The sequence below is a fragment of the Chitinophaga sp. genome, from assembly GCF_035538455.1.
Lineage (GTDB): Bacteria > Bacteroidota > Bacteroidia > Chitinophagales > Chitinophagaceae > Chitinophaga.
In genome coordinates this window covers 1-40627 of record NZ_DATLKJ010000227.1, presented here as the reverse complement: position 1 = coordinate 40627, position 40627 = coordinate 1, and the positions used below count along the sequence as shown (strand labels likewise).

Annotated in this window: 39 protein-coding genes; 22 read left to right on the top strand and 17 right to left on the bottom strand. The window is 45.9% G+C overall.

The window, feature by feature from the left end; translation table 11 throughout:
* The coding region (gene carB / locus VM802_RS26925) for a carbamoyl-phosphate synthase large subunit (protein WP_325536579.1) at positions 1-2486 on the bottom strand (2486 nt) is incomplete at its 3' end.
* Positions 2487-2842: 356 nt separating this feature from the next.
* On the opposite strand from carB, the gene VM802_RS26920 reads away from it, so the two are divergent.
* Genes VM802_RS26920 through VM802_RS26910 form a run of 3 tightly spaced genes read left to right on the top strand, consistent with a single transcriptional unit; the run spans position 2843 to position 4723 of the window.
* Complete coding sequence (locus VM802_RS26920) at positions 2843-3079, top strand: hypothetical protein (protein WP_325536577.1); 237 nt, start codon at positions 2843-2845, stop codon at positions 3077-3079.
* A 58-nt stretch (positions 3080-3137) separates the two neighbouring features.
* Positions 3138-4064, top strand: a complete 927-nt coding sequence (locus VM802_RS26915) for an MbnB/TglH/ChrH family RiPP precursor modification enzyme (protein ID WP_325536575.1) — start codon at positions 3138-3140, stop codon at positions 4062-4064.
* Positions 4043-4723 (top strand): hypothetical protein, encoded by a 681-nt coding sequence (locus VM802_RS26910; RefSeq protein ID WP_325536573.1) that lies wholly within the window; start codon positions 4043-4045, stop codon positions 4721-4723. Before VM802_RS26915 ends, VM802_RS26910 begins: the two co-directional genes overlap by 22 nt.
* 6 nt (positions 4724-4729) lie before the next feature.
* Here the strand turns inward: VM802_RS26910 and VM802_RS26905 are convergent, their stop codons facing one another.
* Both VM802_RS26905 and VM802_RS26900 read right to left on the bottom strand, forming a co-directional pair.
* A complete protein-coding gene (locus VM802_RS26905) occupies positions 4730-5884 on the bottom strand; it encodes an MFS transporter (protein WP_325536571.1) in 1155 nt (384 codons plus the stop codon).
* Positions 5885-5906: 22 nt separating this feature from the next.
* Entirely contained in the window at positions 5907-6653 is a 747-nt protein-coding gene (locus VM802_RS26900; protein ID WP_325536569.1) for a DeoR/GlpR family DNA-binding transcription regulator, read from the bottom strand.
* 84 nt (positions 6654-6737) lie between these two features.
* Between VM802_RS26900 and VM802_RS26895 the strand changes: the two genes are divergently transcribed.
* Complete coding sequence (locus VM802_RS26895; RefSeq protein ID WP_325536567.1) at positions 6738-7277, top strand: 5' nucleotidase, NT5C type; 540 nt, start codon at positions 6738-6740, stop codon at positions 7275-7277.
* A gap of 48 nt (positions 7278-7325) precedes the next feature.
* Here VM802_RS26895 and VM802_RS26890 read toward each other — a convergent pair whose 3' ends face one another.
* Positions 7326-7937 carry a helix-turn-helix domain-containing protein gene (locus tag VM802_RS26890; protein WP_325536565.1) on the bottom strand — a complete coding sequence of 204 codons (612 nt, stop codon included), beginning with the start codon at positions 7935-7937 and terminating at the stop codon, positions 7326-7328.
* Between the two features lie 519 nt (positions 7938-8456).
* Between VM802_RS26890 and VM802_RS26885 the strand changes: the two genes are divergently transcribed.
* The 3 genes from VM802_RS26885 (at position 8457) to VM802_RS26875 (ending at position 12071) form a co-directional block, all read left to right on the top strand.
* Positions 8457-8726: a hypothetical protein gene (locus tag VM802_RS26885; protein WP_325536563.1), complete on the top strand. Its 270-nt coding sequence runs from the start codon at positions 8457-8459 to the stop codon at positions 8724-8726.
* A gap of 271 nt (positions 8727-8997) precedes the next feature.
* Positions 8998-10917 (top strand): acetate--CoA ligase, encoded by a 1920-nt coding sequence (gene acs / locus VM802_RS26880; RefSeq protein ID WP_325536561.1) that lies wholly within the window; start codon positions 8998-9000, stop codon positions 10915-10917.
* Positions 10918-11138: 221 nt separating this feature from the next.
* Positions 11139-12071 (top strand): alpha/beta hydrolase, encoded by a 933-nt coding sequence (locus VM802_RS26875; protein ID WP_325536559.1) that lies wholly within the window; start codon positions 11139-11141, stop codon positions 12069-12071.
* Between the two features lie 183 nt (positions 12072-12254).
* On the opposite strand, the gene VM802_RS26870 is transcribed toward VM802_RS26875, so the two are convergent.
* The 6 genes from VM802_RS26870 to VM802_RS26845 form a co-directional block, all read right to left on the bottom strand.
* Positions 12255-12827 (bottom strand): L,D-transpeptidase family protein, encoded by a 573-nt coding sequence (locus tag VM802_RS26870; RefSeq protein WP_325536557.1) that lies wholly within the window; start codon positions 12825-12827, stop codon positions 12255-12257.
* A gap of 107 nt (positions 12828-12934) precedes the next feature.
* Positions 12935-15877: a M16 family metallopeptidase gene (locus VM802_RS26865; RefSeq protein ID WP_325536555.1), complete on the bottom strand. Its 2943-nt coding sequence runs from the start codon at positions 15875-15877 to the stop codon at positions 12935-12937.
* Between the two features lie 176 nt (positions 15878-16053).
* The gene (locus tag VM802_RS26860; RefSeq protein WP_325536553.1) at positions 16054-16407 is read right to left on the bottom strand and encodes a hypothetical protein; all 354 of its coding nucleotides are present in this window, start codon (positions 16405-16407) and stop codon (positions 16054-16056) included.
* Between the two features lie 30 nt (positions 16408-16437).
* Complete coding sequence (locus VM802_RS26855; protein WP_325536551.1) at positions 16438-17379, bottom strand: outer membrane beta-barrel protein; 942 nt, start codon at positions 17377-17379, stop codon at positions 16438-16440.
* Between the two features lie 22 nt (positions 17380-17401).
* Entirely contained in the window at positions 17402-18439 is a 1038-nt protein-coding gene (locus VM802_RS26850; RefSeq protein ID WP_325536549.1) for an anti-sigma factor family protein, read from the bottom strand.
* 60 nt (positions 18440-18499) lie between these two features.
* Positions 18500-18985 (bottom strand): RNA polymerase sigma factor, encoded by a 486-nt coding sequence (locus VM802_RS26845; RefSeq protein ID WP_325536547.1) that lies wholly within the window; start codon positions 18983-18985, stop codon positions 18500-18502.
* Positions 18986-19360: 375 nt separating this feature from the next.
* On the opposite strand from VM802_RS26845, the gene kbl reads away from it, so the two are divergent.
* The 8 genes from kbl (at position 19361) to VM802_RS26805 (ending at position 27898) form a co-directional block, all read left to right on the top strand.
* Positions 19361-20548 (top strand): glycine C-acetyltransferase, encoded by a 1188-nt coding sequence (gene kbl / locus VM802_RS26840; protein ID WP_325536545.1) that lies wholly within the window; start codon positions 19361-19363, stop codon positions 20546-20548.
* Between the two features lie 275 nt (positions 20549-20823).
* Positions 20824-21627, top strand: coding sequence for a class D beta-lactamase (gene blaOXA / locus VM802_RS26835; protein WP_325536543.1), 804 nt, complete (start codon positions 20824-20826; stop codon positions 21625-21627).
* Between the two features lie 239 nt (positions 21628-21866).
* Complete coding sequence (locus VM802_RS26830) at positions 21867-22880, top strand: VWA domain-containing protein (protein ID WP_325536541.1); 1014 nt, start codon at positions 21867-21869, stop codon at positions 22878-22880.
* A gap of 15 nt (positions 22881-22895) precedes the next feature.
* A complete protein-coding gene (gene batC / locus VM802_RS26825) occupies positions 22896-23690 on the top strand; it encodes a TPR repeat aerotolerance protein BatC (protein ID WP_325536539.1) in 795 nt (264 codons plus the stop codon).
* A gap of 173 nt (positions 23691-23863) precedes the next feature.
* On the top strand, positions 23864-25825 hold the full coding sequence (gene ispG, locus VM802_RS26820; protein ID WP_325536537.1) for a (E)-4-hydroxy-3-methylbut-2-enyl-diphosphate synthase: 1962 nt from the start codon (positions 23864-23866) through the stop codon (positions 25823-25825).
* Between the two features lie 132 nt (positions 25826-25957).
* Positions 25958-26335 carry a hypothetical protein gene (locus VM802_RS26815; RefSeq protein WP_325536535.1) on the top strand — a complete coding sequence of 126 codons (378 nt, stop codon included), beginning with the start codon at positions 25958-25960 and terminating at the stop codon, positions 26333-26335.
* A 179-nt stretch (positions 26336-26514) separates the two neighbouring features.
* Complete coding sequence (locus VM802_RS26810) at positions 26515-26934, top strand: DsrE family protein (protein WP_325536533.1); 420 nt, start codon at positions 26515-26517, stop codon at positions 26932-26934.
* Positions 26935-27001: 67 nt separating this feature from the next.
* Positions 27002-27898: a LysR substrate-binding domain-containing protein gene (locus VM802_RS26805; protein WP_325536531.1), complete on the top strand. Its 897-nt coding sequence runs from the start codon at positions 27002-27004 to the stop codon at positions 27896-27898.
* Positions 27899-27914: 16 nt separating this feature from the next.
* Here the strand turns inward: VM802_RS26805 and VM802_RS26800 are convergent, their stop codons facing one another.
* The 6 genes from VM802_RS26800 to VM802_RS26775 all read right to left on the bottom strand — a co-directional run bounded on the left by VM802_RS26800 (position 27915) and on the right by VM802_RS26775 (position 31498).
* Positions 27915-28421 carry a GNAT family N-acetyltransferase gene (locus VM802_RS26800; RefSeq protein WP_325536529.1) on the bottom strand — a complete coding sequence of 169 codons (507 nt, stop codon included), beginning with the start codon at positions 28419-28421 and terminating at the stop codon, positions 27915-27917.
* Positions 28422-28456: 35 nt separating this feature from the next.
* Complete coding sequence (locus tag VM802_RS26795) at positions 28457-29191, bottom strand: metal-dependent hydrolase (protein WP_325536527.1); 735 nt, start codon at positions 29189-29191, stop codon at positions 28457-28459.
* Between the two features lie 131 nt (positions 29192-29322).
* Positions 29323-29814, bottom strand: a complete 492-nt coding sequence (locus tag VM802_RS26790; RefSeq protein ID WP_325536525.1) for a hypothetical protein — start codon at positions 29812-29814, stop codon at positions 29323-29325.
* A 125-nt stretch (positions 29815-29939) separates the two neighbouring features.
* Positions 29940-30425 (bottom strand): hypothetical protein, encoded by a 486-nt coding sequence (locus VM802_RS26785; protein WP_325536523.1) that lies wholly within the window; start codon positions 30423-30425, stop codon positions 29940-29942.
* Between the two features lie 129 nt (positions 30426-30554).
* The gene (locus tag VM802_RS26780; RefSeq protein WP_325536521.1) at positions 30555-30980 is read right to left on the bottom strand and encodes a hypothetical protein; all 426 of its coding nucleotides are present in this window, start codon (positions 30978-30980) and stop codon (positions 30555-30557) included.
* 38 nt (positions 30981-31018) lie between these two features.
* Entirely contained in the window at positions 31019-31498 is a 480-nt protein-coding gene (locus tag VM802_RS26775; RefSeq protein WP_325536519.1) for an RNA polymerase sigma factor, read from the bottom strand.
* Between the two features lie 461 nt (positions 31499-31959).
* Here VM802_RS26775 and VM802_RS26770 point away from each other — a divergent pair, with 461 nt between their 5' ends.
* From VM802_RS26770 to recR, 3 genes are all read left to right on the top strand, one after another.
* Positions 31960-32505: a hypothetical protein gene (locus tag VM802_RS26770; RefSeq protein WP_325536517.1), complete on the top strand. Its 546-nt coding sequence runs from the start codon at positions 31960-31962 to the stop codon at positions 32503-32505.
* A gap of 234 nt (positions 32506-32739) precedes the next feature.
* Positions 32740-34209: an Ig-like domain-containing protein gene (locus tag VM802_RS26765; RefSeq protein WP_325536515.1), complete on the top strand. Its 1470-nt coding sequence runs from the start codon at positions 32740-32742 to the stop codon at positions 34207-34209.
* Positions 34210-34249: 40 nt separating this feature from the next.
* Positions 34250-34867, top strand: coding sequence for a recombination mediator RecR (recR, locus tag VM802_RS26760; RefSeq protein ID WP_325536513.1), 618 nt, complete (start codon positions 34250-34252; stop codon positions 34865-34867).
* Between the two features lie 109 nt (positions 34868-34976).
* On the opposite strand, the gene VM802_RS26755 is transcribed toward recR, so the two are convergent.
* On the bottom strand, positions 34977-35195 hold the full coding sequence (locus tag VM802_RS26755; RefSeq protein WP_325536511.1) for a hypothetical protein: 219 nt from the start codon (positions 35193-35195) through the stop codon (positions 34977-34979).
* A 426-nt stretch (positions 35196-35621) separates the two neighbouring features.
* Here VM802_RS26755 and VM802_RS26750 point away from each other — a divergent pair, with 426 nt between their 5' ends.
* From VM802_RS26750 to VM802_RS26735, 4 genes are all read left to right on the top strand, one after another.
* On the top strand, positions 35622-36638 hold the full coding sequence (locus VM802_RS26750; protein ID WP_325536509.1) for a homocysteine S-methyltransferase family protein: 1017 nt from the start codon (positions 35622-35624) through the stop codon (positions 36636-36638).
* Positions 36639-36686: 48 nt separating this feature from the next.
* On the top strand, positions 36687-39449 hold the full coding sequence (metH, locus tag VM802_RS26745) for a methionine synthase (protein ID WP_325536507.1): 2763 nt from the start codon (positions 36687-36689) through the stop codon (positions 39447-39449).
* A gap of 77 nt (positions 39450-39526) precedes the next feature.
* Complete coding sequence (locus tag VM802_RS26740; RefSeq protein WP_325536505.1) at positions 39527-40291, top strand: exodeoxyribonuclease III; 765 nt, start codon at positions 39527-39529, stop codon at positions 40289-40291.
* A gap of 21 nt (positions 40292-40312) precedes the next feature.
* On the top strand, positions 40313-40615 hold the full coding sequence (locus VM802_RS26735; protein ID WP_325536503.1) for a DUF4286 family protein: 303 nt from the start codon (positions 40313-40315) through the stop codon (positions 40613-40615).
* The last annotated feature ends 12 nt before the right edge of the window (positions 40616-40627 follow it).

Here is a 40627-nt window from a genome sequence, read left to right as displayed (position 1 = left end):
ATCGCAAACTGAATGTTGATCAGACCACGGATATTGAGTGCACGCGCAATTTTCTCTGCGTAATACTCCATAGTGGTTACCTCGATCGGCGTAAGATTGAAGGCTGGCAGCAGTGCATGGCTATCGCCGCTATGAATACCGGCAGGCTCAATGTGCTCCATTACACCCATTACATGAAAATCAGTGCCGTCAAAGATACCGTCAATCTCTGCTTCCTGACAACGATCCAGGAAGTGATCAACCAGGATCTTATTGCCCGGAAGATGTTTGAGCAGACTCAATACTGATTCCTCCAGCTCTTCTTCGTTGATCACGATGCGCATGCGCTGTCCGCCCAACACATAAGAAGGACGCACCAGTACCGGATAGCCAACTTCTTTCGCAACATCTATCGCTTCGTCAGTATTATAAGCTGTTCCATATTTAGGATAAGGAATGTTGAGCTCCTTAAGCATGTCGGAGAAACGTCCGCGATCTTCGGCAATATCCATATTATCGAAGGAAGTACCGATGATCTTAATACCTTTCTCTTCCAGACGCTTGGCCAGTTTCAGGGCAGTTTGTCCACCCAGCTGAACGATTACTCCTTCTGGTTTTTCCAGCTCTATGATTTCCCACAGATGCTCCCAGAACACAGGCTCAAAGTAAAGTTTATTGGCCATGTCGAAGTCCGTGGATACTGTTTCAGGGTTACAGTTTACCATGATGGCTTCATAACCGCAATCCTGGATAGCCTGAAGGCCATGTGTACAGCAGTAGTCAAACTCAATACCCTGGCCAATTCTGTTCGGCCCGGAACCTAACACGATGATCTTTTTCTTATCGGTTACCGTGCTTTCATTCTCTGTATCGAAAGTAGAATAGAAGTAAGGCGTTTTAGCTTCAAACTCAGCACTGCAGGTATCTACCATTTTGTAAGTACGGACGATGTTGTGCCCTTTACGCTTTTCGTAAACTTCTTCTTCTTCACAATTGCCAAACAATACTGCCAGTTGTTTATCAGAGAAGCCCATTTTCTTGGCGTCTCTCAGCATGTCCACAGGAATGCTTTCCAGGTCATGCTCCAGCAGTTCTTTTTCGAGATTCACAATATCCTGTATCTGATGCAGGAACCAGCGGTCGATATAAGTAAGCTGATGAATGTGCTTTACCGATACTCCTGCCATCAGTGCGTCTTTAATACGGAAAATACGATCCCAGGTAGGGCGTTTCAGCTTTTCGAGGAGTTGCTCACTTTTCAGCAATGACTTACCGTAGTAACCGAGACCCAGTGCATCGTTCTCGAGGCTCTGGCAAGCCTTCTGCAGCGCTTCTGGGAAAGTGCGCCCGATAGCCATTACCTCACCTACTGATTTCATCTGGAGACCCAATGTATCGTCTGCACCCTTGAATTTATCAAAGTTCCAGCGCGGCATCTTCACGATTACATAGTCAAGTGCTGGCTCAAAAAATGCAGAAGTAGTTCTGGTGATCTGGTTTTCAAGCTCGTCCAGTGTATATCCAATAGCCAGTTTCGCAGCGATCTTAGCAATCGGGTAACCTGTAGCTTTGGATGCCAGTGCAGATGAACGGCTCACACGCGGGTTGATCTCAATCGCAATGAGCTCTTCATTTTCAGGATTCAGAGAGAACTGTACATTACAGCCTCCGGCAAAGTTGCCGAGGTCGCGCATCATCATCATCGCCTTGTTACGCATGTCCTGAAACGCTGTATCACTCAGGGTCATAGCCGGTGCTACCGTGATGGAATCACCCGTGTGAATACCCATTGGATCAAGGTTTTCAACAGTACAGATGATCACTACGTTATTGTTTTTATCACGCAACAGTTCCAGTTCAAACTCTTTCCATCCCAATACTGCCTTCTCCACCAGTACTTCATGGATAGGAGAAGCCTTCAGACCACGGTCCAGTGCTTCATCCAACTCATCTTTACTATGCACGAAACCGCCACCGGTACCTCCAAGCGTAAAGGAAGGACGTATCACCAGCGGGAAACCGATTTCCTGAGCAAACTCTTTACCTTCCAGGAAGGAGTTAGCTGTTCTGGCAGGAGCCACCGGAACACCAAGCTGGATCATCCACTGGCGGAACTGTTCACGGTCTTCCGCTTTATCAATCGCTTTAATGTCCACACCAATCAGGCGAACATTATATTTCTCCCATATTCCCAGCTCATCCACCTCTTTACACAGGTTCAGCGCTGTCTGGCCGCCCATTGTGGGTAATACGGCATCTATCTGATTTTCTTCCAGAATCTGTTCAATGCTTTCCACCGTCAATGGCAGCAAATAAACCCTGTCGGCCATCATCGGATCGGTCATGATGGTAGCCGGATTGGAATTAATCAATATCACTTTAATTCCCTCTTCCCTCAGCGAACGTGCCGCCTGGGATCCGGAATAGTCAAATTCGCAAGCCTGCCCAATAATGATAGGACCAGAACCAATAATGAGAACAGATTTGATAGATGAGTCTTTTGGCATTTGTGTAATCTATTGAAAATGAAAAACCACATTGATTTTCATGCCATTGAAGGGGACAAAAAAATCGTGCAAAGTTACGTGATTTCACTATTTGATTCATAATTAATTTTCGAAAACGCGAAAAGAATTTATTGACATTAAAATACTCTATAATAAAAGAGCCATCGTCCAACACCCTCATTGTGGTTAATACAGGCATTTATTTCCAGTATAAATACGTTTCTCCATCTCCCTATATTATCCTAACTTTATTGTCTGCGTTAAACTGTTTACACACTGAGAGCAAGGCACTGATACTGCGAAGAGACACGGAATTATATTCCAATATTTTCAGTAACCCCAAAAATATATGCATTATGCGTACCGCCGAAGTTCATTACGGAGCTAACGGTCATGTGCTCCTCACAGTACCGAAAGGTACCTCCACAGAAGATGTTGTGAAATTACAGGCTTATGTTCATAAGCAGCTAGGCCCCAAAATCAACCCAAGAGGCTGCCAGGCATGCTTATCTGGCCTTCACTTCAACATTCGCGAACAACTGGAAAACGTTATCAAAGTAGATCTTGACAAAATGGCCTCCGTCAGCCATTGACTCAGCTGTACCGTTCCGCCTGTTCAACGGGCAGAACGATATCTTAAAATGCTCAGCCATGTTACAAACATCCGTATCCAATCATATCAGCCATCTCTACAACCAGCAGGTTCGTAAACTGGGAATAGGCTTGCTTTACAACCCCTCGCTGGATTTATACCTGGAAGCACATCCCGATGCCTGCGATTATATTGAAATAATACCAGACATGTTCTGGACAGATCTCGGCACAGGTCATCCATCCAGATTCCGGGAGATCCCTTCCTGGATAAAAGTACTGGACCAATTCGCCGCACAATACCCGCTCACATCACACAATATCTCTTATTCACTGGGTAGTGCAGGTATCTTCGACCGGGTTTACCTGCGTCAGATGCAGGAATGGCACCAGCGTTATCATTTTGCATGGCACAGCGACCATCTTTCATTTGTGAAAGTGCACGACAACCAGCAGCATGAACATAATGCCGGCCTGGCTGTTCCAGTACCTTACGATTACGAAGTACTGGATATGATAGGAGGCCGTATCAACGCCATCAAACGTTGTATTGATGTGCCTTTTCTCGTAGAAAACAACGTATACTTCATTGACCTTCCGGATCAGGAGCTCAGCGAACCAGATTTCCTGAATGAGTTGTCAAATGAAACATCCTGCGGTATGTTGCTGGATATTCATAATGTATACACCAATGCTGTTAATCATGGTTTTAGCGCCAAAGAATTCATCTCACAACTGGAGCTGGACAAAGTCATTGAAATACACATTGCGGGCGGTAATGAAATGGGAGGCATGTATACCGATTCCCACGCAGGTCCTTGTCCTCCGGCTGTATGGGAGCTTTTGGGATATACGCTACCGTTAGTGCCCAATTTATGTGGTATCACTTTCGAGTTTCATGAATCTTATTTCCACCTGCTTCAATTTGATGGAATTACGAAAGAGCTTGAAAAGGCCAGGGCAGCATGGAACCTTTATCATACCTGAACTGTATCAATATGTCACTGTTATCATTTCAGCGCGCACTAACAGATCTTATCGCTTCTCCTCAACTCTGCGTGGAAGCAAGACACCATCCTGAAAGTATATTAAGCAGATATGATCTCACAATACTGGAAAATATGCGGCTGCGCACAGTATTATACCAGAAAGGTATGTCTGTAAGCTGCACCCTGTACCGCGTTAACAGGATCACGCCAGTTTATACCCTAATGCCATACACCTGCCTGTTACTGGGCGATTTGCTGGTGCCGCTCGCCGAAGAATGCTGGTCTGAATATTCCACCTCTGGTTTGCAGTTTAAACATGAAATAGAAATATTCACGGCATTCCTTCAGCAGAAACTGAATGCAGGTAGTCTCCATAAACCTTATCTGCAAGAGATCCTGGCTATGGAAGCTGCTATAAATGAGTTGAAGTTTTTACAGAAAGATATGCTGATGAAGGAAGTTTATGAGGAAGCCACCCATCCGCTGATAAGGCTGATACCTTTTGAACATGATCCGGAACCGCTACTGGAAGCACTTTCCAATATGAATATACCTGCTGTCGAAAAGAAAAGAGATAACTATCTCCTGATGATAGATTACCGGGGAGATGAAATGTTGTTCAGCACACTACCCGGGCATAACCAGGCAGCGTGCTGACAGATCCTATAATTTCATGCGGGTGGACATCACGGCTATAGCAGCTCCCATTACAGCGATCAGGGTAAAAGATACCGCAAGGCTGGTAGCCTGTGCTACAAAACCAATCAGCGGCGGCCCAAAGAGAAAACCCAGGAAGCCAATAGTGGAAACAGTTGCCAGCGCCATCCCCGGAGACAATATTTTTGATTTGCCGGCAGCACTATATACCAGTGGTACCACAGCCGACACGCCTGCACCCACCAACATAAAACCAAACATCGCCGGATAAAAATAAGGGAAGATCACCGCCACCAACAAACCAGCAGCCGTAAGCAAGCCGCTGATCAGCAGCATTTTCTTAACACCGAGCCGCGTTGTCAGCCAGTCGGCCACGAAGCGGCCAGAAGCCATCGTGCTCATAAATGCTGCGTAACCAGCACCAGACAGACCGTCGCGCACCTGCACCACTCTTCTGAAATATACCCCGCTCCAGTCAAACATAGTACCCTCGCATATCATAGAGCACATAGCAATAATACCCAGAGTCAGCAGGAAAAGATCAGGTTTTGCAAATAATGGCTGGTTGGCCTGCAGATTGGCATCCTGCTGCACAATACGCCGCATAGTGAATAATACAATAGTCCATGACATAGCTGTAATGACGAGGAAATGATATACCGGCGCTACATGCCATCCACTCATAGCCGCTCCTATAGCCGCTCCTGTAAAGCCAGCCACACTCCACAACCCATGGAATGAAGCCATGATCGAACGTCCGTACATAGCTTCCACCGCCACAGCCTGCGTGTTTACAGCAATGTTGGCCAGGTTGCCGCAAAAACCGAACATCACCAGGAAAGCAATCAACTCCCAGGCTGTATGCGCCAGCCCCAACACCGGCAGCAACGCTGCATAAGCCACAGCAGCAATAATCAGTACCTGCCGGCTACCAAATTTTGAAACCAGTATACCTGCAATCGGCAGGGATATAATCGAGCCTACCGGCAAGGCAAGCAATACACTGCCAAGCCCCGCATCATTAAGACCCAACGCTTGCTGAATATCCGGTATGCGGGAAGCCCAGCTGGCAAAGCACAAACCCGTAAGAAAGAACAACGCGCTCACTGCTATGCGGGCGCTCCTTTTAAAGACAACGGTTATAGGTAATTCCTGTATCATCTGCTGCTAAAAATAAATTGTATTAAAGAACCTCAATGCCCAGATTGATATAAGGCTTAAACAATGACAGATCCGGCTTATCAGTAACGATTGTATCCAGCTCCGTTATATTGCATACTTTATAAGGCTCCGCTGTACCCATTTTATCACTGGTAGCCAGGGCTATCGCTTTATTAGACGATTGCACCATCACACTTTTCACATCCGCTTCATTAAGATCCAGACCGGTAACACCCGCATCAGGATGTATACTGCAAATACCCAGGAAGCAAATATCGGCCCGCACTTTCTGCAACATCCGGATAGTATCCATCCCCCCTGCCGTGCGAGAGTTTTTGCCAATCAACCCTCCGGTAAACACCACCTCTACAGTCGGGTGCTCTATAAGCTGCGCAACAATCGGCACACTGTTGGTAATCACCGTAATGTGCAATGTAGGTGGAAAGAGAGTAACAAGGGTCAGCGTGGTAGTTCCTCCATCCATGAGAATGGTCTGTCCATTTTTGAGAAATGACAAAGCCTTGCGGGCAATATCCTTTTTATCGTCCTCATGATAGCGGCTACGCTCTTTGAATGAATAAGGATTGGGAGAATGTGGTATCGCTCCTCCCCTTACTTTTATAAGCTGCCCACTTTGTGCAAGCACTTCCAGATCCCGGCGCACCGTATCTTCCGACACCTGCAGATCACTGCTAAGCTCGGTCTGTAACACTTTCTGGTCCGTCTGCAGCTTCTTCAGTATATAATCAAACCGTTCCTCTTTCAGCATAATGGTTGCTATTTTCTGCAATATTATGAAACATATTGCAACAATTAGCACAAAATAGCATATCTTTGCAAAAAACAGCAAAATATGGCAAGGATTGTAATTGATATGGATAATGTAATGGCAGACCTCACCCAACATTATCTGAACTACTATGAAGACGAGCATGGGATCAGGATAGATCCAGCTACCCTGAATGGAATACCGGAAGGCAATGGCTTCCCGGTAGAAGGAGCTGTATTAAAGTATTTGAATACACCGGGATTTTTCAGAACGGCGCCGGTGATGCCAGGAAGCCAGGAAGTAATCAAGGCATTAATGGAGGATCATGAAGTATTTATTGTGTCTGCTGCAATGGAATTTCCACTTTCCTTGGCCGAGAAACTTGCATGGCTCAATGAACACTTCCCATTCATCAGCTGGAAAAACATTGTGTTCTGCGGGTCCAAAACAATTGTGGATGCAGACTATATGATTGATGACCATGATAAAAACCTGCGGTACTTCAAAGGAGAAAGACTGTTGTTTACCGCACCACACAATACCAACCTCATTGATTATAAAAGAGTCAACAACTGGAATGATGTAGCGGATGTTTTCTCCCTGAAAGAAGTTGAGACAGTTTAATTCTGCCCGTTAACCCCAAACTTTTTCTTCCGCAGAAAACAGCAGGTATCAGGCTTTTCTCAACCCTTGCTTTTTAAGCAGGGCGATTTCTTTTTTGAGCTTTATTAATTCATCCTTCAGAGCAGCGTAGCTTTTAAGGAGATTATTGTGCTCCTCCAACAGCTTATAATACTTTTCTCTCATCAGCATCATTTCCTCACTATCAGTATACCTTGCCTCCTGCACATTACCGGGATTCAGAAATGTTTCGGTGGTCATGTCCAATCCCTTTGCCACCCTGTCCAGCTCATCAGGCGAAAAGACCTCCTTGGCAAACACATTATACATCGTTCGCCGGCTCATTCCCAGGCGCTCTGCCAGACGGCTTTTGTTAAGCCCCTTCTCCGCAATGATATGTTGCAGGCGCTGCCCGTGATGCACTTGCTCCCCACTGCTTACCTGCATGGCCCCGTTCCACCGGATAAACTCTTCTGGACCAATCCCGATAAGAGTACAAAAACGCTCCATGGTAGAACGTTTCATATCACTCTTCCGCAAATGGTAATGGGCTATCTGATTGGTAAACCCCGCCATCTTGGCAAAGTCCACGATCTTGATCTTCTTCTGTTTGAGTATCTGCTTTAACCGCTGACCCATATGTATCAGACTCGACTGCATCATGAAAACGTTTTTATTAATACTGTCTGACAGCGATGAATCTGCCATCCCCTGGCATTATCATTACCATTTTATGGTATAATATAACAATAAATCTTTCATTTCGTACAAAAATCAGTTAAAACGAATAAAAAATTTGTTACCGGCTCTCTGACGTATCACTCTGCACTCATTACTAACTGTAATGTATACACGCAAATAAGAAGCAGTAAAAATTGTTACATGATGATCACCATAATTACCACATGAAAATATAAAAAAATAGCGGTAAAAAAATGTATAGTAAACATACATAAGGCACCGTAAAAATGAGCACCCATCTCACATTGATATTTGCTATAACCATTTACTACACAACGTTTCAGGTGGTTGGTATTTTTTATTAGAAGAGACTATTTTATATTGATAATTTGCATATTTATAAATACATTTGCTTACACCAAAAAATGTTATTAATATGTTACAAAACCATCATCTTCCAATTTGTTAACCTTTTCAAATAACCAATTTAAACCACCCGCTATGAGCACAGAAACAATAAGCGTGTTGATGGACATTCACGAAAAATTTTCTTCTCTTCCAGCTACATTCAGGGAAAAAGTATGCGAAGAGTGTAATTGGAGCATGCCCACCTTTTATCGCAAGATGAGAGGCAGGGACAAGCCAAGTCTGACTGACAAAAGCAGGATCATTCCGGCACTTAGTAATGCAGAAAAAGAAAAGATCATCGACATCATGAAAGAAGTGTATACCAGTGCCTGGGATTACATGGAGAAGTACAGGAAAGCGTGATTGCAAAATGCTTATCATCTATTAGGATAAATGCCAGCTCATGAGAGGGACTCTCCCGGTCAGCGGCCAGCACAGCGGATTTCAGGATCTCTGTCTGGCTGCTGATCCTTTTATATTGAATTTTTGATGTATAGAATCCATTGATCTTTGATAAACGATTATGTTTTTAATCTGATTTTTAGATTTTTTCTATTAAACCATAACCTTTTTCTTAAATTTATCCCCCGTTAAGGATACCATCATATTTTAACTAAAAAATTATTGAGGTGCTATGTCGTACCCATACCAGATTAAGACACAGGAAGAATACCAGGAAGCTTACCAGCAAAGCGTTATGGACCCGGAAGGATTCTGGGCTAATGTAGCAGATCACTTCTACTGGCGCAGAAAATGGGATAAAGTTTTAGATTGGAGCTTCAAAGACCCCGAAATCAAATGGTTCTCCGGAGCCAAACTCAACATCACAGAAAACTGCCTCGACCGCCATCTCGGCACACTTGGCAACAAACCGGCAATTATCTGGGAACCCAACGACCCCGAAGAACATCACCGTGTTATCACTTACCGCGACCTCTATAATAAAGTATGTCAGTTCGCCAACGTACTGAAAAATAACGGCGTTAAAAAAGGTGACCGTGTCTGCATCTATATGGGCATGATCCCCGAACTGGCAATAGCCGTGCTGGCCTGCGCCCGCATAGGTGCCATCCACTCCGTTGTGTTTGGTGGTTTCAGTGCCCAGTCCATTGCAGACAGGATACAGGATGCCCAGTGCAGCCTGGTAATCACCTGCGACGGCGCTTACCGCGGTAACAAGGATATTGCTCTGAAGGCCGTTATAGACGATGCCCTCATGGTTTGCCCTTCCGTTAAAAAAGTAATCGTATGCACCCGCACCCGCACTCCTGTCAGCATGCTGAAAGGCCGCGACGTATGGTGGGAAGACGAGATCAAACAGGTTGAAACACTGGGCAACCCTCCCTGCCCCGCCGAAGAAATGGATGCTGAAGACATGCTCTTCATCCTCTATACCTCCGGCTCTACCGGCAAACCTAAAGGCGTGGTACACACCTGTGCCGGATACATGGTGTACGCCAACTACACTTTCGTAAACACCTTCCAATACCAACCCGGAGAAGTATTCTTCTGTACTGCCGACATCGGCTGGATTACAGGCCACAGCTATATCGTGTATGGCCCGCTCAGCGCAGGCGCCACTACCCTGATGTTTGAAGGTATGCCTACCTATCCTGACGCAGGCAGACTCTGGGAAATCACAGATAAATACCGTGTCGATATACTGTATACTGCACCTACCGCTATCCGTAGCCTGATGGGCTTCGGACTTGGTCCGGTAAATCATAAGGACCTCAGCTCTCTCAAAAAGCTGGGTAGTGTTGGTGAGCCCATCAATGAAGAAGCATGGCATTGGTTTAAAGACAATATCGGTAAGGGTAAATGCCCGATTGTAGACACCTGGTGGCAAACTGAAACCGGCGGTATCATGATCACCCCTATTGCCGGCATCACCAAAGAAAAACCAGGCTATGCCACTCTCCCCCTGCCAGGCGTACAACTGGTACTGGTGGACGAAAACGGAAAAGAAGTAACCGGCAACGGCGTAAGCGGAAACCTCTGTATCAAGTTCCCCTGGCCCGGTATGCTCCGTACTACCTACGGCGATCATGAACGCTTCCGCAAAAACTATTTCTCTACATACGAAAACCTCTACTTCACCGGAGACGGCTGTCTGCGTGATGAAGACGGCTACTACCGCATCACCGGCCGCGTAGACGATGTGCTGAACGTAAGCGGTCACCGTATCGGTACCGCAGAAGTGGAAAACGCTATCAATATGCACGCAGGTGTTATAGAAAGCGCCGTGGTAGGCTATCCACACGAAATCAAAGGTCAGGGCATCTATGCATATGTTATCCTGGAAAAACAGGCGCAACAGCATGATACAGAACTAACTAAGAAAGACATCGCACAAACGGTGTCCCGTATCATCGGCGCTATCGCCAAACCAGATAAGATCCAGTTCGTAAGCGGTTTGCCTAAAACCCGTTCCGGTAAGATCATGAGACGTATCCTCCGCAAAGTGGCCGAAAATGATTTCGAACACCTGGGCGATATCTCTACCCTGCTGGACCCCAGTGTAGTAGAAGAAATCAAACAAGGCAAACTGTAGCTATGATTGGTTGCTGACGATGTACTGATGACAATGAATTATTGTTGGGAATATCAGATGAAGTTTCAATAATGTAGTCTGACAAATTTTATATCCCCATCCGGACGGCTTTCCGGATGGGGTTTTTCTTTACCATCATATTTCAACCAATCCTCCAATACTAATCACCCTTTACTATCTTCGCTATCAGGATAATCAAACAAATCACAAAAATCACAATCATGAAGCGCCTTGCCTGGACCTTCTTCTCCCTGTTTGTTTTACTCAATTTTATCAGCGCCTTCCATGCCTGGAAGTTTACACACTTCTACAACGACGCTGCCCATCACAACAAAAAGCCGGAAGAAATGAGTGTGGGCGAGAAAACACAAATGATCCTCTTCGGTGTTCGTTTATCCAAACCCATTATTACGGATACTCCAGCCGCGCCTTATGAAACAGTACATCTCACCACAAGCAACGACCTGCACCTGGAAGGCTGGTGGATACCCGTATCACAGCCACACGGCACTGTAATCCTCTTTCACGGTTATGGCAGCAACAAAGGACATAAACTCCCCGAAGCTGCCTACTTCAGGGAGCTGGGTTACAATACATTCTTGCTGGACTTCCGCGCCCACGGCAACAGCGAGGGCAGTGCCTGCAGCATCGGGTACAAAGAGGCTGAAGATGTGAAACTTGCATGGGATTATGTTACCCGCAGAACGCCACAACCAGTTATACTCTGGGGAATGAGCATGGGGGCGGCCGCCATCCTGAAGGCAGTACCCGAATACCATCTTACTCCGCAAAAAATTATGCTGGAAACACCTTTCGCCACGCTGGTGGATGCAGTGAAAAGCAGGATGCGTGCCGTACACCTGCCCGGTACTCCCCTCTCCCAGCTGCTTACATTCTGGGGAGGCCTGGAACTAGGCTTCTGGGGATTCAACTATAAACCGGAGATATATGCAAAGCAGATACATATGCCTGTATTATACTGCTGGGGCAGACAGGACAATCGCGTTACCGCAACCGAAACGCAACAGGTATTTACTCACCTTGCCAGCACGCAGAAGAAACTATACATTTTTGAAGATGCTGGTCATCAGTCATTTTGTGTGAAAGATCCCGGTAAGTGGAAACAGGCAGTAAAAGATTTTGTAAATCAATAAAAAAAGCGCGCACCATACGAGTGGAGCGCGCTCTTCACAGGATCTGACCCGCCATATATATATTGGAGTCATGATGCAGTGACAATAGCCGCTGCGCCACTAGATGCCATCTGATTCAAAATTACAGCCCGTTGCTGTCACAGGAAGTCACTTGTATAAAATGCCGCAAAAATCTTTCCCTTTTTACCGGCGTATTACAACTGGCGTTCCTACTTTAATTATTTCATACAACTCAACTACATCTGCATCCTTCATACTGATACACCCAAGCGTCCAGTTAATACGGCCCTCCACATAATTGTCGCGGATACCCGATGCATATTCCACACCATGAATACCAATACCACCACCAATTGTAGCTTCCTGCGATACCCTCCCGGCAGACTGCCGCTGATGAAATTTCTCCCAGGAATCTTCATTGGGATAGTCCAGCAACAGGAAGCGGGTCCAGCGGTTATCAAAGCGTTTGCTTTGTATATGAAATGTTCCTTCCGGTGTTTTACGGTCGCCCTCTGTCAGTTTATCCGTTTGATCACGGTTACCAAACACCACTTTGTAGATTTTTCGCAACGTTACGTCTTCATACACATACAGACGATAATCACTTTTGTCAATCAATAAAAAGATCTTATCCGGATCTATACTCCCGGTTGTCAGCTTCACATTGTACAGATCTGTATTGTTCCGGACAAAACCGGACAGTGGCAACAACAGCATCAACATAGCGGCATACCACGCAAAGCGGCACTTCTTCATAGGGCAATCAAATATGATGATAACGATGAAGGGCAAAGATTTATTGTAAAGAAAAACGCGCCGTGAAATTTCACAGCGCGTTTCCGGTCTTTTATTTAACGTCGGTATTAGTATCCGAAAATTTCATTGAGAGACAGTTTCTTTACATCTCCGATCTTCTTCAGATCATCCAGGCTGATCTTCTTTTCAGAAGCTACAACACAGTAGGTGTAAGGTTTCTTGGCAATATGCTCTTCGTGGAATTTCTTAATATCATTGAAATTCAGCTTGTCGATAGATTCATACACCTGTTTGCGGATATCGGTATCCAATCCGAGTTTCTGTGCAGCCAGATAGCTGAAAATGATACCGTCTTTGGTGATGCGTTCAGTTTCAATATCCTGTTTCATGGACAGCCTCGCTGTTTCAAACAGTTTATCAGAACGGGGAACATCATTGAGCAATTCGTTCATACCTTTTATTGCTTCGTCCATTTTGTCAGCCTGGCTACCCACATAGGCCACTTCTGAATAACGCTCTCCTTTTTTATCAGGAGAAGAGTAGAATGCATAAGTAGAATAAGCCAGCGCCTTGGATTCGCGGATCGTCTGAAATACAATGGAACCCATGCCACCTCCGAAATAGTTGTTGAACAGACCGATAATTGCGGTGTTGGACGGATCATACACCTGTCCGTTCCTCACCCAGTTCACTTCTGTCTGCACCATATCGTAGTCGGCAAACAGCACTTTGTTCTGATCCTGGTTGTCCTTTGCAAAATGTATTGCAGCTGGCAGTTCTTTAAAGCTGCCAGGTAGTGTGTGTAATTTTTTCACATTACCTGCAATGGTTTCCAGTGGCTCAGGACCATAGTAGATAACAGCGTGTTTGTAAGAAGGCAGCTCATGGAGCATGTTAGTTAATTCCTCTGCAGTAATGGCATTCAATTCAGCGTCACCAAGCTGGTTATTGAACGGATTTTTAGCACCATACATAGCGTAAGCAACCACCCCTCTCATAATAGAACCTTTATTCAGCTTGCTGTCTGCACGGGATTTGAGCGTACGGGCTTTCAGAGCAGCCAGTGCAGCTTCATCAGGTTTACAGTTAGCAATCAGGTGTTCAAACAGGGTAACTGCTTTATCGAAGTTTTCCTGGAGACCACTGATAGTAATGGTGGTATTTTCGCTGGAAGCACCTACGCTGAAGTTACATGCAATGTTGTAAAACTGTTTGCTGATTTCCTGTGAAGAATATTTGTCGGTACCCAGGAATTGCAGATACTGTGAAGCCAGCGGCAGTTTCTTGTTGTTCCAGCTACCCATATCAAAGCGATAGTAGAGGCGGAACAGACCATTATCTTTATTCTGCACGTACATTATGTTAGTGTTACCAATTGGGGCAGTCTGGATGTCTTTTGCATAATCCAGCCATTGCGGACTAACAGGCGTAGCAGGCATGGAGCCGATGCTCAGCAGGAAAGGAGACTGTGCGTCGCGGTTCACCTCAACCGGAGTAATGGCAGGCTTTTCTACCTTTTTGATATCCTTGTCTTCACCTTTGCGTTTGTATACCAGCACATAGTTGTTGCCCAGGTATTTGTTGGCAAAATCCACCACCTGTTGTTTGGTAACCTTGCTCATATCATCGATAAGAGAAACATCATATACCCAGTTGGTACCCCTGCTTTTAATAAATCCATCCATGATGCTGTTAGCACGGTTGCCATTGCTTTCCAGGCCTTGCAGCTCATCGAGCTTAGCGTTGTTAACAATAGCTTTTACCAGTGATTCATCGAAGTCTCCTTTCTTAAGGATATCTAACTGACCAAGCAATATTGATTTCACGTCATCCAGTGACTGATCCTGTTTGGCTTTTCCAGCGAGGTTAAGTACAGCGTAGTCCTTCAGGCTCAATGTTCCTGCGCTTGCGCTAAGTACTTTCTGTTGTTTATTAACATTAAGATCGAAGAGACCTGCCTTTCCGTTCTGGAGAATACCCGACAGTACGTTGAGAATCATGTTGGCTTTTACGTCCAGCGCACCAGGTAATCTGAAAACGATGTTTACACTTTCCGCATCCGGACCGAACACTTCTTTTACGATCGGAGCAGAAATAGGCGCTTCCGGAGCAGGTTTATATTCTTTAACCGGCTTGGCTTTCATATAAGCAAAGCGTTGGTCAAGCGTTTTAATCACGTAGTCGGGATCGAAATCACCTGCCATTACAATGGCCATGTTGTTGGGAACATAGTATTCATTGTAGAAAGCGCGAATAGCTTTAAGGTTGGGATTTTTCAGGTGCTCAATAGTACCGATGGTAGATTGCTGGCCATAGTTATGTGTAGGGAATAATGCAGTGAGCATTGTTTCATACACTTTACGACCGTCGTTGTCAAGCCCTCGGTTCTTTTCTTCGTAAACGGCTTCAAGCTCAGTGTGGAAGAGGCGAAACACCGGATCTTTGAAGCGCTCAGCCTGCACAGCCAGATATTTATCTACAGCATTGGAAGGAATATCTTCTTCGTAGATCGTTTCTTCTACCCAGGTATGGGCATTAGTTCCCTGTGCGCCCATGCCTGCCATCATTTTATCGTATTCATTGGCGATGGCATATTTGGCTGCAACACCGGATATGCTGTCTATCTCATGATACACCGCCTTACGGGCAATAGGATCAGTGGTTTTATTGTATTTGTCGTACAGGTTATCGATCTTATCGATATAGGGCTTTTCTTTTGACCAGTCCAGCGAGCCGAACTTCTCAGTGCCCTTGAACAGTAGGTGCTCAAGGTAGTGAGCCAGCCCTGTATGATCTTTAGGATCGTTGTTGCTACCGGCTCTCGTACCGATGAGGGTCTGGATGCGTGGTTCTTTTTTATTCACACTCAATATAACGGTGAGTCCGTTTTTCAGCGTGTAGAAGCGTGCCTTCATAGGGTCGTTGGTAACATACCTGTAGTTGTACCCTCCCGAGCTGGCTTCTTTCCATTGATATTTCCCCTGTGCTCCCGCTGTTTGCAGGCTTCCGGCCAACAGCAGAAATAGTGCGGCTTGTTTGAAGCAATTCATAAGGTTTTAATGTTGGTTTATGAAAAAATGTTACCAAATATAACCGAAGTGGAAAAAATACGGCAGTATTTCATCCAGATTTGTATAAACGGCAAGCCCTGCCGGTTTTTCAACCGATTGAACCAGTGAGGAAATGGGGCATGATACTTATCTAGGGGTTGGAAGGCAGTGTTTGATCAGGGATTGAGATTCTCCAGCAGAAGGCCTGATCTTCGAACCACTGCGATGTTATTCAGGAGAGAGTCTCCCAGCAGCCTGTGAGGCTTTGCTTTTCTCACATGCTTACCTCTATTGCGGGAAGAAGCGATAGCAGGCATTTTTGATTTGATTTCCGGAGTGACTTGAAGTGGCTGTATCACTGTGGGAGCTGACGTATTTAATGATGGGGCCGGAACCGTGGCTACATCAACCGGCAGCTGAGCCGGGTTTTCCGCATTGACGGCAGATTTTACACCAAGTAAACGATAGTCATAGGAATGAGCCCAAGCAATACATCCAATACATGCCAACAAAGTAGCAAAAGATCGCATAATCACAATTTAGAGATCTGGTCAAAAAACTTAGAATCCGTGCACCCGCAGTCCTATGGAGAACGGATATTGTTGCAGGCCGTAGTCGTGCAACGGTGTCAGCGCAAAGTTACCGTACAGTTTCACCAGCCCATAGCCGATTTCACTTGTCAGGCCAAAACGCCACTTATTAAGATTGAAATCATCGGTCTTTCTTACCTTACCTCTTTCTTCACTTATCTGCTTTGTCCTGGATTTGATAAGATAGCCTCCGGTAACGCCAAAGCTCAACTGGAATGCTCTGCCGGGGCGGGCCGGGTTAGAATTGAAGCTGAGCATAACGGGTACTGTTACGTACTCCGCAAAGAGTTTATTCTTAGAGAATTCAACAGAATCGCGTATGATCGTTGTTGAATATCCCGGTACATAGGTAATATTTCTGGCATATCGGAAATTGTTCATTTCAAGCCCCAGAGCATATAACAAGTTTAGCTTGTGTTTTGTTATGTTTAATCGCTGCTGGAATAACCAGATATTAAAATTGATCGATTTTCCGGTGATAAGTTTAAATTCAGCAGGAGTTAAAGGTTCACTTCCTCCCCTGGGTGCAAAGGTAGCCAGCCCGGCGGGAGAGTAATCATACCGTTTGGTAGTAGGCATTCCATCTGTATAAAAACTGGTGGTGTTAGGATAGCGGGAGAGATAGCCCGCACCGCCGTATTCACTTCTGTCGATAAAGTTATTGAAGCCAATATCAAACACGAACCACCTGGTTTGCAGATTTTTCTTCAGTTTATTACGCGTGTAGGCAGTATCGTGATAAAATTTATAACTGGTACGTCCTCTTTCATTTTTCCCTTTGATAATAATTAATCCCTTGATCTGGATTGTATCGGGAGGGGCGGGTGTAGCCAGCGCATTCACATTTTTTTGTGCATGAGCCAGGATACTACCAAAGACCAATAACAAACAGAGTAAAATTCTATGCTTCATAAACAGTTACCATGAATTAATATTATTTATTCTTCCTGCGGGAAAAGAGCTTCGCCACGTTAGTCACTTTATCAAGCAGCTTACTGTCGCTTCCGCTTACAGACATAATCAGCTCTCCTTTTACAGAAGCCGGTTCAGGGGCTGTTGCAGGAGGAGGCGGAGCAATGTTTTTAATCGCGGGGGTATTGACAGCAAGTAAAGCTTCTTTTCCGGAAGCATCGTTAACATCCGGCTTATCGTTGTTAATGCCGGCGATGCTGGCAGTGTTATTATTGTTATTCTGTTGCAGGTGTTTTTCAACTACTTCATCAGAAGTATTCCGCGGTGGAGGCAACTGCGGGATAGTCGGAGCTTCGGCTTTGGCCGGATGCTGGGCGACGGCGGTGACGGGCGCCTTTACCGGTTGATGTGCTGATAATACAGCGTTGTTTTTTCTTGAAGGCAGTGTGACTGTGCCTGTTTTCTTTGGAACCGCTTCGGCTATCGTTATGTTGTTGCCTTGGTCTGGCGATGGCTGGGATGCAGGCGGCGTATCCGGTAATGAATGCGGTTTCACATCTGCTTCTTTCACCGCAGCTACCATAGACGGTGGTTGTTGGTGAGTACCAGCGGGGAGCAACCATATAACAAAACCTGCCACTACGGCTGCGGCTGCGCTCCACCAGATGGCAGGGTGCATTCGTCTTGAGCGATGGCGGTAAAGTTCTCCTTTATCGGGATAAACAATGTGAATATCTGGCTGTAACCTGGCGGCCTGTAAATGTTCCAGTTCCTTCAGGGCTGCCGGATGTTGATTCAGCCAGGTTTTGAGGCTGGCAACCTGGGCATCAGGCAATTCGTTGTCTGCATACTCCATCATCAACGTCTGATATTCAGCCGGGATGGATGTTTCTTCGCGGTACAGCAAGGATTTATTGTCAAATATGATACTGTCGTCAGGTACAATGCGCGTATTCTCCAGCAACTCAAGCTCATGCCTGATTTGTGGATGGTTTTCTAAGAACTGCTCCAGCGCGGCCTGTTCCTGCTCATTCAGCTCTCCATCTATGAAGCTGAGCAAGTAAGACTCATAATTTGATATGTTAATCTCTACAGCCAAGAATTTATCTATTAAATAAAATTATATAACGTTCTCCATTTTTACGAGGTAGTTTTTAAGATGCAGCCTGGCCCTGTGCAGGTATACTTTTACCTGGGACGGTGTAAGCTCCATAATTTCCCCTATTTCCTCATAACTGTATCCTTCGTAATCCTTCAATAAAACCAGGGACCGCTGAACTTCGCTGAGTTTTGATAAGGCTTTTTCAAGCACTTCCCGGGCATTATTAATTTTATGTTCTGATATCTTCTCTTCTTCCTTAAACTGATCTACTAGTGTTATCCGCTTTACCTTACGCACATGATCGATCATATTGTGATAAGCAACTGTAAACAGGTATGATTTTGCCTTTTCAAAAGGCACATCCTGGCAGTGCTTCCACAATATTTCGAATGCGTTCTGTACTACGTCCCGTGCATCTTCTGCGTGATCCAGATTTTTTACGATAAAGCGGAACACGTTGTCCGAATACAGATCCACACATTTATTGAATTCCTTCTCCGTCATTCAGGTTGGTGCGGGATTTTAGTGCTAAGATCTGACATTTAGTTGAATACCCATCATAGACAATTCCACTCTACCCACACCTATTTGAAATCAGCATTCCATTTTTGTAATGCGCATGGTAGGAACAGTTCCTTTATAAACTGATCATCAACCACTTACCTGTCCTTTCATTCTTCTCGTTCCCGTAATCAGGTTGATTTTCAGTTTTTCACTACATGGCGTCTATAATCATGATAGTATTATGACGGTGGGGGGCTGGTAAATGTTACACCTGGGTCAAACTTTTTACCTCGCTGGCAGCGGGTAATTTACAGCATAAAGAATCGTAATACATTTAATGCCATAACTTTGACAACGTTAAAATATCATAACCATATGAACGAGAAGTTTACTGCCCGTTTACGGGAAGAACTGGAAGAAATCAATAAAGCCGGCCTGTACAAGCAGGAACGTATTATTACATCTGAGCAGGGAGCTGAGATACAGGTAAACGGTAAGACTGTAATTAATTTCTGCGCCAATAACTATCTGGGGCTGTCGTCCCATCCTGCCGTGATCAAAGCTGCCAAAGAAGCTATTGATACACACGGATATGGCATGAGCAGCGTCCGCTTCATATGTGGTACACAGGATATTCATCGTGAACTGGAAGAAAAGATCTCCAAATTCCTGGGAACAGAAGACACTATTTTATATGTGGCAGCCTTTGATGCTAATGGTGGCGTATTTGAGCCGCTTTTTGGCGAGCAGGACGCTATCATCTCCGATGCCCTGAACCATGCTTCTATTATAGACGGCGTACGCCTTTGCAAAGCGCAGCGTTTCCGCTATGAACATAACAACATGGCAGACCTGGAGACCAAACTACAGGAAGCCAAAAACTGCCGCAGCCGCATCATCGTTACTGACGGATCTTTCAGCATGGATGGCACTATTGCACAGCTGGATAAGATCTGTGACCTCGCGGATAAATACAACGCCATCGTAATGTCTGACGAAAGCCACTCTTCCGGCTTCCTCGGCAAAACCGGCCGTGGTACACATGAATACCGAAATGTAATGGGCCGCGTAGACATTATCACCGGTACGCTGGGTAAAGCCCTTGGCGGTGCCTCCGGCGGTTTCACCAGCGGTCCTAAAGAAGTGATTGATATGCTGCGCCAGCGTAGCCGCCCATACCTCTTCTCCAACTCCGTTGCTCCTAGCATCGTGGGCGCTTCCATAGCCGTACTGGATATGCTCAGCGAAACCACCGCCCTGCGCGACAAACTGGAATACAACACCCAATACTTCCGCACCAAAATGACGGAAGCGGGCTTCGACATAAAACCCGGCGATCATCCGATTGTACCGGTAATGCTGTACGATGCTGTACTGAGCCAGAAAATGTCTGAAAAACTGCTGGAAGAAGGTATCTATGTAATTGGCTTCTTCTTCCCGGTAGTACCGAAAGGCCAGGCACGTATCCGCGTTCAGCTCAGCGCCGCACACGAACAGGAACACCTGGACAAAGCCATTACCGCCTTTACCAAGGTAGGTAAGGAACTTGGCGTAATCAAATAGTTATACTTATCATGACCCGGTATGGACCGGATCACCTCCATATCAAGTCCGCATCAAGTCCACCTATACTCCTGTATTCCTGTACTGATCAGTGTTCTAGGGTGGTCATTTCCGGCCGGGAAGGGTCATAAATGATATTATTAAGCGCGTATGGCCCATTCAGATTGATTCTGGATGGGCCATACGCATTTATTTCGGCCTATCGCCAGATTCACACCAATCAAAAAAAATCACATTACTTTTGCAGCTCATTATTTTATCAAATCATGATGCTGATGAAACGTTTTGGCTGGATACTATTAGTAATAGGTGTAAGCCTGGCGGCATGCGCGCCCAACAATGTGAAGGAAGAGAAAGACTGGGAAAAGTATTTTGCCCAGTATAAAGTGGAAGGCACCTTTATGTTATTTAACAACAGTAAAGGCCAGTTTCGCGTGTATAACCTCGACAGGGCTAAACAACGCTTCCAGCCGGCGTCCACCTTTAAGATCTTCAACTCCCTGGTGGGCCTGCAAACAGGCGTAATCAAAGATACCAGCATGGTAATCCCCTGGGATGGCGTTACCCGCAGGTTCCCCAGCTGGAACCAGGATCTCAGCATGCAACAGGCATTCAAGCTCTCAGCGATACCATATTATCAGGAGGTGGCCCGCCGCATTGGCAAACAGACCATGCAGCTCTGGCTCGACTCCATCAAATATGGTAACATGAAAATCAGCCGCATCGACACATTCTGGCTCGACAACTCCCTGCTGATCTCTCCCGACGAAGAACTGGGCTTTGTGAAGAAGCTGTACTTTGACCAGCTGCCTTTTGCCAAAACCACTATGAAAACCGTACGGGATGTGATGCTGATGGAAAAAACGCCCCAGTATTCCCTCTACTATAAAACCGGATGGGATTTCAATGACGTGAAACAGCTGGGCTGGATAGTAGGCTGGATCGAGGAAAACAGGCACCCAACTTTCTTCGTGCTCAATATCGAAACAGAAGACCCGAATTTTGATATGTCGAAGAACCGGATGACCATCCTCCGGAATATCCTTACAGATGCCGGATATTTCAAAGGAGAGATGTAGATATTTAGGTGTTTTTTTATTTAGGTATTTAGTTATTTAATAAATGCAGCGGAGATCAGTTATTGCTTAATCAATAACCCATTATCTCCGCTGCATTTATTAAATAACTAAATACCTAAATAGTTTACGGAATGGTTAAAAAAACCCTAAACCCCTTCAGTTCCTCTTGTAATACGTAACAAAAAAATTATTTTTGAGATATTACCGGTTAATGTAACCGGTATCGTTTAAAATCGGATATGTTACGTTTTCAGCATAGTGAATATTTATGGGCGCTGGTATTACTGCTGGTATTGCAACTTGCTTTCCTGGGGGTTTCCTGGTGGAAGCGCCGCTCAATACGCCGCATAGGCGACCCGGCCCTGGTGGAGAAGCTCTTCAGTGGCTACTCCCGCAAACTGTTCATACTCAAATTCCTGCTCATCTTCCTGGCCTTCTTCTTTGGCGCATTGGGGCTCGCTAACCTTCAGAAAGGCAGCCGCATGGAGAAGATCACCCGGAAGGGCGTGGATGTGATGATAGCGCTTGATGTGAGTAAAAGTATGTTGGCAACTGATATTCAACCAGACAGGCTTACCCGCGCCAGGCAGCTTATCAGTAAACTGATGGACAAGCTGGACAACGATCGCGTAGGTCTTGTCGTGTTCGCTGGTAACGCTTACCTCCAGATGCCGCTGACTATTGACTATTCTGCTGCCAAAATGTATCTCAGCACCGTTTCCCCCGATATGATCCCTACCCAGGGAACCGCCATCGGGCAGGCAATACAGGTGTCTGATGAAGCGTTCAATAAAAAAGAACGCAAACATAAAGCACTCATCATCATCTCCGACGGTGAAGACCACGATGAATCTGCCCTGCAGAAAACCAAACTGGCCTTTGACAACGGCGTGGTAACCAACACCATCGGGATTGGCTCTGTAAGCGGATCTCCACTCCCTGATCCGGAAACCGGAGGATACAAAAAGGACAGGGAAGGCAACACCGTTATTTCCAAACTCAATGAAAATGAGCTGAAGGGGATAGCAGCCGCGGGAAGAGGTATATATCAGCACCTGGACAATAATACCGACGAAGTGGTAGCCACCCTCGTAAACAAGATCGATAATATGGAGCAGAAAGAATTCGGAGAGAATGTGTTTACGGATTACAACAGCTATTTTCAATATTTCCTGGGAGTGAGCCTGGCTTTGCTGCTGATAGAATTTTTTATTCCCGAGATACGTCGCAGGCGCGATACCCTGCCGGCTTAATTTACAAGAAGGACCATGAAAGTAATTAGTCTGAAATATTGCTTATTCATCATTGCCGCTGTACTTGCCGGTACCAGTACCTATGCACAGAACGGCGTCAATAAATATATCCGCAAGGGTAATGCCCTTTACGAAAAGCAGCAATACTCCGATGCGGAAGCTAACTATAAGAAAGCGCTGGAACAAAATGGTCAGTCTGCCATCAGCAGCTATAACCTGGGCAACTCTCTCTATCAGCAAAAGAGATATGATGACGCCCGCGCGCAATATGCCAACAGTCTTAAAGTGGACGGCAAACCAGATATAAAGTCAAACGCAGACTACAATATCGGGAATACCTATATGGAGGCAAAGAAGTGGGAAGAGAGCATCAAGTCATACAAACAGGCGCTCAAAATCAATCCTGCTGACGAAGATGCCCGCTACAACCTGGCCTACGCACAAACGATGCTGAAGAAACAGCAGAACGACGGCGGAGGTAATGATAAAAACAAAGACAAGAACAAGGATAAAAACAAGGATCAGAAAGACAAAAACAAAGATCAGGACAAGAATAAGGATCAACAGAACAAGGATCAGAACAAAGACAATAAGGACAATAAGGACAACAAAGACAAGAATAAAGACCAGCAGAATAAAGACAAGAACAAAGACCAGGAAGAGAAGCAGAAGCCCGAGCCGATGCCCAGCAAGATGAATAAACAAGAAGCAGAACGGCTGTTACAGGCGTTAGCACAGGAAGAGAAGAAGTTACAGGATAAAGCGAAGAAAGTAAAAGGACAACCTGTTCCTGTAGAAAAAGACTGGTAAGCATTTTCACTCATCTATTATATACAAATCCAAAAGTGATATAGTATCGCTTTTGGATTTTTTATTTCCTGTCAGTGAATGCCGAGTTCACAAATAAAAGACTGGAGCAGGAGCCTCCAGTCTTTTTACCCCTGAGGTTTATTAACTTTGCAGCAGCAGGAAAAAAATAACATATGCAACTTTATTGCAACTCATTGACAGAATATAAAAGACTGGATACGCTGGAAGTAAAGGTAGGCGATCTGCTGATAGGAAATCACCACCCGGTCAGGATACAGACCATGACCACCACCGACACGATGGATACCGCTGCCACCGTGGCCCAGGCCATCCGCTGTATAGAAGCGGGTGCCGAACTGGTGCGCATTACAGCCCCCAGTAAAAAAGAAGCTGAAAATCTCCTACATATAAAAAATGAGCTCCGGAAACAAGGCTACACCACTCCGTTGGTAGCCGATATACACTTTACGCCCAATGCCGCGGAAATAGCTGCCCGTATTGTAGAAAAAGTGCGTATTAACCCCGGGAACTATGTAGATAAAAAGAAATTCGAAACACTGGAATATACTGATACAGAATACCAGGAGGAGATTGACCGCATCCGCGAAAGATTTACACCGCTGGTAAGCATCTGTAAGGAACATGGTACTGCCATGCGCATCGGCACCAACCACGGTTCACTGAGCGACCGCATCATGAGCCGCTATGGCGACACGCCAATGGGCATGGTGGAAAGCGCTATGGAATTCCTCCGTATTGCTGAGGATCTTCAGTACCGCAACATTGTGCTGAGCATGAAAGCCAGCAATCCGCAGGTAATGGTGCAGGCGTACCGGCTGCTGGTGCAGACCATGCAGCAGGAACTGGGCCACTGCTACCCGCTCCATCTCGGCGTTACTGAAGCCGGTGACGGAGAAGACGGGCGTATCAAGTCCGCCATTGGTATAGGCACATTGCTGGAAGATGGCGTGGGCGATACCATCCGTGTTTCACTGACTGAAGATCCTGAATTTGAGCTGCCGGTATGCCGCGACATCATAAAACGCTATACTAACAGGAACGACCAAACGAAGATACCAGCTATTGAGCTGGTTACCTGGTCACCGTTCTCTTACAAGCGCAGGGAAAGCTCGACCATAGGAAATATCGGCGACAAGCAGGTACCTGTGGTGGTGGCAGACTACAGCGGTTACAGCAAGCTGGAGCCGGCTGATCTGATCAGCATAGGCTACACCTATGATGAGCCCAGCGACAAATGGAACATTGCCGACGCCGCCGCAGATTACATCTACACCGGCACACTGGCTCCATCCTTTGCGTTGCCAGGCACGCTTAAAGTGTTGATGGACGCCGCCAGCCGGGAGGTCCTTAATGACAAAGAAAACTACCTCCCCTATTACAACGCCGCTGATTACGTGCAGGCGTTGCATAACAACCAGACAGGCCAGCTGTCCTTTGTGGCATTCAATTGTACCGAGCTGACCAGCACTGAAAATGAGCAGTTGCTGCAAAAGCTGACCAATCCTGCCGTTGCGGCCAGCACTGTGTTGATGGCCACTGCTACCGGCACCCATGCGATGGCTGCTGTAAGACGCCTTTTTGCACTGCTGGGGGAGAAACAGGTAACCGTTCCCGTTATTATCCACAGCGTCAGCAACTATGCTAATATGGATGAGCACCTGATCCATCATGCCACCGAGGCCGGAGCTTTGCTGCTCGACGGATTCGGCGACGGCATATGGCTCAGCAACCAGGAACAGGACGCTACCCGGCAGACTACGCTGAACAATATTGCCTTTGGCATATTGCAGGCTACCCGTACCCGTATTTCTAAAACTGAATATATCTCCTGCCCTTCCTGCGGCCGCACACTCTTTGATCTCCAGGAGACCACCGCCCGCATCAGAGCCGTTACCCATCATCTCAAAGGCGTGAAGATCGCGATCATGGGATGTATTGTAAACGGTCCCGGCGAAATGGCTGATGCCGACTTCGGTTATGTAGGCAGTGGCGTAGGAAAGATCACCCTCTACAAAGGCAAAGAAATCGTAAAACGCGGGCTTAACAGCGATGTAGCCGTAAATGAATTGATCAACCTGATCAGGGAAAACGGCATGTGGGTTGACAAAAACTGACAAACATAGTGTGGGTAAGCGTTCCTGGTAATTTTACGCTTTCAGGCAGAATATTAAATATTCCTTAAAATGCAGAGGGACATGATTTATCAATAAATAAAAAATCTTAATTTTTGGTAAAATCACTCTTTTATGAAAAAGTTTCTCACCGGGATGCTCGCGATGTTCATCGGTTTAACATCCGTAATGGCGCAGGCTCCTGCTGCCGCTCCTAAGGCTGCCGTAAAAAAAGAAGTAAAAGCCGTTAAAGCTGATGCCAAAGCTGAAACAAAAGCAGTAAAGGCTGATGCCAAAACAGAGACTAAAGCAGCAAAAGCTGAAGTAAAAGCTACTACTGCTCCTGCTACTTCTGCAGCAGCATCCGCTCATCTGAAAAAAGATGGTACTCCTGACAAACGCTATAAGGAAAACAAAGGCGGTGCAGCTGCTCCTGCAGGTCCCACCAAGAAAGACGGGACTCCTGATATGCGCTACAAAGCCAATAAAGAAGCTGCCAAGAAAAAAGCTTAATCAATAACTGATTCTTTTCCAAAAAGGATTGAATCACCGGGTATTTTGTTCCATTCTGTCATCCCTGATGATCATGGCTCGTAAATATTCAGTGGTTTAATCCTTTTTTTTATCTTTATAGACCTGACCAACCCATCAGGTTAATCATTTGCTTACTGACAACTAAACAAAACCATTAGATGAAAAAGACACTCCTCCTCCTGGGATTAACTATTGTATTAGGCGCAAACACAGCAAGGAGCCAACAACAAACAAAGTACAGAGCCATCTATCAACTTAACAGCGACGATGACAAAACAATCCGTGCAACACTACGTAACATCAAAAATGCACTGGATGACCCAAGAATGCAGAACAGCATTACCATCGAGCTGGTAGCGCATGGTGGCGGAGTTACCGTATTCAAAAAAGACCAGCCCTACGAATCGTTGCTCCTGGAGCTGAAATCAAAAGGGCTACTGCTCGTGGAATGCGAGAATACACTGAAAGAAAGAAAGATCAGTAAAGAGGAACTGTTTCCTTTTATCAACTACACGCCTAGCGGCAATGGAGAACTGATCATCAAACAACAGGAAGGCTGGTCTTACGTACATCCGTAGCCGTTAGTAGCTCATCCATTAAATTACCGGAACCCATTTTATCCCTCTAAATACGTATTTTTATTACATGTTCGACTTCAGACTCAAGGTTTTTCATACCGTAGCCCGAAGGCTCAGCTTTACCAAAGCTGCAGAAGAATTATATATTTCTCAACCGGCGGTAACCAAGCATATCCACGAGCTGGAACAACAGCTGGGAATGGCTTTATTTGAAAGAATCGGCAACAGGATTAAACTCACCCGTGCCGGTCAGCTGGTACTTCATCATGCTGAAATAATTTTCACCGATTACCGCAATCTGGAATATGACATTAACCAGCTCAAACATACACAGGGCGGCCTTCTGGCGATAGGCGCCAGCACCACCATCGCGCAGTACCTGATACCACCGCTGCTGGCGAAATTCAATCAACGCTATCCTGATGTAAAAACATCGCTCACCAATGGCAACACCGAGCAGATAGAGCAGGCGCTTTTTGAGAAGAGTATATTACTGGGTATCATTGAAGGCAACTCCAGAAATCCGTTGCTGAAATATGTGGAATTCACCAGAGACGAAATTGTCCTGGTAGGAAATGTGAAGCATCAATATGGCAACGGTGAACCACTCACAGCAACCGACCTCCGGAATATTCCGCTGCTGATGCGTGAGCATGGCTCTGGTACGTTGGAAGTGATCACAGATGAGCTGAAACGGCTGAAGCTGAAGATCACAGATCTCAACGTGGCCATGTATATGGGTAGTACTGAAAGCATCAAATCTTACCTGCACCATTCGCCCTGCGCAGCATTCCTTTCATTGCAGGCAGTACAGCGGGAACTGGAAGCCGGCGAATTTTCCATCATCCCTGTAAAGAATTTCCGGGTGGTGAGAAAGTTGCAGTTCACCTACCTGCAGGGTTTGCAGGATAAGCTGGCACAGCTTTTCATTAAATTCGCCAAACAGAATATTGCAGCAGAATAACCTTAACGGGTACACGCTAACGATTCATCAGCTGCCAGAACAGCAACTCACCTGAATGCCCGGTTTCCTGCATACCCAGTTTTTGCAGCACCTTCCTGGAAGGGATATTGGTGACATCGCATTCAGCTATAATCTTTCTTACATGAGGCTGCCGGAATGCCCAACTAATAAGGGCTGCGGCGGCCTCCTGCATATAGCCCCGGTTCCGGTGGAGCGGCAGCATGCTGTAACACAGTTCTACAGCACCTTCTCTGTCTGGCCGGCCTTTGAAGCCCACGTGCCCCAATAAGGCGTCTGCTTTTACGTCTATTATCACCCAAAGCAGCCATGGGAAGGCCTGCGGGTCATCCTGCAAAATCTCAATATAGTGTGGCAGTAATGCTTTCAGATCCTGTTGCGGCCATTCCGGTGGAATACTCGCCTGCAGTGTTGTCGCAGCGTGCACATCTTCCAGGTATATTTCCGTTATCAGCGGCAGCCGACAGGCGCGTAGCAACAAACGGGATGTTTGAAGGGGTAACATATAACCGATAGTTTAACTCAGAACAAAGCGCAGTATCATTTCCCGCTGATACCGGCTGAATCTAGTGTTTCACCGGGTTTCAGCGCATGTATACGCAGCTGAGGTACGTCTACAGTCAACGTCTTCAGCTGTTCGGGAGTGCCGGTCAGTACTGGCAGGGTACCGTAGTGGCAAGGTATTACATGCTTTACTTTCAGCAGTCGTATGGCATAAGCAGCTTCCAGTGGTCCCATCGTATAGCGGTCGCCAACAGGCAGTATGGCAACATCCGGTCCATATATTTCCCCGATCAGTGCCATGTCACCAAACACAGAAGTATCTCCTGAATAGTACGCAGAAAAATGATTGCTGGTACGAATGATAAAACCGTTGGCAGCATGTGTATAACCTATTTTACCATCGGGCATATACACCTGTGCAAAGTGAAAGGCGTTCGTCATTGTAATTTTAACATCTTTCACTGTAATAGTTCCTCCGGCATTCATCTGTTCAAAAACATGATCCGGTACGCCCTGTTCCTGAAGATATAATCGCACAATAGGGTTAGCAATTACCTTCGGAGATTTTGTACGGATGATGTCAATGATCTTTGCATCCAGATGATCTCTGTGACCATGGGTGATAAGGATGATGTCTACTTTTTCCGGGATATCTATCCCGGCTGGGAGAAAGGAATTCCCTGTATACCAGGGATCAATCAGGATAGTATGACCTTCTGGAGTTGTAAGCTGAAAACTGGCATGCGCCAGTAGTTGAATCTTCGTGCTCATAGTGAATCCGGCTTTACCTTTAACTAAATATACTATTTTCTGTTTCTATTCCTCCCCTCTCTGAAAAATGGCCAAAAAAAATCCTGCTCCAATAAAATCGGAGCAGGATAATGATATACTAACGGCCGCTGTTATTTGCGCTGTAAAGTATAAATAATAGCAGCTGTTTTACCTTCGAAGTTCACATTGGCTCTCCATGTCATCATACTGCCTGCACCAGTGATCTCCATGAGATAGCCGTCGCTGATATTCTTAGCCTTCACACCACTGAGCAGCTTCTTGAAGCCAAACATTGTAGTGGGTCCCTGCTTGGAGATTGTCCATACGATGTTCTGTGTTACCGGGCTGCAGCCGTTTTCAGTGGAAGAGAGTGTATAAGAGCCGTTTGCGTTATTATCAGGAAGCACCCATTGGCTGCCGATGAAGCATTTAGCCTGCGCTTCATCAAAAACAGTTACCTTGGCATTATCCGGAATACCTTCATATTTAACATCCGTTAATACCCAGTTTCCTTTTACAGCAGCTTTATTAATGTTGGTGGTAACCCCCTGCTTGGGAGAGCAGGATGTGCCGAGAATCGCTATCAGGGCCAGAAACAGGGTCGCTAATGATAAATTTCTCATGTGAAATGAATTTGTTTGTTAAATGCTCAACTATTCAACAGTTATACCTGCAGAAGGTTCACAATAGCTGCTGAATGTACAGGCAAGTTCAGCATTTACAATAAACGTACCAAATGAAAAAAAGATTAACGTCCTGCAGAGGTAGTGTTTGTTACAGGTTGCACACCGCGGTTGAGCAGAATCCCCTCCAGGTTAGCGGTGCGTTGATAAAGATACCAGGTGCTGGCAACCAGGCACATAGTGAGCACACATAATGCAATAAAAGCACAACGCCACCATACACTCACAGAGATCTGGCGGTTCCATCCGCTCATATTGATGATCACCTGCTCCGGCGGCGTGTATCCCTTACCGTTATTACCTGTGGTGCGGTAATAACCAAATCCATGCTGGTGTATTTTATCGAAAATGCTGTCCTTCAGTTCTACCGGGGGCAAAACGGCTTCTTCCAGTAATTTACCTTCAATTCTCAGTTCTGTTGCAGCAATTTCCTGTTCAAGCACCGGATACATCTGGCGCATATATGTGAGCTCTTCTTCCTGTTCGGCTGTGGCCAATCCAAACAGGTATGATTCAATGATTCCGCTTTCTATGTAATCTCTTATGTTCAAAACATTATTTTAAGCCATCTCCACAAGATATAATCAATAAAAATTATATATTGTAGATACGATTTTGCTGCGTTGGCGGATTTTTAAATCGAGATTTTTTTTTAAATAACGACCTTCTATTCCTCAAAATTATAAAATGGAGGCAGAATCTTTATAGTTTTCTATATAGACAGTGACAGCGTTTGTTTCTTTTTTCTCTTTTTCCTGGCGGTATTTCAAAAAATAATAAATAGCGAAGAACAGAAAGATTTTGGATAGTATGAAGATAACGATGAAAAAGATTTTCCACCAGCGGTGTACTGAGATATGGCTTCCGTCCTTAGGTTGAATATTGATGAAGGTATAGTTGGGCGGCGGTTCACTTTGTCCGTTCCTGCCTTCCCATTTCATCTTCCGTAGTATTCTTTCCCTGGTTGCAACCGGAGGGAGCACTGCTTCGTCAAATGCAGCTCTTTCCAGGCGGCGTTCGACCAGATCAATTTCGGTGTCGAGTTCGGGATATAGCTTGCGCATATGCTGTAGCTCCTCTACCTCTGAATCGGTTGCTAAACCCATTACAAAGGACTCGATAATACCACTTTCTATGTAAAACTTTAATTCCAAGTTTCTTTCAAGAATTGTCTGAAGGCTTTCATAGCTGCCCCCAGTATTTCATTTACTTGCCCTTCTGGCATTGCCAGCATACGGGCTATCGTTGTGATTGATAAACCTTTAAAATAACAGAGCCGAAAAACCTGCTGCTCGATTGCAGGCAGGTCCAGATAAAACCGTTGTAACACGCCCTGTTCTTTTTCCATTATTTCTGTACCGGTCAGCGCTGATTCAGGTAGCACTTCCTTGATAGCAAATTCCCTTGTTTTGCGTAGCAACCAGGCAAACAAGGTACGATGACCTGATACGTTAAAAGCATCTATATGACTGAAAGCCCAGGTAAAAACCCTTACAATGACATCGTTGGCCCTATCTTTTACTGGCACCAACTGGAGTACCATTCCATACAGGGCGCCTGCATAACGGTCGTACAGCAGCTCCTTTGCTGCAGGATCTCCCATTGCCAGACGTTCCACGAGCATTTGCTCATTGATATGTGTCAGATCTCTCCGCAATAATCAGGCTATCCTTTTAAAGATTGCTAAAATAATAAATTTGATACATGTTTGTTCTTTCTTATCCCGTGAAATTTCCTTATTTGCAAAATAAACAGAAATGGACAACTGTTTTTACCTGCCAGATTATATATAATAAAAATCAGTGTAGCCATTACTGTTATATAATACCCGGATACATAAAACTACCTCATATTTTTCTTACAAGCCAGCCCCACAGCTGTCAATGTATTCAACTCGGATCTTAATCAGCATTCAAATCAACCGCATGACCATCAGCTATACACAGAAAACCAGCACCGCCTGGATAAGTGACGCCGGCAAACACGCTGTTGGTAACATAATTTTACTGATTCCCTTGTCTAAGGCAACTATTCCGGCACGATAATGTTATAGTAAATGCCTTTTATCTTAAAACATTACTGTGTATGAAAAATCTTATGCTTGTTGCGGCAGGTGCTATAACCCTGCTTTCTGCCTGTGGTGGTGGTGGCACTAAATCCAGTGCTGATTCTGCAGCAAACGCGGACAAAGACACCGCCCTCGCTGTTCATTCAAACAGCACCGCCAGCCTTGATGTACACCCCATTTCCGGCTATTTTGTGAAAAACACAATCAAGGTGTCGGACAGCCTCACTTTCTGGGTGATCGACAACCAACGGGCGTTTGACAGTCTTTTCGGTGTCGCCAAAACTATGAGCAATAAGCCCGACATACCAGATTTCGGTACACAGATAGTAGTGGCTGCTGCTATGCCGGCAACATTCTATGGTACACAGATCCAGCTGGCATCAGCGGTTTCCAATGACAAAGACAACGGTGCCAATCTGCACTTCGCTGCGCCCGCTGAAAAAGAGAAAAAATCATTCTCCATAGTGCCTCTCTGGCTGGGAAGCATTCCCAAAACAGGTAAAAGCACCATCAATTTCTATACTGGCGATCATCTTTCTCAGACAATCAAAGTGAACGAATAACTGATGTAACACGCCCCACATACAGTGGGGCTTTTCTCCTATAGCTTATCTCCCGGACATACGGGGCAGTATGTACGTAACTGCTCTGCGGAAAGCTGTTGCCAGGTAAAAACGAAAAATTGCCGCAATAACAATATTTTTGCTGATCCCCAGGTGATGATATTTTTTCGGATAAATCATCCGGCGCATTATAATCCGGGGTAATTTGCAGCATATTTTAATCCGACTGGTAACATGTATCAACATATCAGGAGCTGGGCTTTCCGGCTGATTTTTTTAATGGTATCCGTTTCGCTGACCCGTTGCGCCAATATAGTACCTCCCAGCGGGGGACCGCGCGATAGTTTGCCTCCGGTGCTGATGGCGGTAAATCCCCCTGACTCCACCCTACATTTCAAAAGCAGGAAAGTAGCCTTTGTGTTTGATGAATATGTTGAGCTGGATAATGTCAATGATAAGCTCATTGTGTCCCCCACCCTGAAACGTACGCCCATAGTAACTGCCAAGCTACATACTGTTACCATGGAGATCAGGGACACATTGCAGCCCAATACTACTTATACCTTCAATTTTGCAGATGCCATCCGGGATATAAATGAGCGCAACATTACTCAGGACTTTCAGTATGTAGTGTCTACCGGCGATTATCTCGACAGCCTCCAGGTGGCTGGCCGCCTGATAGATGCTGAAACCGGCAAACTGGACAGCAACGTGGCTGTGATGCTTTACAGAAGCATGGAGGATTCAATTGTATCCAAGGAAAAACCGGTTTACTACGCCAAAACCAAAAGTGACGGCTCTTTCCGGTTTAAGAACGTTGCACCCGGCTCTTACAAAATATTTGCACTGAAAGAAGAAGACCGTGACCTCCAATACAACCAGCCGTCTGAGATGATCGCATTCATAGAAACGCCGTTGGTATTGAAAGAAACCAACCTCTCGGATGTGAACATGCTCCTGTTCATGGAAACAGACAGTACTATCAAGCCTCCGGCGGAACCTACAGATTCTTCAGATATAGAAGAATCTGTGAAAGAGAAGGAAAAAGACGAGAAAAAGAAAAAGCATCCCAAACTGCAGGTAACACCTGCACTGGAAGGCGGTATGCAGGAACTTCCAGCCCCCATGACACTTACATTCAATCTTCCATTGCGGAATGTGGACAGCGCAAGGATCACATTGGGTGAAGACAGCTCCTATACACCTGTAACTTTCCACAGTAAAATGGACTCTACCCATACCAAAATGTATCTGAGCTATCTGTGGAAGGAAGGTATGCCTTACCGGTTGATTATCCCCAAAGATGCTGTTACGGATACCTCCAGCCAACAGCTACTGAGAGCAGATACCATCAGCTTCAAAACTAAAAAGTCCAGCGACTACGCGATCTTCGGCGTTACACTGAAAGTTAGCGACAGTACCCGCCAGGCCATCAACGACGACTCCATGCACTACATCGTGCAATTAGTGCAGGATAAGGCCATCAAGTACTCCGGCGAAGCAGTGAACGGTAAGTGGGTGCAGAAGTTCATTGCGCCTGGCGAATACGAAGTCAGGGTGCTGCTGGACAAAAACGGGAACGGCAAATGGGACCGGGGGGTATATTACAAGTCTCCCAAGCGTCAACCTGAGCGGGTAATCCTCATTCCTGGCAAGCAGAACCTGAAAGCATACTGGTCAGTCACCCCGAAAATAGAAATATAACAAGGATATAGGCCAACAGCAATATTCCTAACTTTGCACTATGGTATTTTCCTCTGCTCTGATAGAAAACGCGGTAAATGAATTTGCGAAGCTACCGGGTATCGGTAAGAAAACGGCGCTGCGCCTGGTATTACACCTGCTGAAGCAGGATCCTGCGCAGGTGCAGCTGTTTGGCGAAGCCATTGTGCGTATGCGGCAACAGATAAAGTTCTGCAAGGTGTGCCATAATGTATCTGATGAAGAGCTGTGCAGCATTTGCAGCAGCCACTCGCGGCAGCGGCAGGTAGTATGTCTGGTGGAAAGCATCCGGGATGTAATGGCGATAGAGAATACACAGCAATTTAACGGCTTGTATCATGTACTGGGCGGCATTATCTCCCCGATTGACGGTATCGGACCGGATCAGTTGAATATCCACTCATTGATTGAGCGTGTACAGCATCAGGGGGTGGAAGAAGTAATCATGGCGCTGAGTCCTACTATTGAAGGAGACACCACTATATACTATCTCTCTAAAAAACTGAAGGATTTTCCGGTAAAGATCACCACTATTGCGCGTGGTATTGCATTCGGCGGGGAGCTGGAATACGCGGATGAAATGACGCTGGCCCGGTCTATCTCCAACAGATTGCCACTGGAAAACTACGTAAAGCAGTAAGCGCATCTCCTCATAACCACCTGTCAAAATAAAAATATCATAAAAATAATACGGGCGTTTAATAACGCCCGTCTTCGTTTAACCTGTAATTCCACGTTATGAAAAATAATCAAGGCTTCTCCCCAGAGGGATGGCCACATAATATTTTATGATTGGTTTCTGCTTTTTCTTTTTCCTGCAACTCTCTCCAGCGCTGCATTTCATATTTATTCAGAAAACATACCTTAAACACTTCCGACTCGTTATTGCCGGCCGTTTCCGGAACAGGATGCAAGCCGAGGCTGGCGAGGTGTTCACGGAGGGCATGGATATGTTTTGATATAGACATCACGATTAAAATTTGTTGTAATAAAAATGTAGAAGAACTTAATGATATATCCTTGTTGAGTTGCACGTTAACAACAACACCCGCAGGAGGCGCAGGCTAAAGGCCGGTGGGGAGCCAGGCTCATATTTCTCACAGTATTTAAATCATTTTGTTGCATGTGTTTTTTTCTATTACCCTACAAATATAGTAGACTTTATAGACTTCAACCAAATTAAATTTCATGTATAGATAAAATCTATATCTACAACCCTCTGCATCAATAAAAAAACCGGCTTTTAAAAATCCCCGGAACAATTGTCCGGACTTGTCTTTCACGTCTCTGATTTCATATGGGAAAGTATTATATTTGCAGAGTTATACAGGGAGATTTGTTTATTGTTCGCCCTTGTAAATTTTCTAAACCGTAACTAATAAACGCATTGTAATATGAAATCTTTACAAGACTGCGCAAATGAGCGTGTGCTCATCATTGATGGTGCGATGGGCACCATGATCCAGCGATACAAGCTGCAGGAATCAGACTACAGAGGAACCCGCTTCGCTGATTATCATTCAGACCTCAAAGGCAACAACGACCTGCTGAACCTCACCCAGCCACAGATTATAGAGGCCATACATAAAGAATACCTGGAAGCAGGTGCTGACATTATTGAAACCAATACATTCAGCAGTACTTCCATAGCCATGGCCGACTATGATATGCAAGCCCTCGCCTATGAGCTGAATCTGGCTGCAGCGAAAATCGCCAGAAGAGCAGCGGATGAGTATACAGCCAAGAACCCCGACAGACCGAGGTTTGTAGCCGGTGCCATTGGTCCGTTGAATAAAACATTGTCGCTCTCCCCGGATGTGAATAACCCGGGCTACCGCTCTGTTTCTTTTGATGAAGTGGCCGAAGCTTATGAGGAGCAGGTCAAAGGCCTGTCTGAAGGTGGTGTAGATATACTGCTGATTGAGACTATATTTGATACACTTAACTGTAAGGCAGCAATATACGCTATCAAGAAATACTTCCGTGAGTCCGGCAAGCCGGAGCTCCCCATTATGATTTCCGGTACCATCACTGATGCATCCGGCAGAACGCTGAGCGGACAAACCCTGGAAGCCTTCTATATTTCCGTAATGCATGCCAATCCATTCTCAATAGGTCTTAACTGTGCATTAGGGGGCAAACAGATGCGCCCATACGTTGAAGAACTGTCCGGTATAGCCAGCTGCTATGTAAGCTGCTATCCTAACGCCGGCCTGCCCAACGCATTTGGTGAGTATGATGAAGAACCGGAAGATACAGCCTGCATCATTGAAGACTTTGCAGCATCTGGTTTTGTAAATATTGTAGGCGGCTGCTGTGGTACCACACCAGACCATATCCGCCACATTGCGGGACATGTTAAGAACATCACCCCCCGCGTGAGACCAGAGTTAGTGGAAACACTCGCATAACTGCCATGCAAAAAATCATCGTCTACCATCAACGCATCAACAGCAACAATGAGCATAACCACTTTTAATACAGATACCGATACTATCGATGCCAATACCGGGGAACACAGGGTAATCAGACCCTTCCTGCGGTTGAGTGGCCTTGAACCACTGATAGTACGCCCCGAAACCAACTTCATCAACGTAGGGGAACGCACCAACGTGACAGGCTCCAAGAAATTCGCGCGCCTGATCAGGGAAGGCCAGTATGAAGAGGCCCTCTCTGTTGCCCGCCAGCAGGTGGAAAACGGCGCCCAGATCCTGGACGTGAACATGGATGACGCCCTGCTCGACGGAGAACTGGCAATGTCCACTTTTCTAAAACTGGTAGCCTCCGAGCCGGATATTTCCCGCATACCTATTATGATTGACTCCAGTAAGTTCAGCGTAATAGAGGCAGGCCTGAAATGTGTGCAAGGTAAATGTATAGTGAACTCTATCAGCTTAAAGGAAGGTGAAGCCAAGTTCATTGAACAGGCGTACATCTGCAAAAGCTTCGGAGCTGCTGTGGTGGTAATGGCTTTCGACGAGCATGGCCAGGCCGACACAGAGGATAAGAGAGTCAGCTTCAGCCACAGGGCATACAAAATCCTTACTGAAGTGGTGGGCTACGATCCACAGGATATCATTTTCGACCCAAATATATTCGCTATTGCCACCGGCATCGAAGAACATAACAACTACGCAGTGGAGTTCATCAACGCCACACGCCGTATCAAGGAATTGATGCCTTTGGCAAAAGTCAGCGGTGGTGTAAGTAACGTGTCGTTCTCTTTCCGTGGTAATGAAACCGTGCGCGAAGCCATGCACTCTGTATTCCTGTATCATACCATCAAAGCTGGTATGGACATGGGTATTGTGAACGCCGGTATGTTGCAGATCTATGATGATATAGAACCGCAGTTGCGCGAGCTTTGTGAGGACGCCATACTGAACCGCAGACCAGACGCCACCGAGCGATTAATACAGTTTGCCGAAACCGTAAAGGCCAAGGGAAAAGTAATTGAAAAAGATGAAAGCTGGCGTCATGGCAGTGTGGAAGAACGGTTGAGCCATGCATTGGTGAACGGTATCACCGATTATATTGACGGAGATACAGAAGAAGCCCGCCAGAAATACCCACGCCCGCTGGACGTGATTGAGGGACCACTGATGGATGGTATGAACATCGTAGGTGACCTGTTCGGTAGCGGTAAGATGTTCCTGCCACAGGTGGTGAAAAGCGCCAGGGTAATGAAGAAATCAGTGGCTATTCTTACACCATATATTGAGGAAGAAAAGCTTCGCAACCAGGCAATACATGGTGGCGAAATCAAATCTGCTGGCAGGATTCTGCTGGCCACTGTAAAAGGCGATGTACACGACATCGGTAAAAACATCGTAGGCGTGGTGCTGGCATGTAATGGATACGAGATATTGGATCTGGGTGTAATGGTACCTGCTGAGAAGATATTACAGACTGCCAGGCAGGAAAACGTGGACATCATCGGCCTTAGCGGCCTGATCACCCCCAGCCTGGATGAAATGGTGCATGTAGCCCGTGAAATGAGCCGCCAGCAATTTAACATCCCATTGATTATCGGTGGAGCAACCACATCACGCACACATACTGCTGTAAAGATCGCACAGGAATATGGGCATGGCGTGGTGCACGTACTGGATGCCTCCCGTAGTGTAACTGTCACCGGCAGCCTGCTGAACAAAGCCCTGAAAAAGGATTTCCTGGAAACGGTAAGGAGCGAATATGAAAAGCTCAACGAGACTTTCCGTAATAAAAAACCAGTAAAACAATACCTGCCTATCGCGGCAGCACAGAAAAACAAAACCGTTATCGACTGGAAAGCCTATACTCCCGTGAAGCCCAGACAGACCGGCGTTCAGAAGTTTGAGAACTACGACCTGGCCGAAATAGCCCAGTATATTGATTGGCAGCCATTTTTCATTGCCTGGGAACTGCATGGCAAATTTCCGCAGATCCTCACAGATGAAGTAGTGGGGGCTGAAGCCACACGCCTGTACAATGATGCACAAGAGCTGCTGCAGAAAGTCATCCGCGAAAAATGGCTGCAGGCCAATGCCGTTATCGGTATATTCCCTGCCAGTGCCATTGCTGACGATACCATCCTGGTAACACCGGAACAGGCGGGTATATCCTCTGTAAAACTGGAGTTCCTGCGTCAGCAGATCAAGAAAGCACCAGGACAGGCTAACCTTTCCCTGGCCGATTTCATTGCGCCTGCATCATCCCAAAAAACGGATTATATCGGCGGATTTGCAGTAACAGCAGGTGCCGGCATAGAAAAGTGGCTGGATAAATTCAAGGCAGAACATGACGACTATAACAGCATTATGCTGAAAGCTCTTGCAGACAGGCTTGCAGAGGCGTTTACAGAACTGATGCACGAACGTGTACGTAAAGAGTTCTGGGGCTATGCCAATGACGAACACCTGAGCAACGATGAGCTGATAAAAGAAGCCTATAGCGGTATACGCCCTGCACCAGGTTACCCGGCATGTCCTGAGCACACAGAAAAATATAAGCTGTTTGACCTGCTCGATGCTACAGCCAACACTGGTATCACGCTGACCGAATCTCTGGCCATGTATCCCGCTGCAAGCGTAAGCGGCTGGTACTTTGCCAACCCTGAAGCCAAATATTTTGGTCTTGGTAAAATAGAAAAAGACCAGGTGGAAGACTACGCTGCCCGCAAAGGCTGGACAGTAGAGGAAGCAGAAAAGTGGCTCCGCCCCAACCTGGAATACGATATGTAACAACTCACCATCACGCTCCCCACCGGGAGCGTGATTTATTAATATTGAACGCTAACCACCTAAACGCAACCACACCTATGCGTATAGTATCTTATAATGTGAATGGGCTGAGATCAGCCATGACAAAAGGTTTCTCTGAATGGCTCCAAACCGATCCCGCCGATATTATCTGCCTGCAGGAAATTAAAGCACATCAGGAGAATGTAGATTTCCAGCAATTCGAAAAGCTGGGGTATGATCACTATTGGTATCCGGCCCAGAAGAAGGGCTACAGCGGCGTAGCGGTGCTCACACGCATTAAACCGGACCACGTACAATACGGCAGTGGGCATCAGCAAAGTGATTTCGAAGGTCGCTTTATAAGGCTCGATTTCGGCAATGTTACCCTGATCAATACCTACTTCCCATCAGGTACCAGCGGAGATGAAAGACAGACCTATAAATATCAATGGCTGGACGAGTTTCTGGAATATCTTGCAGAGCTGAGAAAAACCAGACCCAACCTCATTGTTTGCGGGGATTATAACATCTGTCATAAACCGATCGATATTCATGATCCGGTGAGCAACAAGAACTCAACCGGCTTCCTGCCCGAAGAACGTGCCTGGATGGATCGTTTCTTCGCCAGCGGGTTTGTAGACACCTTCAGGGAGTTTAATCCTGATCCGCATCAGTACAGCTGGTGGAGCTTCCGGGCCAATGCCAGAAACAATAACAAAGGCTGGCGTATTGACTACATCAACGTAACCTCGCCGCTGAAAGCCAAACTGAAGCACGCAGCCATCTTCCAGCAGGTGAAACATTCAGACCACTGCCCGGTGTTTCTTGAACTGGAGCATTGATTACGCTCATACAAATATACTATGATCATTTATAACGTTACTGTGAAAGTAGCCACAGACACGCATTTGAGGTGGTTAAAGTGGATGCGCGAAGAGTATATACCCTCTATGCTGCAGACAGGTCTTTTCCACGATTACCGCATGTGCAGGTTACTTGAGCAGGATGATAGTGAAGGACCCACTTACACCATTCAGTACTTTTCCGATAGCCTGGAGAACTACAATACCTTCCTGAGCGAGCACGCAGAAGCGCTCAGGCAAAGGGCTTACGACCTGTTCGGCGACCGTTTTATTGCCTTTAATACAGTGATGCAGGTAGTATAATTCCGGTCGTTA

What these genes read in the sequence shown, in the direction of transcription:
- VM802_RS26920 (WP_325536577.1), top strand. Translation starts at nt 2,843, where the DNA reads ATGCGTACCGCCGAAGTTCATTACGGAGCTAACGGTCATGTGCTCCTC.
- VM802_RS26915 (WP_325536575.1), top strand. Translation starts at nt 3,138, where the DNA reads ATGTTACAAACATCCGTATCCAATCATATCAGCCATCTCTACAACCAG.
- VM802_RS26910 (WP_325536573.1), top strand. Translation starts at nt 4,043, where the DNA reads ATGGAACCTTTATCATACCTGAACTGTATCAATATGTCACTGTTATCA.
- VM802_RS26905 (WP_325536571.1), bottom strand. Translation starts at nt 5,884, where the DNA reads ATGATACAGGAATTACCTATAACCGTTGTCTTTAAAAGGAGCGCCCGC.
- VM802_RS26900 (WP_325536569.1), bottom strand. Translation starts at nt 6,653, where the DNA reads ATGCTGAAAGAGGAACGGTTTGATTATATACTGAAGAAGCTGCAGACG.
- VM802_RS26895 (WP_325536567.1), top strand. Translation starts at nt 6,738, where the DNA reads ATGGCAAGGATTGTAATTGATATGGATAATGTAATGGCAGACCTCACC.
- VM802_RS26890 (WP_325536565.1), bottom strand. Translation starts at nt 7,937, where the DNA reads ATGATGCAGTCGAGTCTGATACATATGGGTCAGCGGTTAAAGCAGATA.
- VM802_RS26885 (WP_325536563.1), top strand. Translation starts at nt 8,457, where the DNA reads ATGAGCACAGAAACAATAAGCGTGTTGATGGACATTCACGAAAAATTT.
- acs (WP_325536561.1), top strand. Translation starts at nt 8,998, where the DNA reads ATGTCGTACCCATACCAGATTAAGACACAGGAAGAATACCAGGAAGCT.
- VM802_RS26875 (WP_325536559.1), top strand. Translation starts at nt 11,139, where the DNA reads ATGAAGCGCCTTGCCTGGACCTTCTTCTCCCTGTTTGTTTTACTCAAT.
- VM802_RS26870 (WP_325536557.1), bottom strand. Translation starts at nt 12,827, where the DNA reads ATGAAGAAGTGCCGCTTTGCGTGGTATGCCGCTATGTTGATGCTGTTG.
- VM802_RS26865 (WP_325536555.1), bottom strand. Translation starts at nt 15,877, where the DNA reads ATGAATTGCTTCAAACAAGCCGCACTATTTCTGCTGTTGGCCGGAAGC.
- VM802_RS26860 (WP_325536553.1), bottom strand. Translation starts at nt 16,407, where the DNA reads ATGCGATCTTTTGCTACTTTGTTGGCATGTATTGGATGTATTGCTTGG.
- VM802_RS26855 (WP_325536551.1), bottom strand. Translation starts at nt 17,379, where the DNA reads ATGAAGCATAGAATTTTACTCTGTTTGTTATTGGTCTTTGGTAGTATC.
- VM802_RS26845 (WP_325536547.1), bottom strand. Translation starts at nt 18,985, where the DNA reads ATGACGGAGAAGGAATTCAATAAATGTGTGGATCTGTATTCGGACAAC.
- kbl (WP_325536545.1), top strand. Translation starts at nt 19,361, where the DNA reads ATGAACGAGAAGTTTACTGCCCGTTTACGGGAAGAACTGGAAGAAATC.
- blaOXA (WP_325536543.1), top strand. Translation starts at nt 20,824, where the DNA reads ATGAAACGTTTTGGCTGGATACTATTAGTAATAGGTGTAAGCCTGGCG.
- VM802_RS26830 (WP_325536541.1), top strand. Translation starts at nt 21,867, where the DNA reads ATGTTACGTTTTCAGCATAGTGAATATTTATGGGCGCTGGTATTACTG.
- batC (WP_325536539.1), top strand. Translation starts at nt 22,896, where the DNA reads ATGAAAGTAATTAGTCTGAAATATTGCTTATTCATCATTGCCGCTGTA.
- ispG (WP_325536537.1), top strand. Translation starts at nt 23,864, where the DNA reads ATGCAACTTTATTGCAACTCATTGACAGAATATAAAAGACTGGATACG.
- VM802_RS26815 (WP_325536535.1), top strand. Translation starts at nt 25,958, where the DNA reads ATGAAAAAGTTTCTCACCGGGATGCTCGCGATGTTCATCGGTTTAACA.
- VM802_RS26810 (WP_325536533.1), top strand. Translation starts at nt 26,515, where the DNA reads ATGAAAAAGACACTCCTCCTCCTGGGATTAACTATTGTATTAGGCGCA.
- VM802_RS26805 (WP_325536531.1), top strand. Translation starts at nt 27,002, where the DNA reads ATGTTCGACTTCAGACTCAAGGTTTTTCATACCGTAGCCCGAAGGCTC.
- VM802_RS26800 (WP_325536529.1), bottom strand. Translation starts at nt 28,421, where the DNA reads ATGTTACCCCTTCAAACATCCCGTTTGTTGCTACGCGCCTGTCGGCTG.
- VM802_RS26795 (WP_325536527.1), bottom strand. Translation starts at nt 29,191, where the DNA reads ATGAGCACGAAGATTCAACTACTGGCGCATGCCAGTTTTCAGCTTACA.
- VM802_RS26790 (WP_325536525.1), bottom strand. Translation starts at nt 29,814, where the DNA reads ATGAGAAATTTATCATTAGCGACCCTGTTTCTGGCCCTGATAGCGATT.
- VM802_RS26780 (WP_325536521.1), bottom strand. Translation starts at nt 30,980, where the DNA reads ATGGGTTTAGCAACCGATTCAGAGGTAGAGGAGCTACAGCATATGCGC.
- VM802_RS26775 (WP_325536519.1), bottom strand. Translation starts at nt 31,498, where the DNA reads ATGCTCGTGGAACGTCTGGCAATGGGAGATCCTGCAGCAAAGGAGCTG.
- VM802_RS26770 (WP_325536517.1), top strand. Translation starts at nt 31,960, where the DNA reads ATGAAAAATCTTATGCTTGTTGCGGCAGGTGCTATAACCCTGCTTTCT.
- VM802_RS26765 (WP_325536515.1), top strand. Translation starts at nt 32,740, where the DNA reads ATGTATCAACATATCAGGAGCTGGGCTTTCCGGCTGATTTTTTTAATG.
- recR (WP_325536513.1), top strand. Translation starts at nt 34,250, where the DNA reads ATGGTATTTTCCTCTGCTCTGATAGAAAACGCGGTAAATGAATTTGCG.
- VM802_RS26755 (WP_325536511.1), bottom strand. Translation starts at nt 35,195, where the DNA reads ATGTCTATATCAAAACATATCCATGCCCTCCGTGAACACCTCGCCAGC.
- VM802_RS26750 (WP_325536509.1), top strand. Translation starts at nt 35,622, where the DNA reads ATGAAATCTTTACAAGACTGCGCAAATGAGCGTGTGCTCATCATTGAT.
- metH (WP_325536507.1), top strand. Translation starts at nt 36,687, where the DNA reads ATGAGCATAACCACTTTTAATACAGATACCGATACTATCGATGCCAAT.
- VM802_RS26740 (WP_325536505.1), top strand. Translation starts at nt 39,527, where the DNA reads ATGCGTATAGTATCTTATAATGTGAATGGGCTGAGATCAGCCATGACA.
- VM802_RS26735 (WP_325536503.1), top strand. Translation starts at nt 40,313, where the DNA reads ATGATCATTTATAACGTTACTGTGAAAGTAGCCACAGACACGCATTTG.